At 44.7% G+C, this 57,671-nt stretch carries 47 protein-coding genes (1 of these 47 running past the window's edge); 33 read left to right on the forward strand and 14 right to left on the reverse strand.

Going from position 1 to position 57,671, the window contains the following annotated elements; genetic code table 11:
* Positions 1-172 precede the first annotated feature (172 nt).
* The 6 genes from AC27EZ_RS15700 to AC27EZ_RS15725 all read left to right on the forward strand — a co-directional run bounded on the left by AC27EZ_RS15700 (position 173) and on the right by AC27EZ_RS15725 (position 9,192).
* Positions 173-307: a hypothetical protein gene (locus tag AC27EZ_RS15700; protein WP_487136225.1), complete on the forward strand. Its 135-nt coding sequence runs from the start codon at positions 173-175 to the stop codon at positions 305-307.
* Positions 308-581: 274 nt separating this feature from the next.
* On the forward strand, positions 582-1,634 hold the full coding sequence (locus tag AC27EZ_RS15705; protein ID WP_487136226.1) for an aldo/keto reductase: 1,053 nt from the start codon (positions 582-584) through the stop codon (positions 1,632-1,634).
* Between the two features lie 137 nt (positions 1,635-1,771).
* Positions 1,772-4,741, forward strand: a complete 2,970-nt coding sequence (locus tag AC27EZ_RS15710; protein ID WP_487136227.1) for a diguanylate cyclase domain-containing protein — start codon at positions 1,772-1,774, stop codon at positions 4,739-4,741.
* A gap of 461 nt (positions 4,742-5,202) precedes the next feature.
* On the forward strand, positions 5,203-6,390 hold the full coding sequence (locus tag AC27EZ_RS15715; protein WP_487136228.1) for a hypothetical protein: 1,188 nt from the start codon (positions 5,203-5,205) through the stop codon (positions 6,388-6,390).
* A 195-nt stretch (positions 6,391-6,585) separates the two neighbouring features.
* Entirely contained in the window at positions 6,586-8,532 is a 1,947-nt protein-coding gene (gene acs, locus AC27EZ_RS15720; protein ID WP_487136229.1) for an acetate--CoA ligase, read from the forward strand.
* 12 nt (positions 8,533-8,544) lie between these two features.
* On the forward strand, positions 8,545-9,192 hold the full coding sequence (locus AC27EZ_RS15725) for a response regulator transcription factor (RefSeq protein WP_487136230.1): 648 nt from the start codon (positions 8,545-8,547) through the stop codon (positions 9,190-9,192).
* 27 nt (positions 9,193-9,219) lie between these two features.
* On the opposite strand, the gene AC27EZ_RS15730 is transcribed toward AC27EZ_RS15725, so the two are convergent.
* From AC27EZ_RS15730 to rimK, 4 genes are read right to left on the reverse strand one after another with little or no spacing between them, the layout of a single operon-like run.
* On the reverse strand, positions 9,220-10,158 hold the full coding sequence (locus AC27EZ_RS15730; RefSeq protein WP_487136231.1) for an amino acid ABC transporter substrate-binding protein: 939 nt from the start codon (positions 10,156-10,158) through the stop codon (positions 9,220-9,222).
* A 13-nt stretch (positions 10,159-10,171) separates the two neighbouring features.
* On the reverse strand, positions 10,172-10,606 hold the full coding sequence (locus tag AC27EZ_RS15735) for an ATP-dependent zinc protease family protein (RefSeq protein WP_487136232.1): 435 nt from the start codon (positions 10,604-10,606) through the stop codon (positions 10,172-10,174).
* A gap of 7 nt (positions 10,607-10,613) precedes the next feature.
* Positions 10,614-11,645, reverse strand: coding sequence for a succinylglutamate desuccinylase/aspartoacylase family protein (locus AC27EZ_RS15740; protein ID WP_487136233.1), 1,032 nt, complete (start codon positions 11,643-11,645; stop codon positions 10,614-10,616).
* Positions 11,646-12,551, reverse strand: coding sequence for a 30S ribosomal protein S6--L-glutamate ligase (gene rimK / locus AC27EZ_RS15745; protein ID WP_487136234.1), 906 nt, complete (start codon positions 12,549-12,551; stop codon positions 11,646-11,648).
* Between the two features lie 224 nt (positions 12,552-12,775).
* Between rimK and AC27EZ_RS15750 the strand changes: the two genes are divergently transcribed.
* On the forward strand, positions 12,776-13,387 hold the full coding sequence (locus AC27EZ_RS15750; protein ID WP_487136235.1) for a mechanosensitive ion channel domain-containing protein: 612 nt from the start codon (positions 12,776-12,778) through the stop codon (positions 13,385-13,387).
* An 86-nt stretch (positions 13,388-13,473) separates the two neighbouring features.
* Here the strand turns inward: AC27EZ_RS15750 and AC27EZ_RS15755 are convergent, their stop codons facing one another.
* A complete protein-coding gene (locus AC27EZ_RS15755; RefSeq protein ID WP_487136236.1) occupies positions 13,474-16,926 on the reverse strand; it encodes a PAS domain-containing hybrid sensor histidine kinase/response regulator in 3,453 nt (1,150 codons plus the stop codon).
* 256 nt (positions 16,927-17,182) lie between these two features.
* On the opposite strand from AC27EZ_RS15755, the gene AC27EZ_RS15760 reads away from it, so the two are divergent.
* From AC27EZ_RS15760 to AC27EZ_RS15775, 4 genes are all read left to right on the forward strand, one after another.
* A complete protein-coding gene (locus AC27EZ_RS15760; RefSeq protein ID WP_487136237.1) occupies positions 17,183-17,449 on the forward strand; it encodes a DUF4212 domain-containing protein in 267 nt (88 codons plus the stop codon).
* 4 nt (positions 17,450-17,453) lie between these two features.
* Positions 17,454-19,160: a sodium:solute symporter family protein gene (locus AC27EZ_RS15765; RefSeq protein WP_487136238.1), complete on the forward strand. Its 1,707-nt coding sequence runs from the start codon at positions 17,454-17,456 to the stop codon at positions 19,158-19,160.
* Between the two features lie 91 nt (positions 19,161-19,251).
* Entirely contained in the window at positions 19,252-21,081 is a 1,830-nt protein-coding gene (locus tag AC27EZ_RS15770) for a DUF294 nucleotidyltransferase-like domain-containing protein (protein WP_487136239.1), read from the forward strand.
* A gap of 53 nt (positions 21,082-21,134) precedes the next feature.
* Complete coding sequence (locus AC27EZ_RS15775) at positions 21,135-21,761, forward strand: 3'-5' exonuclease (protein WP_487136240.1); 627 nt, start codon at positions 21,135-21,137, stop codon at positions 21,759-21,761.
* 41 nt (positions 21,762-21,802) lie between these two features.
* On the opposite strand, the gene AC27EZ_RS15780 is transcribed toward AC27EZ_RS15775, so the two are convergent.
* Positions 21,803-22,771 carry a GGDEF domain-containing response regulator gene (locus tag AC27EZ_RS15780; protein ID WP_487136241.1) on the reverse strand — a complete coding sequence of 323 codons (969 nt, stop codon included), beginning with the start codon at positions 22,769-22,771 and terminating at the stop codon, positions 21,803-21,805.
* Positions 22,772-22,982: 211 nt separating this feature from the next.
* Positions 22,983-23,489 (reverse strand): fasciclin domain-containing protein, encoded by a 507-nt coding sequence (locus tag AC27EZ_RS15785; RefSeq protein ID WP_487136242.1) that lies wholly within the window; start codon positions 23,487-23,489, stop codon positions 22,983-22,985.
* Positions 23,490-23,693: 204 nt separating this feature from the next.
* On the opposite strand from AC27EZ_RS15785, the gene AC27EZ_RS15790 reads away from it, so the two are divergent.
* On the forward strand, positions 23,694-24,854 hold the full coding sequence (locus tag AC27EZ_RS15790) for a tetratricopeptide repeat protein (RefSeq protein WP_487136243.1): 1,161 nt from the start codon (positions 23,694-23,696) through the stop codon (positions 24,852-24,854).
* A gap of 67 nt (positions 24,855-24,921) precedes the next feature.
* Here AC27EZ_RS15790 and AC27EZ_RS15795 read toward each other — a convergent pair whose 3' ends face one another.
* From AC27EZ_RS15795 to AC27EZ_RS15815, 5 genes are all read right to left on the reverse strand, one after another.
* Entirely contained in the window at positions 24,922-25,761 is an 840-nt protein-coding gene (locus AC27EZ_RS15795; protein WP_487136244.1) for a 2OG-Fe(II) oxygenase family protein, read from the reverse strand.
* Between the two features lie 167 nt (positions 25,762-25,928).
* Positions 25,929-27,140: a NupC/NupG family nucleoside CNT transporter gene (locus tag AC27EZ_RS15800; protein ID WP_487136245.1), complete on the reverse strand. Its 1,212-nt coding sequence runs from the start codon at positions 27,138-27,140 to the stop codon at positions 25,929-25,931.
* 12 nt (positions 27,141-27,152) lie between these two features.
* Positions 27,153-27,776, reverse strand: a complete 624-nt coding sequence (udk, locus tag AC27EZ_RS15805) for a uridine kinase (RefSeq protein ID WP_487136246.1) — start codon at positions 27,774-27,776, stop codon at positions 27,153-27,155.
* Between the two features lie 253 nt (positions 27,777-28,029).
* On the reverse strand, positions 28,030-28,986 hold the full coding sequence (locus AC27EZ_RS15810) for a hypothetical protein (protein ID WP_487136247.1): 957 nt from the start codon (positions 28,984-28,986) through the stop codon (positions 28,030-28,032).
* Complete coding sequence (locus AC27EZ_RS15815; protein WP_487136248.1) at positions 28,973-29,836, reverse strand: type 2 periplasmic-binding domain-containing protein; 864 nt, start codon at positions 29,834-29,836, stop codon at positions 28,973-28,975. Before AC27EZ_RS15815 ends, AC27EZ_RS15810 begins: the two co-directional genes overlap by 14 nt.
* Positions 29,837-30,257: 421 nt before the next feature.
* Between AC27EZ_RS15815 and AC27EZ_RS15820 the strand changes: the two genes are divergently transcribed.
* Together AC27EZ_RS15820 and AC27EZ_RS15825 are read left to right on the forward strand one after the other, a co-directional pair.
* Positions 30,258-33,401, forward strand: a complete 3,144-nt coding sequence (locus AC27EZ_RS15820) for a TonB-dependent receptor (protein ID WP_487136249.1) — start codon at positions 30,258-30,260, stop codon at positions 33,399-33,401.
* Positions 33,402-33,587: 186 nt separating this feature from the next.
* Positions 33,588-34,271, forward strand: coding sequence for a type 1 glutamine amidotransferase domain-containing protein (locus AC27EZ_RS15825; protein ID WP_487136250.1), 684 nt, complete (start codon positions 33,588-33,590; stop codon positions 34,269-34,271).
* Between the two features lie 77 nt (positions 34,272-34,348).
* Here AC27EZ_RS15825 and argR read toward each other — a convergent pair whose 3' ends face one another.
* On the reverse strand, positions 34,349-34,813 hold the full coding sequence (argR, locus tag AC27EZ_RS15830) for a transcriptional regulator ArgR (RefSeq protein WP_421132504.1): 465 nt from the start codon (positions 34,811-34,813) through the stop codon (positions 34,349-34,351).
* A 224-nt stretch (positions 34,814-35,037) separates the two neighbouring features.
* On the opposite strand from argR, the gene mdh reads away from it, so the two are divergent.
* Positions 35,038-35,976: a malate dehydrogenase gene (mdh, locus tag AC27EZ_RS15835; RefSeq protein WP_487136251.1), complete on the forward strand. Its 939-nt coding sequence runs from the start codon at positions 35,038-35,040 to the stop codon at positions 35,974-35,976.
* A gap of 412 nt (positions 35,977-36,388) precedes the next feature.
* Here mdh and ppc read toward each other — a convergent pair whose 3' ends face one another.
* Positions 36,389-39,010, reverse strand: coding sequence for a phosphoenolpyruvate carboxylase (ppc, locus tag AC27EZ_RS15840; RefSeq protein WP_487136252.1), 2,622 nt, complete (start codon positions 39,008-39,010; stop codon positions 36,389-36,391).
* Positions 39,011-39,243: 233 nt separating this feature from the next.
* Here ppc and bamJ point away from each other — a divergent pair, with 233 nt between their 5' ends.
* From bamJ to AC27EZ_RS15930, 18 genes are all read left to right on the forward strand, one after another.
* Entirely contained in the window at positions 39,244-39,864 is a 621-nt protein-coding gene (gene bamJ, locus AC27EZ_RS15845) for a BamJ family beta-barrel-assembly machinery protein (RefSeq protein ID WP_487136253.1), read from the forward strand.
* A 226-nt stretch (positions 39,865-40,090) separates the two neighbouring features.
* Entirely contained in the window at positions 40,091-40,636 is a 546-nt protein-coding gene (locus tag AC27EZ_RS15850; RefSeq protein WP_487136254.1) for a TRAP transporter small permease subunit, read from the forward strand.
* Complete coding sequence (locus AC27EZ_RS15855; RefSeq protein WP_487136255.1) at positions 40,636-42,033, forward strand: TRAP transporter large permease; 1,398 nt, start codon at positions 40,636-40,638, stop codon at positions 42,031-42,033. Before AC27EZ_RS15850 ends, AC27EZ_RS15855 begins: the two co-directional genes overlap by 1 nt.
* Before the next feature lie 5 nt (positions 42,034-42,038).
* Positions 42,039-43,136, forward strand: a complete 1,098-nt coding sequence (locus AC27EZ_RS15860; RefSeq protein ID WP_487136256.1) for a TRAP transporter substrate-binding protein — start codon at positions 42,039-42,041, stop codon at positions 43,134-43,136.
* 287 nt (positions 43,137-43,423) lie between these two features.
* Positions 43,424-44,602, forward strand: coding sequence for an enoyl-ACP reductase FabV (fabV, locus tag AC27EZ_RS15865; RefSeq protein WP_487136257.1), 1,179 nt, complete (start codon positions 43,424-43,426; stop codon positions 44,600-44,602).
* Positions 44,603-45,030: 428 nt separating this feature from the next.
* Positions 45,031-46,371 (forward strand): Na(+)-translocating NADH-quinone reductase subunit A, encoded by a 1,341-nt coding sequence (locus AC27EZ_RS15870; protein WP_487136258.1) that lies wholly within the window; start codon positions 45,031-45,033, stop codon positions 46,369-46,371.
* 3 nt (positions 46,372-46,374) lie between these two features.
* Positions 46,375-47,577, forward strand: coding sequence for an NADH:ubiquinone reductase (Na(+)-transporting) subunit B (locus AC27EZ_RS15875; RefSeq protein ID WP_487136259.1), 1,203 nt, complete (start codon positions 46,375-46,377; stop codon positions 47,575-47,577).
* Complete coding sequence (locus AC27EZ_RS15880) at positions 47,567-48,331, forward strand: Na(+)-translocating NADH-quinone reductase subunit C (RefSeq protein ID WP_487136260.1); 765 nt, start codon at positions 47,567-47,569, stop codon at positions 48,329-48,331. Before AC27EZ_RS15875 ends, AC27EZ_RS15880 begins: the two co-directional genes overlap by 11 nt.
* 10 nt (positions 48,332-48,341) lie before the next feature.
* A complete protein-coding gene (locus tag AC27EZ_RS15885; RefSeq protein WP_487136261.1) occupies positions 48,342-48,974 on the forward strand; it encodes an NADH:ubiquinone reductase (Na(+)-transporting) subunit D in 633 nt (210 codons plus the stop codon).
* 3 nt (positions 48,975-48,977) lie between these two features.
* Entirely contained in the window at positions 48,978-49,586 is a 609-nt protein-coding gene (gene nqrE, locus AC27EZ_RS15890; RefSeq protein ID WP_487136262.1) for an NADH:ubiquinone reductase (Na(+)-transporting) subunit E, read from the forward strand.
* A 20-nt stretch (positions 49,587-49,606) separates the two neighbouring features.
* On the forward strand, positions 49,607-50,839 hold the full coding sequence (nqrF, locus tag AC27EZ_RS15895; RefSeq protein WP_487136263.1) for an NADH:ubiquinone reductase (Na(+)-transporting) subunit F: 1,233 nt from the start codon (positions 49,607-49,609) through the stop codon (positions 50,837-50,839).
* Between the two features lie 66 nt (positions 50,840-50,905).
* Positions 50,906-51,934 (forward strand): FAD:protein FMN transferase, encoded by a 1,029-nt coding sequence (locus AC27EZ_RS15900; protein ID WP_487136264.1) that lies wholly within the window; start codon positions 50,906-50,908, stop codon positions 51,932-51,934.
* 9 nt (positions 51,935-51,943) lie between these two features.
* Positions 51,944-52,177 carry a (Na+)-NQR maturation NqrM gene (nqrM, locus tag AC27EZ_RS15905; RefSeq protein ID WP_487136265.1) on the forward strand — a complete coding sequence of 78 codons (234 nt, stop codon included), beginning with the start codon at positions 51,944-51,946 and terminating at the stop codon, positions 52,175-52,177.
* A gap of 183 nt (positions 52,178-52,360) precedes the next feature.
* On the forward strand, positions 52,361-52,831 hold the full coding sequence (locus AC27EZ_RS15910) for a prepilin-type N-terminal cleavage/methylation domain-containing protein (RefSeq protein WP_487136266.1): 471 nt from the start codon (positions 52,361-52,363) through the stop codon (positions 52,829-52,831).
* A gap of 138 nt (positions 52,832-52,969) precedes the next feature.
* The gene (gene dinB / locus AC27EZ_RS15915; RefSeq protein WP_487136267.1) at positions 52,970-54,049 is read left to right on the forward strand and encodes a DNA polymerase IV; all 1,080 of its coding nucleotides are present in this window, start codon (positions 52,970-52,972) and stop codon (positions 54,047-54,049) included.
* Positions 54,042-54,284 (forward strand): DUF1653 domain-containing protein, encoded by a 243-nt coding sequence (locus AC27EZ_RS15920; RefSeq protein ID WP_487136268.1) that lies wholly within the window; start codon positions 54,042-54,044, stop codon positions 54,282-54,284. Before dinB ends, AC27EZ_RS15920 begins: the two co-directional genes overlap by 8 nt.
* A 110-nt stretch (positions 54,285-54,394) precedes the next feature.
* Complete coding sequence (locus AC27EZ_RS15925) at positions 54,395-55,243, forward strand: MBL fold metallo-hydrolase (RefSeq protein WP_487136336.1); 849 nt, start codon at positions 54,395-54,397, stop codon at positions 55,241-55,243.
* A gap of 181 nt (positions 55,244-55,424) precedes the next feature.
* A protein-coding gene (locus AC27EZ_RS15930; RefSeq protein ID WP_487136269.1) for a glycoside hydrolase family 2 TIM barrel-domain containing protein crosses the window boundary here: on the forward strand, positions 55,425-57,671 show its 5' portion. The gene runs 930 nt beyond the window's last position; 2,247 of the gene's 3,177 nt are visible here — the first part of the coding sequence; the start codon lies at positions 55,425-55,427; its stop codon lies off the right edge, out of view.

Below are 57,671 nucleotides of genomic sequence, written 5' to 3' on the forward strand. Positions count from 1 at the left end.
ATTTATCTTATTTCCCCCGTTACCGTCAGACGGTATTCCTCTCTACTATTTGCTGATTACGTTAGTCGTCCGCATTCTTAATTTGTTTATACGATAATGGCGATTGATATTTGCCGCTTTAATCTTATTTGTAGATTTATGATAATCATTGCAACCAAAAAGGAGAGCGAATATGAACACTATCATTAAAAAACTATCAACAAAGAAAACGATTGCCACCCAAGCTAACGCGCAAGTGCGTACGCAATGTAATTACACCAATAATTATTATGGTGACCAAGTGTGCGTCAAAGTTAAGTCGTCATAGCACCACAGTGCTACATAATGTGCTAAGAGGTTATTAATACGAAACGCAATGTGTAAATGCGTTTCGTCTCCCTCATCTCTTGATGTCCTGTACAACCCTGCGATTAGGCTTATACGCTTGAAACGGGGTCGATACTTACCTTATTTTATCTTGTGTTAATCATCACTTTCGAGATTTTTTATTCTTGCTTTGGTATGTTCTTGCAATACTGGCGTATAGTGATAAACGCATTAAATAAAACCGCGCTAACAAGCAAGAATAAGCTGGAGAAAGTATGCAATACAATAAGCTAGGGGCAAGTGAGCTTTCAGTGTCGGACATTTGTCTAGGCACAATGACATGGGGTATTCAAAATACTCAGCAAGACGCTGATGCACAACTAGCGATGGCAATAGACCAAGGTATTAATTTTATTGATACTGCAGAAATGTATCCTATTCCTCCAAACAAAGAGACCTATGGCGATACCGAACGAATACTCGGTAATTGGCTGTCGAGAAATAGTGCGCTAAGAGATAAGCTCGTGGTCATGACGAAAGTGGCGGGAGCCGGGCTTTCTTATATCCGTGAAGGTGAGCCCATTACTCAAACGGCTGTTGCCACTGCACTCGATGCGTCGTTGAAACGTTTAAATAGCGACTACGTTGATGTATATCAGCTTCATTGGCCTAACCGTATGACACCGCATTTTGGCAAGCACTGGCCAAATCAAGTCGATCCTACTCGTATCTCTCCAGAGAAAGAAATCGACGGCATGCGCGATATTCTTACCGGTATCAAGGCGGCGTTAGATAGCGGAAAAATTCGTCATTGGGGTTTATCAGATGACACGCCATGGGGGATACATACATTCTTAACGCTTTGTCGCGAGATGAACATTCCTGCCCCGGTTTCCATACAAAATGAATTTAGCCTACTGCACGCTAAAGATTGGCCTTATTTAATTGAAATGTGCACCTTAGAAAACATTGCGTATTTACCATGGTCACCCTTAGCAACCGGTATGTTAAGTGGTAAGTACCAAAATAATGCGCGCCCGGAAGGTTCGCGCTGGACTATGACGCAGCGCCAAGGTTTGTTTCGAAATCAAACAACCGGCCATGAGGCCACAGCGCGCTACTGTGAAATTGCCGAACGTGCAGGAATTACACCGTCTCAATTAGCGCTTGCATGGTGTCAACAGGTACCGGGCGTGACCAGTACAATTATTGGAGCAACAACAACCGCACAATTGGCAGAAAACATCGATGGTTTCTCCGTTGCGTTGAGTGAGGATACGTTGACCAGCATTGGTGAAGTATTGCAGCAGTATCCCCTCGGATTTTAGACATAAGCAAAGCAGTCTTTACAGCATAGTGAAGACTGCCATAATTAATGATGTGACCATCACGTGTTAGCCTAAAAGGTTTTGTTATCGCGACTATGCGCTGTTTACTATTTTTTTTAATCGCTCAATGCTTTCTTGTGAATACCGTCGTTGCCTCTACGCAAGCCTCTTATCGGTCTGAACAATGGGAAGTGGCTAATAGCGATACCATCGAAAATGGGCAGAGAGTGGCAACCATCGGGTTGCCACAAATTTCAGTCAAAGCGATGGTGCAAGATAAAAGCGGGCTGATGTGGATAGGTACTGAAAATGGTTTAGCCCGTTTTGATGGGCGGCATTTTGAAATTTTTAATACCATCAATGCACCTAACTTACCGTCTAACTGGGTTACCCAGCTATACAGCGATGATAACGAAAAAGTGTGGGTGCTAACCGCTGATGGTGTAGCGATATTTGACGGAAACACATTTTCGCCGCTGACTGGAAATAAGAACACCTACACCAGTATTGCACAAACGCGCAATGGTGACATTTGGCTGGCAGGCAACGGGTTATGGCACTACCACGATGGGTCACTCAGCAAAGCTGGCTTTGCCACTGATGACGTTATTTCCGTTAACGCACACGGTGATAATTTATGGTTGCTGGAACGTACTAACCAGTTAGTACGAGTAAACCTTCAGGCTGAGCAAAGTGGTTCGCAGCAGTGTCGTTTTCAACTTCCCGATGATATTCGCATTGAAAATACGGTTGTGACTGCATCGCAGGTTTTTTTCGTCGCTTCAAACCGGCTATATGCGCTTCAATATGCAAACGATAATTGCCAATTACGTTATGCTACGCATAACGTTACTCAAGATATACAGCGTCTATCTCATGCTAATTCGAACAGAATACTTGCGCTTGATACTAATGGCAGACTCTTTCGCGTTACTCAATCTCCAGAAATAGCGTTAGTGCCACTCGATATAACACTGCCCGATAATATTACCCGTGATGATCCTCGTTTATATAGTAGCGGCGATGTCATCTGGCTCGGTACGAAAACTCAGGGGCTTATAAGTTATTGGAGCACGCCAATTAAGCGAGAAAATACTAACTCAGCGCTAGCTAACGCCCGAGTATGGTCGTTCTTCGTGTCTGATACGGTTTATGCGGCAACGGATTTGGGGATTTTTAAAAAGTCCGAATCAGGAGAGTGGCGCGACTATATTTCGCCAGCACTCATAGAGGGTGAAGAGGCCTACAGTTTTTTGATAAAAGACGACACGCATTATGTAGGAACGCGAAATGGTCTGTATATATCACGTAACAATGCTATGGCTTTTTTGCCGCAGAAAGGCGTCGATAATGTGCAGATAAATTCCCTCGTTGACGATGCTGACGGCGTTTATATTGCCAGCAATAATGGGTTATTCACGATAGACCCTGAGCGGCAAGTAACCCGCATTCCTTATTTTGCTAATCAGGCTGTACGTAGTGTTTACCGTGCAGTTGACAACAGATTATGGGTAGGCACCGAGTCAGGGCTTTATTATAACGATGGAACCGTATGGCAAGAATCCATGCTACCCACGCCAAATCGCCCCTTTGTATCTAGCATTACCGAAGATGACGAAAAAGGCGTGTATGTTGCCACTTACGGTGCTGGACTTTTCTACAAGCCGGATTCTGGAGCGTGGGTGCAATATTCGGGTATTAACGGATTGCCGTTTCAAAGTTTGTTCAGTGTTAATGTTGCTGAGGAGCAAGTATGGCTTAGTAGTGCTAGCGGCATTTTTACGCTAGATTTAAGCGCACTCAAAGACAATGAAATAAACCGTGTTATGTTGTTACGCGACGATGGTACATTTGTGTCTAGAGATGCACTACGCTGTTGTAATGGGGCGGGTAATCGAAGAGGCGTAGTGTTTGATAAGCGGGTCTATTTTCCTACTTTACAGGGGGTACTTTCACTACCGCTACAAGTCTATCAGATAAGGTCGACAGGAGTTGTCATTACGGGCACATTTCAAAATGGCATTCGCATTCAGCAAGATTCAGCTATTCAACTAGAAAGTAAAAATCGACATATTGAAATTGGTTTCACCCAGCCCATATTCGGCAGCGAGGACATTGCAAAATACCGATACCGGTTGACCGACAGTGCAAATGAATGGATTTATGCAGGTGAACGAAACGTTGCCTATTTCACAAACCTTCCGCCCGGGGAGTCCACTTTTGAGGTTCAAGCAACGTTTGATGGTATCCACTGGGGAAGTCCCGCACACCTTATAATTAACGCTGATGCATTTTGGTGGGAGCAGTGGTGGGCGAAAGTGATACTCATTGGCTTAGCCATTCTTTTGCTTTATGGGTTGGTGTTATTACGAACCAAGACGCTTGAAGCGCAGAATGCCCGTCTAGAACATATTGTTAAAGAGCGCACATCGGCGTATGAAAATGTTAACCGTCAGCTGGAAGAAAAGAATGTCGTACTGAAGCATGCTGCCAATACCGATTTGTTGACAGGGTTAAATAATCGCCGTGCAATCAAAGAGTTTCTTCCTGGCTTACTGAACTTGATAAACAGGCGGCTGGATAAGGGCAATCAACACGACGTGGTATGCGCAATTTTTCTACTAGATTTAGATAACTTTAAGCGTATCAACGATTCTTTTGGGCATGATAAGGGCGATGAGGTGTTAATAAGTGCTGCAAATGCAATCAAGCACGTAAGCCGAGCAGACGATTGCTTATTGCGCTGGGGCGGAGAAGAGTTTTTATTTATTGTTCCCAGCATATTAATGTCAGACATCACCACGCTTAATAAACGAATACACGGTGCACTTGCCAATATTCATATTTCATTGGAATTACCTACGCCAATTACTTTCTCTGCGGGGGCTACTTATATCCCTTGGGGTGAGGGTGCTGTCGATGTAACAACATGGCAGCGCTCGTTGTTGCTAGTCGATTGGGCACTGTATAAGGTGAAAAATACGGGGCGTAACAACACCTATTTTGTCGAACCTACGGTGTCGCTTAACCATTGGTTGCATTGGAGCAAAGACGGTATTGATAAGGCAGAACACGAAGCGCTGCTCTCAATGAAGCCACTGCTGTAAGCAATAACATGAAAAGGCGAATAGGTGCGTAACAGTCTTCATCATTTTAAATATACCACTTTCTTTAAACGATTAGCGGTATTCCCTCGCTTAACTGCTCGTTTTCTCACAACACCACCTATACTTATTCTTCCATTACGTAGTAACGAAGGCGTTAGTTACTTAACCGCGTTTCATTCTTTTAGTTGCGATCACAAGATCGATTTTTAGATTAAGCATAAGCTTTACCGTTCAAAAGCCTATGAAAACACTATAAATCGTAAGACTTTGGTCGCACCGAGCGTGATATGTAGAGTAATTTTCTAATTTTTATCTCACAATTAACTTGTTTAATAAATGTTAAGTTTTCGTTAGCGGGTTGAGGGCGAGCACCAATGCTGTTTACGTCTCTTGTTTTCCCACTAAAGAATAATTCAGACGTTCGAATCTGATTTTGATGATTGTAAATACGGGAGAATCACATGTTAAAGCGAATTGCAGCTTCTGTTGCATTAGTATTAGTAAACACACCGGTTGACGCTTTTGAGTTTAGTTTCAAAGGAATGATAAAAACGGAAGCGGTCACCTCAAGTCAGGGGATTGCAAGTTACGGCAGTACCTATAGTCAAGTGGCGCCAACCCATGCATTACGCACGGATATTTTTGGAGGTGCTCCTGCAACCGAACAGCAGACTAACTTTTTAGAATCTGAATCTACGTCTTTCCAAGCTGCCCAATCGCGGTTCTCGCTAAACATGAAGCATGAAAAGATTCGTGGTGTTTTGGAGTTTGATTTTATTGATGGTGAAGACGGTTTTACCAACCAAACTGCTATTCAGGCGCAAGAGGCAAGGTTACGACTAGCCACACTTTATTATGATTATTCAAAGAACCTAACTATTTTCGGTGGTCAGAAATGGTCAACCGCATCAGGTATCAAGTCGAGCGGAAGCTATAACTGGATTGGTAATGCGTTTCGCGCGGGTAACACGGGTTTCTTAGCGATGGAGGTTGGGGCAACGTATAAAATCGACGACTTAACCATTACCGGTGCGCTGACAGGAAAAGGGCGTAATGCAACCGCGGGAGGTATTAATGCTAACGAGTTAGGGCGCATGCCGGGCCTTGCTGTTGATGTTAACTACAAATTTTCTGGCCATACGGTAGGTTTTGCTGGTCACGTTGCTAGCCTTCAATTTGAAGACGAGCCGAATTTTGGTGCGGGTGAAAACCAAGATGCGAATCTATTTAAGGTGTATACCACCCTTAATTTTGGCGACGTGAGCGTTAATGCTGAATACTATTCAGGTGAAGCGTTAAATAACCAAAACGCTTTGGGTATAGCGCCTGCAGCTAGGCTGAATGCAGATGGACAAGTAAGAGAAAGTTTCAGCGAGACCGGGTTCTTTACCTTTGTAAGCTGGAACGTTAGCCCTGATAGTAACGTGAAAGTGGGGTACGCCAGTGCCTCTGTCGATGACAGCGAACGTGACCGGTTAAGCCTTACCGAGCTTAACAAGAATACTACTGCGTATATTAACTATGGCTACAAAGTGACAACAGGCCTAACCGCCTTCGCCCAGCTTACTCATTTCGACACTGAGTATGGTGTTGACTATGAAAACTTTACTGCAACGGTAGCCCGTGCCGGGGTTGTATTTAAGTTCTAATCCAACGCACAACACACGTCATATGCTGACTATCAATGAGTAAAGATGGTCAGCATGTGTTCGTGTCTTTCCCCACCAATTCGCGAAGTAAAAATAGCCGTTAAGACCAAAGTCTCATTTTTCTTTAGTACTGAATGATTAGAGTGGTTAGTATGAAGCGTAACCTTTTATCTATTTGATTTCGGAGGCAACATTATGACTGCCAGTAAGACCTACCCTGTACCAGATTCTATTTTACAATCGACGCATTTAACAGCGGCGCAATATGACGAGATGTACCAGCAGTCAATTGACAACCCTGATGCATTTTGGGGCGAACATGCAAGTATGCTCGAGTGGTACAGTAAGCCAACAAAGGTGCAAAATACGCATTTTGGTGCTGACGATGTCTCAATTAAATGGTTCGAAGACGGTAGCTTAAATGCAAGCTATAACTGTATTGACCGACACCTTGCCAAGCATGCCACAAAAGTGGCCTATTACTGGGAAGGTGATTCGCCAGAAGACAGTCAGGAAGTCACATATCAGCAGGTACACTATGAAGTGTGCAAGCTTGCTAATGCCCTTAAAAAAATGGGTGTTACGAAGGGTGATCGCGTTGCGATCTACATGCCTATGGCGCCGGAAGCGGCTTATGCCATGCTGGCATGTGCACGCATTGGTGCCGTTCATTCTGTCATCTTCGGTGGTTTTTCTCCTAATGCCATTGCCGACAGAATCAATGATAGTGCGGCGAAAGTGATCATTACCGCCGATGAAGGACGCCGAGCGGGCCGCGCAATTCCATTGAAAGCCAATGTTGATAAGGCGCTTGCCAATAATGCGTGCCCGTCGATTACGCATGTTGTCGTGCAGAAGCTAACGGGTGGAAACGTTGAGTGGAATAGTGACCATGATGTGTGGTGGCATGACGCGATAGACGATTGCTCGGCTCAATGTGAACCTGAGGTCATGAATGCCGAAGACCCGCTATTCATTTTGTATACCTCTGGTTCAACCGGCACGCCTAAAGGCGTTGTTCATACTACCGGTGGTTATCTGCTTTATACGGCGATGACATTTAAATATGTGTTTGATTACAAAGACGATGATATTTATTGGTGTACGGCGGATGTAGGTTGGATCACGGGCCATAGCTATATGGTTTATGGGCCAATGATTAACGCCGCATCGCAGGTGTTTTTTGAAGGCGTGCCAACGTATCCTGATGTGCGACGTATTGCGCAGGTTGTCGAAAAATATAAGGTTAGTAGCCTGTACACTGCCCCCACTGCTATTCGAGCCCTGATGGCACACGGTGACAAACCGGCAGAAGGTTGTGACCTTTCTTCGCTGCGCTTGCTAGGTACAGTGGGCGAGCCTATCAACCCAGAAGCATGGGAGTGGTATTACCGTGTTATTGGGCAAAGCCGTTGTCCGATTATGGATACATGGTGGCAGACTGAAACTGGTGGCCACATGATTACACCGCTTCCTGGGGCCACAAGTTTGAAACCTGGCTCGGCAACACGTCCGTTTTTTGGTATCCAACCTGCGCTTTTTGATGCTGATGGCAATGAACTTGATGGAGCCGCTGAAGGCAACTTAGTTATTAAGGCAAGCTGGCCAAGCCAAGCGAGAACGGTCTATGGCGACCATCAACGTTTTATTAATACCTATTTCAGTGCTTATAAAGGCGTCTATTTCACCGGCGATGGTGCAAGACGTGATGAAGACGGCGATTATTGGATAACCGGGCGCGTAGATGATGTATTAAATGTTTCGGGCCACCGCTTGGGTACGGCTGAAATTGAAAGTGCATTGGTCGCACACACTAAAGTGGCTGAAGCTGCGGTTGTGGGTTATCCCCACGATATTAAAGGGCAGGGTATTTATGTGTACGTGACGCCTAACGAAGGCGTAGTGGTCGACGATGCACTCACTAAAGAGCTGAAAGCCTGGGTACGCCAAGAATTAAGCCCAATTGCAACACCAGACATGATCCAATGGTCGAACGGCCTTCCTAAGACAAGGTCTGGCAAAATTATGCGTCGTATATTGCGCAAAATTGCCGCGAACGAGCATGAGCAATTAGGTGATACATCGACATTGGCGGATCCATCAGTTGTTGATACACTCATTAAGGAGCGACTGAATAAGTGAAAGGATAAATCAATGATAACTTTACTCATTGCCGATGATCATCCGTTGTATCGGGATGCCCTGCGGGGGGCGTTATCATTGTCTTTACCAGCCTTGACGCTGCTTGAGGCTGGTGACTTAACCAGTACGGTCGACATGCTAAATGAAAACGATGTCGACCTGCTGCTTCTTGATTTACATATGCCAGGCAGCAACGACTTGTTTGGTTTGCTTCACATTCGCAAGCTGTATCCTGATGTACCCGTGGCGGTTGTGTCTGGAACTGAAGACGCGTTACTCATTACTAAGATCATGAGTGCAGGTGCGTTAGGGTTTATTCCTAAAACCGCTAGTTCGTCTGATATCGCTGAAGCGGTCAACGCCATTTTAGATGGCGATGTCTGGTTACCGCCTAATTTAAGTGACAGTGTTGACGAAGTTGATGAGGCATTTTCTGCATTGGCTGATAATGTCGCATCGCTCACGCCGTCACAATACAAAGTGTTATGTTTTATGCGTGATGGGCTGTTAAATAAACAGATTGGTTATAATTTAGATATCGCTGAAGCAACCGTAAAAGCGCACGTAACTGCCATTTTCAAAAAGCTAGGTATCAACAACCGAACGCAAGCAGTATTAATCGCCTCGCAACTAGAATTAGAGCCCCCCACGAGCAGATAGCATAGGTTATCTACGCTGTGGGTGATGTTATTGCTTTACATCATGCAAGCCATTATTTTCGTTTGCAAAGTGCGGCATAAATGTGTCCATTGCCTGTTTGCTCGGCTCACTTAATAGTGGGTTTTCGAGTGGAATAACCGCTCTACCTTTTAGCATATTCATACTGTCTTTATACAACTCTTGAGCGAACAGGTGGCGCTGGAATTCACCGTTTTTAATGAGGATAAGTAGGCCTTCGGTAATGCGCTCTGCAAGCAAAGCATTATCGATTCCAGTAAAGAAAAACATAGGGCTAGGGTAGGAGAGTACGAGGTTAGGCTCAATCACTAAATTGCGAGATAACGCTTTATTACTCTCTTCACCGTCAATTTCCATAATACCGCGGGGATACATGTCGGCGAACCCTTCAGCTACGATACGAAAAGAGGCGCGGTAGGTTGTCTCTAAGACTCCGATATTGTTGTGACGCAAAATTTTAGTGTCTGGCCAGTCATATCCTTGCACGGCACGTAGTTGTTGAAGCTGTGAAAGTGTGAGCGGGGTATTAAAGGTAGTCGCGCTTTCGTTTATCAGAAGAACGCGTTTTCCGAATAAACCCGCCATAATGGGGATGCGCACTGCAAGATGCTGGGCTTCTCTATCCTTAGACGTTACGCTCCACGTTACATCTAGTAAATCATGCTCTAAACTGCGCAGTTGGCGCTCTTGTGCGAGTTCACTCTCGGAAATGACAAATTCAAATGTACCATAACGCTCTTGCGTGGCGATCATTGCCATTTCTAGCAATGATTTTGCATACAGAAACACGCCATCGCGGCCAGGATGCACATTCGGCAAACGAAGTTCGGTATGTGCATTGGCGTCGGGGAGGGTGATATCATTATCTTGTGCGCAGACACTACTATTAATGCCGCCAAGCGCGATAAAAGATGTTAAAAAAACAGTTGTGGTAATGCTCCTTTTCACCCACTCTTCCTTCTTAATCGATACTGGTTAGTAAATACTCGTATTCTGGGTCAACGACAAACCGGCCTTCCATTGCTTCACGCCCAAGAAGCATGAGATACGTCATTTCCGACCTATCTGTCAGTGTTAGTTTAATATCCCACTGCATGTCTTCCATAATTATAGACGTAGTTATGACATAACGCCTTTCTCTTGTTGCCGTTGAGCTTTTTACGCGTTTTCTGGCTTCGACTTTTGCTTCTCTTCGCACCACATTTTTTACGTTATGAATATCAGGGTGAATATCGAACTGAATCCATAGTTCACCATCTCGTTCTACTTCTTCAATGTTATCAACGTGCAAAGAGGACGTAGCCGCCCCTGTGTCTACTCTTACATGCAACCCCTTTATAGCGAGTGCCGGAAGGTTACAACGCTCTACGACACCAACAGTTTTTTTGTCTTTCACTGTATTCTCACTCAATGTCTAGCTGCTCTTGTGGAAGCAGGTTATCTTGAAGTAATTCAACATGCTCAGCTACCGTGTCAGGTTGGGTAAAATAAGCAATGTGATATATTGCCTCACCTTCTTGGGTGAGCGGAATATTCTGTTTTCCTATTACTACGCCCTCGGCAGGGCTAATAATGTTTGCCAAATGGGCACCAAAAGGGTCAGCAACGCTGGCTAATTTATCGCCTTTACTCACGTGGTCGCCCAATTGCGCCAAATGCGTTACAAAACCACTTTCAGGTGAACGAACCCAGCCACTTTGACGCGCAACAAAACGCGAAATACTGTGGCCTTTTGCCCTACCTTTATTCAGCATGCCTAAATGGCGCATGGTATTAATAATACCCTTTACGCCAGCCCTAATTGAAAACTCGTCGTAACGTAGTGCTTGACCAGCCTCATATAACAGCACTTTAACACCGTTGTCGCTTGCTGCCTGACGAAGTGAACCTTCGCGAATTTCTGCATTAAGTAACACTGGCACGCCGAAGGCTTCTGCCATTGCTAATACTTCAGGGTCATCAAGGTCTGCCCTGATTTGTGGCAAGTTACTACGGTGTATTGCGCCAGTATGAAGATCGATGCCTACATCGCATTTACTGACGATTTCTTTAAAGAAAAGATTCGCTAATCGCCCTGCCAATGACCCTTTTTTGCTCCCTGGAAAGCTGCGATTTAAATCGCGCCTATCAGGTAAATAACGAGACTGGTTAAGTACGCCATACACATTAACCATTGGAACAGCGATAAGCGTTCCACGAAGGCGATTAATGGCGCTCGAGCGCATTAGACGCCCAATGATCTCGATACCATTTAATTCATCTCCATGAATAGCTGCGCTGACAAACATCACCGGGCCCGGTCGCTTTCCTCGTTTTACGAAAACAGGAATGCTCATGTTAGTTGCGGTATACAAGGGAGGCATTTCAAGGTCAATTTTGACCGACTCGCCCATTGCAACCTTTTGCCCGCCAATAGTTAATATGTCGCCTTTCATTTAGCCCTGACCTTTAGTTTTTGTTTTGTGTGGCTGTGCGCTCTTTTCGATAAAATCAATAATCATACCTGCCACGTTTTTGTTCGTTGCTTTTTCAATACCTTCAAGGCCTGGCGATGAGTTAACTTCCATCACAACAGGGCCATTGTTTGAGCGCAAAATATCAACACCACAACAGTTAAGCCCCATGGTTTTAGCCGCATCTACGGCGGTTTTACGTTCAGCAGGACTTAGTCTGACTAAGCTAGCTTGGCCCCCACGGTGTAAATTAGAACGGAACTCGCCAGGTGCAGCTTGACGTTTCATTGCCGCAATAACCTTTCCGCCTACCACCAAGCAACGAATGTCGCTGCCGCCAGCTTCTTTTATAAACTCTTGAACCAAAATACTGGCATCTAACCCCATAAAGGCTTCAATAATAGATTCGGCTGCTTTATGTGTGTCGGCAAGCACAACGCCGATACCCTGTGTACCTTCTAATAGCTTAATGACAACAGGAGCACCCCCTACTGTTTTGATTACGTCATCAATTTTATCCGGGTGGTGGGCAAAGCCTGTGCGCGGCATGCCAATCCCTTTACGAGAAAGCAGTTGTAATGAACGAAGCTTGTCGCGAGAACGGCTAATAGCCACTGACTCGTTAAGGCTGTAAGTCCCCATCATTTCAAACTGCCTTACTACTGATGTACCGTAAAAACTTACAGAAGCGCCAATACGAGGAATAACAGCGTCGTAACGAGGCAGCCTTTTACCTTTATATCTCACGGATGGATTGGCGCTGGTCACATCCATGTAGCAATGCATGGTATCGATGACATCTACTTCATGTCCTCGCTCTTTCCCCGCTTCTACTAAACGTGACGTAGAATATAAACGAGGGTTTCTGGATAAAATCGCAATGCGCATTATATAAAGCCTTTGAGTTAGTTGGTTTGCCATTTATACTTTAGTGTAATGTTGTCTGGCGATAAAGTGGCGTAAGAAAAAAATACAGTAAATTTGCGCGCATACTAGTTTTTACGCGTCGCTTTGTCTTACAAATAATTATTATGCTGATGAGCGAATTATTTGTATGAAGTTTATTACATCTCATCTTACTATGCGCGCTTTTTAATCGAGGAGCAACGGACATGTCCGAATTGTGGCAACACGCGTTACTGTGGTTTTACGCTTACCAGCCCAACATCATTTGGAGCGGAGTTGTTGTGCTGTTCTACTTGGTGGTGTCTCGAAAATTACTGCCTAAAGTAGAGAGCAATATAACAAAGTCTAAGTTGAAATCAGGCAGCGCGTTGAAAGGCTTGTTTGCCGCCCGAGTTATTGTTGCAACCGTTTCTTTGTCGCTATTGTTGCTGGCGTGGGGCATAGACTTTTCAGGTCTGTTGGTCCTTTCTACATCAATTATCACCGTCACCGGGGTAGCACTATTCGCAAGCTGGTCGTTAATCAGTAATATCACGGCGTACTTTATACTATTAACCAATGTCGCTTACCGGCGTGGCAACTTTATTCGAATTCTTGACGGTGATAACTTTATTGAAGGCTACATTGCAGATTTAGGGCCTTTTAGCACACGGCTTTTAACCGCAGAACGAGAAACATTGATGTACCCTAATAACTTAATACTGACGCGACCTGTGCTAATTAACCCAAAAACAGTGTGGGGAACAATGGGAAAAGTGACCGCCACGCTTCCTGTTGATGACGCGTCTATAGAACCCCTCACGCCCCCTCAGGCATAAAAGATAAACCTACATTTTGTATTAACAAATACCTAAATTTTGCGTGTATATGCGGGTAGCGGTTTCAGGCTATTCAGCCAGTTTCCTTACTCGCTCACGTTGTTATGTGCCTCTTCAATATATCGCGTCATACTTTGTAGTAGCGCTCGAAGTTTCGCTGGCTTTAATGGTTTTGATAAATAGTTAACCCCTTGTTCTTTGCAACGGGATACCAAGCTTTCATCTGGTGTGGCGGTAATTAGCGCTGCCGGAATGACAATGTTAAGCCTTAACCTGATGGCATCAATAAGTGCCAGCCCGTTTTTGTTGTCATCATGACTAAGTTGATAGTCCATTAATAAAATGTGCGGAGGTATTGCATCGCAAAGCGCGAGCGCATCTTCCCAGTTGTTGGCAAGGCGCACGGCAATGCCCCACTTTTCAAGCAACGTCTTCATAGCGTCTAAGTTCTCTTTTTGGTCATCAACACACAGCACTTGAAGACCAGAAAACGTTGTCGCTTTTTTAGTTTTTGTTGTGGCTTCATCGATAACCGGCGTAGTGCTTAAAAGTGATATTGAAAAGTGACTTCCTCGATGAATGGTAGATGAAACGTTAATATCGCTCTGTAACTGCTTACTTAGCCGTTTTACTACCCCAAGCCCCAGCCCAAGTCCATGCTCGTTACTTTGATTCGTTCGATAAAAATCACCAAATATCGCATTTTGTTTATCGCTAGAAATGCCTATTCCAGTATCGTAAACACTAAAGACTACACGGTCCTTTTGTGTTTTTACGGTCAGTAGTACCTTGCCTTTTTCAGTGTACTTCACTGCATTTGAAAGCAAGTTTTGCAGTATTCTATACAGATATGTTTTATCTGCTTTCACCCATACAGGACGAATGATGGCGTTAAGAGAAAGGCCTTTCTCTTTTGCTCGCATCGCCATCTCATCTACAAGGGGTGTGAGTAAGGCTTTCACATTTACCGCTTCAATTTCAGGTTTCATTTCACCTTGATCGAGTCGAGAGATATCGAGCAGGGTACCAATTAACGCTTCGCTGGACGCTACGCTATGATTAAGTTTATGGACGATGGTACTTGCTGCTGTTGACAGTTCCTGCTCTTCTAACGCGGTTATATAAAGTTTTGCGGCGTTTAGCGGTTGTAATACATCGTGGCTGGCTAATGCTAAAAATCGTGACTTGCTCGCATTGGCATCTTCTGCTGCTTTTCGAGCGCGAATAAGTTCCTTTTCAGCTTCTGAGCGCCGTTCTATCTCTAGACGTAACTCAGCATTAATGGAATGCACTTCTGCCGTGCGCTTTTTGATACGTGCTTCCAAATCAATATTTGATTCTTCAAGCGCTTGTTGAATTTCAACATGCCCCGTGATGTCATTGAAGCTAGTAACAAAGCCGCCACCAGGGAGAGGATTGCCGACCATTTCTATCACTCGACCGTCTTGACGTTGGCGAATAAATCGATGTGTACGCCCCGAGCGCAAGTGCTCTAAGCGTTTATTAACCTCTTCTTCAACGTTTTCAGAGCCGAACTCACCTTGCGTTCCGTTATATCGGATAAGTTTTTCGATAGGCGTGCCTACCGACAAGAGCTCTTCAGGGTAAGGGTAGAGTGCGGCGTAACGTTTATTCCAGGCCACTAAGTTTAAGTGTTTATCAACGACGCTTATGCCTTGATCCATATTTTCAAGCGAGGTAAGCAGTGCAGTCATGTTGAATTGCATTGCCTGTGTTGTATCATCGAAGAAATTAATGACTTCGGTGAAGTCCATTTTCTTTCCGCGCAGGGCACTATCTAACAACACTTTTGCGCTTGATGCGCCAATTACTCCCCCAAGTGCGCGCTCGCAGAACGCCAAAAAGGCTTCATCGGGCGTATCATCATTTTTCAATTCACAGTGGTTTAATTGTTGGTATTGGTCGATAAGTTGGTCGCATCGGCCTGAGCCCATGAATGTGGAGAGCAGGGTGATGAGGTCGGAAACTTTTACGTTTCCATGCTGGTTTTTTGAGACGCTGTTAGATGCCATTGTGGGTGAAACAAAGGCTTCTGCTTGAATGCGATCAATAAGTCGTTGTGGTGCAAACCAAGAGAAAATAACGTATACGAGAGCATTAACCGCTAAACTAATCATGGCGCCTTGGCTAATAAGGTCGTTTTGCTCTACCTGTGAAACCCGGTCGCCAACCACCGGCAGCACCAGCCATAACACCCAAATAATAAACCCAACGAGTAAGCCAGCATAGACACCATGCGCATGTCCACGTTTCCAGTATAAGCCCCCTACAATGGCAGGCATAAGTTGTATAACCAAAGAAAATGCAATTAACCCGATAGAGTGAAGCGAGCGGCTGGTGGTCATTTGTTGATGATACAAAAATGCCATTAATAAAATAAAACCAATGACTAAACGCCGAATAAGTCTGATTTGTTTTGAGAAGTCCTGTGTTTGTTCTGTGGCGTCTTTTAGAGCCAAATAGCGCGGCAGAATCACATCATTCGTCAACATAGTACTTAACGTAAGTGTGGCAACAATGATCATGGCCGTAGCAGCAGACAGCCCCCCAATAAACACAATAACTTGCAGTAATACTGATTCTGAAAATACAGCAAGAGAGAGGACAAACGAGTCAGGTTCAACCGCCTGGCCGTGAAATATTGCTTTACCTGCAATGGCAATAACAGGAATGACAGCAGAGATAATAGCCAGATAAAGCGGGAACAACCAGCGAGCGGTTTTGATATGCCCAAGGCTTAAATTGTCTATGATTGCCACGTGAAACTGCCGTGGCAGACAGACGATAGCTGCCGCCGCCATGATGGTTTGTGCAATAAACGTAAACGAACCAAATTGCGACAGCGCCGCTTCATTCATAAAGCTTTCGAAAAATGGGCCAGACTGCGCTTGTTTCCACGCACTATAGCCGACAATCGCAACAAGGACTAAAGCGAGTAGCTTTATTGTCGACTCAAACGCAATAGCAAGCATTAGCCCGCGCCTGTACTGGGTCACATCGGTTTGTTTTGTTCCAAAATAAATTGCAAAAATGGCGATGAAGGCTGTGGCCGCCATAATAATAAACTGGCTGTTTTCTTGTTGAGTGAGAAGCTGAAAGGTCGATCCAACGGCCTTAAGTTGCAATGCGATATAAGGGATAGTTGCTAATAACGCAATCAATGTGACAAATAGCGCCACGGTTTGACGTTTACCGTAACGCGACGCAATAAAGTCAGAAATCGTGGTGATATGCTGCTTTTTACTGACGAGCGTTAGTTTATAAATAAATTTATAGCCGAGTAAATACACTAACATGGGGCCTAACATGATAGGCAGGTAAATCCACGTGTCTCTGCTAGCTTGGCCAACCATGCCAAAAAAGGTCCACGCCGTACAATATATGGCGAGCGCAAGTGAATATATTGCAGGATGAGACGTTAACGCCCGCGCGGTCGGCGAGTTTTTATCCCCCCAACTGGCAAGTGAAAACAGTAGAAAAAGATAGAGAACTGCAAGGGTGACCCAACCGAATGTCATACCATTCCTTTAACGTGTTATTTACAACTACATGTCCATTATAAGCATTTCGACCATAGTCTACCTACGACCATGGTCTCATTTCTGAATTTTCTCGTCAGGTCTAGAGTAATACGCGAGCTCCTAAAATGCTTGACTTTGCTGTCCGTGATAACAAAAAAATTGTTTTCCACCGATGGCAATAACGTTATCAAAGCCGGGCGTTAGGAAAATGTAAAAAAACAACAACCGATTAACCTGACATGGGGACGGAATAATGGCTTTTAGAAATGATGATGACAAAAAAGCGTACTGGAAGGAGAACCTATCTCTCCTTTTTAAGCTTTTAGTCGTGTGGTTTATTATGTCGTTTGGTGCAGGCATATTATTTGTCGACGCACTGAATAACATCCAATTTTTTGGTTTTAAACTGGGCTTTTGGTTTGCGCAACAAGGTTCTATTTATGTGTTCGTGGCACTCATTTTTGTTTACATGGCAAAAATGAAAGACATGGATAAACGTTATGGCGTAGACGAGGAGTAATACCATGGACGTCCAAGCACTCACTTTTATTATTGTTGGCGGAACATTCGCCCTTTATATCGCTATTGCCATTTGGGCACGAGCAGGATCAACTAACGATTTTTACGTTGCAGGTGGTGGTGTACCTCCGCTGCTTAACGGTATGGCAACGGCGGCAGATTGGATGTCGGCAGCCTCATTCATTTCAATGGCTGGCCTTATCTCATTCATGGGTTATGACGGTGCTGTTTACCTAATGGGCTGGACGGGCGGTTATGTGTTACTTGCACTTTGCTTAGCGCCGTACTTACGTAAATTCGGTAAGTTCACCGTGCCTGATTTTATAGGCGACCGCTACTACTCTCAAACGGCAAGAACCGTTGCGGTATTCTGCGCTATATTTGTTTGTTTTACTTACGTAGCCGGTCAAATGCGCGGTGTTGGTGTGGTATTTAGTCGCTTCTTAGAAGTTGATATCGTCGCCGGTGTGGTGATTGGTATGGTAATTGTCTTCTTCTATACCGTATTGGGCGGAATGAAAGGCATTACGTACACGCAGGTTGCACAATTCTGTGTGATGATATTTGCTTATATTGTTCCTGCTGTATTTATTTCAATCATGGTGACAGGCCATATCCTTCCACAAACAGGCTTTGGCGCGACACTGGCTGATGGCTCGGGCATGCACCTATTGCAAAAGCTCGATAACCTGTCGATGGAACTCGGGTTCCATGAATATACGTCCGGTACTAAGAGTACCATTGATGTTTTCTTTATCACATTTGCCTTGATGGTAGGTACTGCGGGTCTTCCTCATGTTATTGTTCGCTTCTTCACTGTACCTAAAGTACATGATGCACGTAAGTCTGCGGGTTACGCGTTAGCGTTTATAGCTATTCTGTATACCACTGCGCCTTCACTTGCTGCGTTCGCTCGTGTGAACATGATTGAAACAATCAATGGGCCAGAGTTAACCGGAACAAGTTACGAGCAAGCTCCTGCTTGGATAAAGAACTGGGAAAGAACGGGTCTTATCGAGTTTAACGATAAGAACGGTGACGGCGTCATGTTCTATTCAGGTGATGAGCGTAACGAAATGAAAGTCGACCGCGATATTATGGTGTTAGCAAACCCAGAAATTGCGAACTTGCCAGCATGGGTTATTGCACTTGTAGCGGCCGGTGGGGTTGCAGCAGCGCTTTCTACATCGGCGGGCTTACTGTTGGTTATCTCTACGTCGGTGTCGCATGACTTGTTGAAGCGTAACTTTGCGCCCAATATCACTGACAAAGCCGAACTGTTCTATGCACGTCTTGCTGCGGGGGTGGCAATTGTTATTGCCGGTTACTTCGGTATTAATCCGCCCGGATTTGTCGCGCAGGTGGTCGCCTTTGCCTTCGGACTTGCAGCGTCCAGCTTCTTCCCTGCGATTATTATGGGTATCTTCAGCAAGCGCATGAATGATAAAGGGGCGATAGCAGGTATGATTGCAGGTATTGCATTTACTGCGGCCTACATTATTTACTTCAAGTTCGTGAACCCTGCAGCTAATACTCCTGAAAACTGGTGGTTCGGTATTTCACCGGAAGGTATTGGTACGCTTGGTATGATGGTGAATTTCTTAGTCGCGTTTATCGTGTTTAAAGCAACGGATGAAGCGCCAGAAGAAATTCAAGAGTTAGTAGAAAGCATTCGTTACCCTAAAGGGGCTGGTGAGGCGTCAGCACACTAAGCGATGAATGTGATTAGGCCAGATTTATCTGGCCCTTGTCTAAACCAATCACTTTCTTCGAAGTGATTGGTTTTTTTATTTTGGAGGCGTTATGACAGCCATTGCTAAACAAGTGTCAGATTTCTTGAAAACCTCTGCTCCTTTTGATGTCTTTCACGAGGATGTTTTAGCGCCTCTTATTCATCATGCCTCTCTTATTTATGTGACGAAAGATAACATTGAGACGGTGATAGGAGATGAACCCAGTTTATACTTGGTTCAAAGTGGTCAATTCTCGGTGGTTGACGAGCCAGGAGCGGTACGCCACGTTAGCGAGGGGGATTATTTTGGTTTCCCCAATATTTTAGACAATCAACGCCATTCTTTAACTGTAACGGTGGAAAGTGCGGGCTTAATCTTCTGTTTTCCTGAAGCGGCATGTCGTTCGTTGCTGGACAATACTGAAATACGCAGCTTTTTTGAAAATCTTAGAAATAACGCATTACAAAACAAGGCGATGAATGACTCCAACTCAATGTGGTTATACAAAGGGTTGAGGGATGTTATTGATAAAACACCAATAGGTGCCGATGTAGACACATCAATAAGAGACGCCGCTACCATTATGACGGACCAGCGGGTGTCATCATTATTGATCACAGAGCACTCGCAACTTGTCGGTATAGTGACTGACAGAGACTTACGCTCAAGAGTGGTGGCCAGTGGGTTAGATACAATGTGCTCGGTCCGTCAAATAATGACCGCAGCCCCGGCTAACATTACCAACGATAAAACATTATTTGACGCAATGTCGATGATGACCGAGCGTAATATACATCACTTACCTGTGATAGATAGGAAAACGCAAACGCCTGTAGGTATGCTCACTGCCAGTGATATCATCCGTCACCAACGAGGAAATGTCCTCTTTATCATAGGAGAGCTCTCTAAAGCTGAGAATCTCTATGATTTGACGCGATTGTCGTGGCAGCTTCCCCACTATTTTTCTTCGCATGCGAAACGTGCTGGTGATTACGATATTGCTGGAAAGGTATTATCGCAAGCAACGGATATTATGACCCGTAAGCTTATTGGCTTTTTTCAGCAAGATAATGGTAAAGCGCCCATGATGTTTGCGTGGCTAGTGTATGGTTCGCAAGCGCGTGAAGACCAAACCATGGGCTCTGATCAAGATAATGCATTACTTCTTGGCAATGACCCGAATGAAAAACAAGCTGACTACTTTGCTAACATGGCTGATTATGTGTGTAATGGGTTGGCAAAATGCGGCATTAAATTGTGCGATGGTAATATTATGGCTAGCAACCCCGCACTGCGCTTGTCCCTTTCTGGTGCTCTGGCTGAAGCTAAACGATGGGTCAATGCGCCTACCAAAGATGCCATCATGCACTTTAATATTTTTCTGGATACACGCTGCGCAGCAGGTGATCAATCGCTGTTTAATGAATTACAAACGCAACGAATACCGCTGCTGAAACAAAGCATGTTTCTCGCGGCGCTAGCGAGACACAGTAATGACGTCAGCGTGCCGTTATCAATGTTTCATAAATTTACTTACGAAAAGGGAAGAGCGCAGAAAGACACGATAGACTTAAAAGTGCGTGCAGTTGCCCTTATTAATAATATTGCTCGTATTTACGCGCTGGAAAGCGGTATTACTTTACCGAACACACTCGCCCGGCTAGCATCGCTCCCCGAAACGTCAGGGTTGTCACCTCGTGATGCAAATAACCTTCGTGATATTTGGTTGTTTCTCAATCGGTTGCGCTGGCGTCACCAGTTACAAAACAATGTTGCCGATAACTGTGTGTCTGTCTCTGAGTTGTCCTCAATCGAAAAACATCAATTAAAGGCCGCCTTCAAAGCAATAGACCGCGCTAATCAAGCTATGGTGATGAAGTTTTCAGGAGGCATGGCGTAGTGATGTTCTCTGGCCTAATGTCTTGGTTGCGTTCAAGTAAAGTGCCAACGCATATGGCATTTCATAATATGACACTCGCGTCTTTACCGTTACTCGCGATTGACCTAGAGCTAACATCGTTAGATGCGAAGCAAGCCGAAATTACATCGATAGGGTGGGTTGGAGGGAAAAACTTTTCAATTGATCTTAGCACCTGCCGCTATGAGGTGATTCACACCAACGCAGTACTGGGACAAAGCCCTGTGATACATGGTTTAACAAGTGATCTACTAGAAAAAGGGCAGCCGTTAAATGAGGTGATAAACACGCTGTACCCTTTACTAAAACACCATGTATTGGTATTCCATAATGCAACACTTGACCTTGCCGCACTGAACAAAGCCGTCATGCAATGTGGTTTACCGAGTGTGAGCGTAACCTTTATTGATACCCTTCAATTAGCGGTTTACCAGCTTAAAAAACAGCATCAGGTTTTACCTAATAATAGTGCTACATTGACGGTGTGTAGACAGCGTTTAGGGCTACCGGTAGCACCTGAACATAATGCACTAGACGATGCGTTAGCGACGCTTCAACTACTACTTGCGCAATATACGCAATTTGGAATGACAAGTAGCAGTAAATTGGGAGAAATGAAGCATACGCACGCTGTAGGACGGAAAACGTTAGGACGAATGTAATGAGGACGTCATTGTATTCACGTCACAATGGAATATTAAATCTAGCGACTAAGCGCCTTTATTTTTGAATGCATATTGTGGTGTTTGTTAGAGTTTGGAAAAAAACAATGCCTGCCGGCATTTTTGGCTTCGTATAGATACTTATCTGCCTCTAAAAGCATTTGATCTATTTCAACTTTTTCAGCTATGGGTTTAGTACAGATGCCTGCACTTACCGTCACACGTTGATATTGAGAGTGTTGATGTTTGATGTTTAAGTTGAACACATCGTCGAGTATGCGCTCTGCAACAATTGCTGCGCCTTTCTCATCCGTATTAGGAAGTACCACAAGAAATTCTTCCCCTCCCATACGAATAAGCTTATCGAAAGGCCGCAATAAGCCTTCTCTCATGCTGTGGCAAACGGCCTTTAAGCACTCATCGCCTTCAAGATGACCATAGGTATCATTGAATGGTTTAAAATTATCTATATCCACCATAATGATTGAGAACGGTAAGTGATTACGGCTTGCATCTTTAAAAAGCTTAGGAAGGTAATCATCTAAGTAGTGTCGATTGTAGGCACTGGTTAATTTGTCGATGTAAATTAGCGATTCTAACGTTTCGCTTTTTAGTTTGTTGATGAGCTGTGAGCGCACTCTGTTCGTCAGAGTACACGCGCTGATGGGCTTGGTTACGAAATCAACACAACCTGAGTCCCAGCATTTGCTTTGTTCTTCATCGTTGTTTGAAGACGTGACGAACATAATGGGCGGGCAATTTCGTTCTGACTCGTGCAAGAGCGTGCTGGTTTCATGACCGTCTAAATCAGGCATCATGACATCCATGATGATTAAATCGGGAGTATATTGTTTACAATACGCAATGGCCTCTTGCCCAGAGCTTGCCACATCGCAACGAGCAATGTCTTGCAATAAAGTTTTTATTACAAGCCGACTGCTCTCTTGATCATCAACGATGAGTATACTGCAATCGGCGAGCTTTTTACCGTTTATACTAGTAGGTATCACATTAAGCCTAAAACTAAAAAGACTGCCTTGTTAAGAATAGTCGGGACTACAAATAAGCGCCATTGGATTTAAGTCTAAACTCGACTTCTGTGAATATAACAAGTCCCAAAAGCAATAGCCAACACAAAAAATAAGAGGGGTAGAAAAGCGCCGGTACGTAAGAAATATCCTTCTTCGGCGCTTTGAATACTATATCTAAACTACACGTTGTTTACAGTGCTTTTGCAACGTCAGCAGGTAGCAATACCGTGTCGATAACGTGGATGACACCGTTACTGGTTTCAACATCAGCTTTGATAACATTGGCGTTATTTATCATGACTTTACCCATGCCAGCGTTAATCGCCACTGTGCTGCCTTCAACCGTTGTCGCAGAAGAAAGCGCCATCACGTCTTTTGCACTAACGTTACCCGCCACAACATGGTAGGTAAGAACTTTGGTAAGTATCGCCTTATTCTCTGGCATAAGAAGCATTTCTACGGTGCCTTCAGGCAAGGCGGCGAACGCTTTATTTGTTGGTGCAAACACTGTAAAAGGCCCATCTCCTTTGAGGGTGTCAACTAAATCCGCTGCTTTCACGGCAGCGACTAACGTTGAGAACATTTCTTTACTTGCGGCGGTGTCAACAATATCTGCGTGCTCGTGCATTTTGTGATGTCCAGCTGTGGCCGTGAAGCTAAACAAACACACCAGCGCGACCGAAATAATTTTACGCATAATCTTTTCCTTTTTTGCATTGATAATAATGGATGTTGATTCGCAAATGATTACGCGGGACCTTTGGGTTTCGATGATTAAGTTTTAGTAATGGCATTTTGTGATCTGGAAAATTAATATGTCGCCACCTAACTTATTGTTAATAAAATGTGAATTGTCCCTTCTTGCGCTATAATATTAGTGGTGGTGTAGTAGGGGTAGTTCATGTATAAATCGGCGATTGGTGTAGTTTTCATGTGTTGTCTATTGGGTTGCCAAGCGACACCACCTCGCTATGAAGCGACTGAACGGGCTATATTTAATGATTCCCTCTTTCCTAACTATCAGGCATTTCCTTTAGAAAATGAGGACACTATTTTTGCCCTTAACGACGATGCAAAAGCGTTCGTCGACGGCATTTTTAGGCCTCTTGAAAACCGCGAAAGAAACATCAACACGTTGGTTTCCGCTATCTTCGATCATTCGCAAATGGGCATGCTCTATCGAAGCGGTGCGAACTCAATAGCAAGTACCACGTTCGACAATCGCACAGCGAACTGTCTGTCGCTTTCTATTATGACGTACGCATTAGCGGAATATGCAGGTTACGATGCGACGTTCTACTCGGTTGAGATCCCAGAATATTGGACCCGCAGAGCTGGGTTTAGTTTTTTAAACGGCCACGTCAATTTAAGAGTATCAGTAAAAGATGATCCGTTCGTCACGTTTATCGGCCCGAGAAACGTTGATGTCGATTTTGACCCTCAAATGATCAGAAGTCATTTCCCTCGCAATGTGGTGAGCAAAAAAAACATCATAGCGATGTTCTATAACAATAAGGGGGCTGAAGCGCTTATTGCAAACAGCTATAGTCGAGCCTACCGTTATTTTAAAGCCGCGGCACAGTTAGCTCCTGAAGTGCAGGAAAGTTGGGTTAACCTAGGTGTGCTATATCGTATGGTTGACGCCTATGAGATGTCTGAAGTGGCTTATCAATATGCCATCGCCAATGATGATAACAACCTCACAGCATGGGAGAATTTAGCCATTCTTTATAATTATCAAGGAAGGAAAGAGGCGTCAAAAGAAATTTTCGATATGGTTGAGCTACGCAGAAGCTCAAACCCTTTTTATCATTTTATTTTGGGGGAGCAAGCGTTTGACAAAGGAAAGTTCGATGATGCAATTCGCTTCTATCATAAGGCTCGAAAACTTGATAGCGCGCGTCATGAGTTTGCGTTTGGTCTGGCTAAAGCGTATTTAGAGGTTGGGGATGTGTCCAACGCGCAGGACTATCTAACATTAGCTAAACGTTTGGCGACAGATGAACAAGAGAAAGAACGATACCAGTCTAAACTGACTACGTTAGCCGGGCTATCAGAGTGATTGGGAAGAGCTAAAAAAAAGCCACGGACAAGCCGTGGCAAAATAACACTACAAAAAGGAACTTAATTTATATAACGCCCAGCTCACGAAGGCGTTCTTGCAGATATGACCCTGCAGTATGACGTTCCGATAGAACAACATCTGGTCGAGGGTGTAAGAATAGCGGTAGCGATATACGTGATTTTGTCATATCGGCGCCGTCTGGATTCACAACCCTATGGCTTGTCGATGGAAAGTACTGCCCCGATGCTTCTTGAAGCATATCGCCAATGTTTACGATTAAGTTGCCGAAATCACATGGCACATCGAGCCAGCTACCATCTTTTGCTTTAACTTGTAGCCCCGGTTCATTTGCCGCAGGTAGAATCGTAATTAGGTTTATATCTTCATGCGCAGCGGCACGAATGGCATCAACCTCTTCATTACCATCTAATGGCGGATAATGGAGAATACGAAGTAGCGTTTGATCAGAGTCTTTGATCATGTCACCCAACGGCTGACTATACTTGCTACTCACTTCTACCGGAGAATACTTCTCAATCCATCCCAGTAGCTCTGTCGCTAGCGCATTGGCTTCGCCATAATACTGGGAAATCTGTGGGAGTAATGCTTCAGGGCATTGTCCCCACGGATAATAATGAAAATACTCTTTTATGTCTTTTTTCGTAAAACCTTTCGCTACCTCAGAAACACTCTGAGGGAAAAATCCGTCTTGCTTACCTTTGTTATAAAGGTAATCGTTCTTCTGTTCACTATCGAAGAAACCCTGCCAATTGTCATAAATGCCTTGGACCAAAGACTGCTGAATAGGGTGGTTCTTGAGAACACCAAATCCAGTTTCCCGAAGTGATTTAACAAATTCTTCTTGTGCGTTTTCAGCTTGGTAATCAACAGCAACTAATTGCATAACGTTATCCCGTATATTTTGATTGCGGCATTATAAAGGTAGACGGGCTACAGAAAAAAGACGCAGGCGTTGATTCAGATCAACGCCTGCGAAGAATGTGCGTAATTTACATAAACCTGACTGTTTAGTCTAGTAAAAACTTGACCAAATAGTCTGTCTAAAAAACTTTAACCGAGAGAAAGGAAAATGCCAGCCAGTGCAGCACTCATTAAATTAGATAAGGTTGCAGCAATAACCGCCTTTAATCCCAGTCGCGCAATTTCTTTTCTGCGTGTTGGTGCCATAGCACCAATTCCGCCCATCAAAATAGCGATAGAAGAGAAGTTTGCAAAACCACATAATGCAAAGGTGATAATGGCCTGAGAGGCTTGAGACAGCTGATCTTGGTTTTCTAAAAAGCTGAGGTAAGCGACAAACTCGTTAACCACCATCTTTTGTCCAATAAAGCTACCAGCAAGTTGTGCTTCTTCCCATGGTACGCCGATTGCCCATGCTAGTGGCTGAAGAACAAACCCCAGGATCCCTTCAAAAGTCACGTTTTCATAGCCAAATAGCCCCGCTGTCCAGCCAATGAGGCCGTTGAACATGGCAATAAGTGCTATGAAAGCGAGTAGCATTGCACCTACGTTTAACGCAAGCTGCATGCCCGATGCTGCACCACTAGCAGCAGCATCAAATACGTTGGCGTAGCCTGCGCTGTCTGCATCTACGTCGTGTAAATCTTCATTTGGTTTAGTCGTTTCAGGCAAAATAATCTTCGCCATCAATAATCCGCCAGGAGCCGCCATAAAGCTCGCGGCCAGTAAGTATTTAAGTTCTACGCCCATACCTGCGTAGCCGGCCATAACAGAGCCCGCGATTGATGCTAAACCACCCACCATAATGGCAAACAGCTCAGAACGAGTCATGTGTGGAATAAAGGGGCGAACGACCAGAGGCGCCTCGGTTTGACCGACAAAGATATTGGCCGCTGAAGACATTGACTCAGGTTGACTGGTGCCTAATAGCTTTTGCAGAAGACCACCAATAATTTTTATAACAATGCCCATCACCTTAAGGTGATAAAGCACCGCAATGAGTGCGGAGAAGAAAACGATAACGGGAAGTACGTTAACCGCAAAAATAAAGCCAAGAGAATTGTTGCTGAGGGGACCGAATAAAAAGCTTATTCCGTCTTGGCTGTAACCAATGATATTGCCAACAAATTCTGTTGCTTTTAGGAGGAACTCCTTGCCGGGTTCGGAATATAGGACAAACGCACCCACAGAGGCTTGAATGGCGAAAGCGCCACCAACTGTGCGCCAGTTGATGTTGCGCCTCGCCGACGACATCGCTAATGCAATACCTATTAGGAGCGCAACGCCCAGTAAACCTACCATAATGTTATTCCCTTAAAGAAGCGCTTGCTGAATGTGTGATTTGATCACATCTAGTGCAATTTGATTTTTTCCACCCTGCGTTACTACTACGTCGGCAGTAAAGCGGCTTGGCTCAATAAACTGGTGGTACATGGGCTTAACCGTTTCTTCGTATTGTTTTGCAACCGACTCAATTGAACGACCGCGTTCTTTAATATCACGCATCATTCTGCGCATCAGGCAGATATCAAGTGGCGTATCGACAAAGATTTTTACATCATATAACGGTAACAGCTCTGGACGGGCCAAAAGCATGATGCCTTCAAGAATAATGACAGGTGCAGGGTTTAACCGTTCTGTCTCTGGTAAACGCGTGTGCGTTTTAAAACAGTAGTGGGGGTAGTCAATAGGTTGGCCTTCCCGTAAGGCGCGCAAATGGGCCTTTAGCAATTCGTGTTCAAATGCATTGGGATGGTCGTAATTGTTCTTTTCACGCGCTTCCATGGGTAGATGGTCTTGGGCACGATAGTAATGGTCTTCACGAAGCACTTGTACAGGGCGACCTTGTGCAGAGAAACCATTGAACAGATTTTCGGTAAACAATGACTTTCCAGAGCCTGACGCTCCAGATATGGCAATAATTAAAGGCGATTGCATAATAGTATAAAGCTGATTTTATTGGTGCAAAGATACGCGTTTAGCCTCAATGAATCAATGATATATTAATCTCAAAGTGCTTTTTGGATCGTTCTTTGCTAGAACTTTGGCGTATTTTCAATGCATTGCGAGCAATATCGCACATTGTGAAAAACCCGCCAAATGGTCAAATTTTAAAGCGGTGCATTTTCACACTGCTCGAAATGTATGCAGATAGCGATGAAAAGCGCATTTCTATGCAGTAGCTTACGGATTAGTTGCCGATAATTTCTATGTCGTCATAAGTTATATGAGTAAGCGCGTAAGAATGTTGTTTGGAACGAGAACCCTCACCCTGTGCGCGAGGCGGGTAATAACATTCTTTCTCGGTAATAAATTCAGAAAACACCTCGTCAAGAGACGCACGTATTTCACTCAACGTTTTGTCAAGATTAGCATTGAAATCTGGGCGTTTACGTTTGGTGTGACCTAACTCAATTAGCCTTGAAAAACTTTTATTTGCGAGATTAACCAGCTCATGCGGCACATCTTTGTGCGGTTGTAATGGCTCGCCTGGGTTTTCAATACAAAACTTGACCAAAGCGGAATAAAAACACAACGGTTTGTTTTGCAATACTACGACTGTGTCGTTTACACCGTTACTTAAGGTTTTATCCTCAAGATTGATAATCAGTTTTGGCTTTGGTGGCAGTATTTCTTCTAATACGGTATGAGAACGCGTTGGCTTACGTGAATGTACGGCAAATACGGGTAGCACAAGTAATGACGCTATTAATGCTAGTGCACTGAACCCTAGCGTGAAAAAGGGTGAACGCGTAACGAAATTTAGCGAAATAGTTTGCTCTGCATTTTGAAGCGCAATCGAGTATGTGTGTGTTAGTCCATCAAGTGTATCAGGTTTTGCCTTGACGCCTTGAATGTTGGAAACACGAACAGGAAGCCCCAGTTGGCGCAATTCATCATTTATTTCGAACAAGTAACGAACCACAGCGTATTGGTTAACAGGGGTACTTAATGTTTCATTGCCCACGTCTAAAAATGCGCTATCTAAGCTAATCCGACGCTCTACCTTGTCGATGGCACTGTGAATAGTGGCTTGTGCCCCTAAAAACTGCCCAACAAACGCAAGAAATTGGAACGATAAGAAAAGCAGTAACCCGTTTAAGAATATGGCGAGCTTTGACTTCATATGAATGCTAGGAAAGGTCATCAGCACACCCCGATTCTAGAATAATCGTTTTATAATAAGGCCGTGGATGGGACATTGCTATTTCGTGAACGATGCTTTGCATCGCACAATATAGGTCTGTATTCCTCGTTTGCATCTTCAAATACCACTGCATACCACTAACACTGTCCATAAGTGGGGCAATATAGTTTTCGGAGAAGTTTTCACCGTCTTCTTCAGCCCAATATGAAGATATTATATCAACGTCTCCGGCTAGCAATTTGCTTCGCAGTTCTTTATGCGTACTGTAATAAGTAATGTCTACTGTTGCGTCGGTTAACCCTAAGTCTTGAAGTATAGTTTTAGGAATAATGTGGCCTGAACGACTACTCGGGTAGTCAAGCAACCCGATTCGCTTGCCGAGCAGATATTCTTTTTCTAATTTAGGCTTTTCCCGTAGGGCAATAAAGTACGCGCTGTAATTTGGGTGCGACGCAATACTTGTCAGGCCATAGATTTGGTCGGCGCCAAATGCGCTTACGACGTTACTTTTCACCATAGCAAGATCGGCGACACCATGGTTGATATATCGAAACGTATCATAATCGCTCTGGCCGATAATCACCTTTACCTCGCCATACTGGCGCTTAATGATTTTATTATCGCAGAGTCTGTCAATCGCCATCTGCGCCATTGTGGCGTCTGTTACATAAACAGAGAACACGTCGGTGTTTCCCGATAATGCCGTTGCACAGGTTAAATGCTGTCCAGTCTTGGGCGGTAAACTCTCAAATTCAACGGCGTGAAAAAAATAGCTCGCCACGCCGCTTGCTAGCGCCGCTAGAGTGAATAATAGCCACCTTCCGGTGGCGATAATTCTGAATCTCGTCAAAAAAACGACCAAATGAATTAATGATTTGTGGGGTGATTTCATCAGTTAATGTTATTTATTGCAATAGGTAAGTTTATTTTAAAGTGCTAAGTGGCTGTTTATTTTGTATTTTTTATAAATCAGTTTGATTTTTATTAAACGCTGTTTATTAGTTGCACGTGTGTCAAGAATAGGCTGGTCTAATAAGTACCGGTAGCCGACAATAATAACAAGTAAATTAACTTGACCAGTTGGTCAAGTTTTTTATTCAAAATTGGCTACTACGTAAACATTAGCTACAATGAAATTTCTCATACTGTAATAAAAATGACATAAAGCTCATTGACAATTCGTGCAGTCATGAAATGAAGTATCAGAGGTTGTGTTAGAAACATATTTCTTCCACGCCGAAAGAATTCTAAACAATAAGGGAAACACACACATGAACACATCAGCAAAGTTCAGCCGCATCGCTGCTGCTGTCGCGCTGTCAATAGGTCTGTCTACCACAGCAATGGCGCAAGAAACGTCATCTGCAATGGAAGGTCGTATTCTTACACCTACTGGCACACCTGCTGCGGGCACTTCAGTTACTGTAATTCACGAACCGACAGGTACGGCACGTGAAGTTGTTGTTGGAGCAAACGGTACGTTCAACTTACGTGGTCTTCGCGTTGGTGGTCCATACCGCATCGTTGTAGATTCAGACCAGTTCCAAGATACAACAGTAAATGACGTATTTATCAACCTTGGTGAAGCATACGGCGTTAACCTTACTCTTGAAGATGCAAGCGATATCGAAGTTATTTCGGTTAGCGGAAGCTCGTTGTCTTCAACAGCATTCGGTGCAACTGGCCCTCAAACTGTTTTCAACCTTGAAGCACTAGAAAATACACCAGCTATCAACCGTAGCATCGGTGACATCGTGCGTGTTGACCCTCGAGTATTCGTTGATGAAAGCTTCAACGACTCAATCAGCTGTGGTGGCGCAAGCCCACGTAACAACAGCTTGACCCTAGATGGTATTCGTATGAATGACAACTTCGGTCTAAATAGCAACGGCTTCCCTACAGAGCGTATGCCTTTCTCTTATGACGCTATTCAACAGGTTGCAGTAGAACTTGCACCATTTGACGTTGAATACGGTGGCTTTACTGCGTGTAACATCAACGCGGTAACCAAGTCTGGTACTAACGAAATTCACGGTGGCGTATTCTTCGATTACACGAGCGATTCATACCGTGGCGACGAGACTGTTAGCCAAGAGCGTGATAACGGTGACTACACTGAAAAGCGTTATGGCTTCAATGTTGGTCTTCCACTAATTAAAGATTCACTTTTCCTTTTCGCGGCATACGAGAAGTTAGAAGGTGTTCAGCTTTATGATTACAACGCACTAGGCAACCGTGTAACGCAAGGCGAAATCGACCAGATTTCTGAAGTAGCACAACGCGTATACGGTTATGACGTTGGTGGTACGCCAGGTTCTGCACCAGTTGAAGATGAAAAGCTTCTTGTTAAATTGGATTGGAACATCAACGCTGATCACCGTGCATCACTTGTTTATAACTGGAACGATGGTTTCAGCGTAAGCCAGTCTGACGGCGGTTCTTCGCGTCTTTCTCTTAGCAACCACTTCTACGAGCGTGGCGCTGAGCTAACAACAGTTGTTGGTTCATTATACTCAAACTGGTCTGACGATTTCACAACTGAACTTCGCATCGGTCACACTGACCTAGATAACCGTCAGCAATCTCTTGACGCTGATTCTGGTTTTGCTGAAGCACAAATTCGTACTGATAGCGGCGGCACGGTATACATTGGTCCAGATGATTCACGCCAATCAAACGACCTAAACTACGAAGTGTTCAACTTTAAACTTGCTGGTACTTATTTCTTGGGTGACCACGAAATTACAGCTGGTGTTGAATATGAAGAAACTGACGTATTTAACTTGTTCATGCAGCACACTGTGGGCGAATACCGCTTCAACAGCATTTCTGATTTCGAGCAAGGCCTAGTAAACCGTATTTACTACAACAACTCAGCCGGTACTAATAACCCAGCTGACGCAGGTGCTTCATTTGCATTTGACGTAACTACATTCTACGTTCAGGACGAATTCTACTTAACTGACGACCTTAAGATCATGGCGGGCTTACGTTATGACACTTACGGTTCTGACGACAGACCAACGCTAAACCAAAACTTTACTGATCGTTATGGTTTTGCTAACACTGCTAACGTAGACGGTATTGACCTTCTTCAGCCGCGTTTCGGTTTCACATACACTATCAACGAAGACTTAGAACTTCGTGGTGGCTTGGGTCTATACTCAGGCGGTAACCCGAACGTTTGGATTTCAAACGCATACTCTAACGACGGTGTAACAAACATCGGTGTGCGCGAATTCAACATTCCAGGCTTCACAGCAGGTACTACGTCATTGTTCGACCTAGCACTTACTGGCGAAGGCAACCCTATCTACAACGTACCTCAAGCATTGTTTGACGAAGTTGCGGGTACAAGCCTAACTGATGGCGATGGAAACACTAACGCAACGGCACCTGACTTTGAAATTCCGTCAGAGTGGAAGTATGCGTTCGGTGCAACTTATATTGCCCCAGGTGAGTATGTTATTAACGCTGACGTGATCTATACAGATCGCCAAGATTCTGCAATCGTTCGTGATGCGAACATTGTAGATAACGGTGCAACATTGTTTGACGGCCGTACGGCTTATGACATTCTTAACCCACGTCGCGAAACGTCTGACTTCATCCTAGGTAATGTTACTCAAGGTGATGGTAGCTCGGTTGTATTCTCTGTTGGTGTGAGTAAAGATTGGGATAATGGCTTTGATGCTGCGCTATCTTATGCTTATGTTGATGCAGAAGATGCTAACCCAATGACAAGTGCGGTAGCGTTCTCTAACTACGCGAACTTCGCGACTAGCGATCCTAACAACCCAACACCTGCTACATCTGACTATGCTGTTGGCAACCGTTTTAACTTCTCACTAGGTTACACTGCTGAGTTCTTTGACGGCTACCAAACACGTTTCAACTTGTTTGCAACAGCTAACGAAGGTAAGCCTTACTCGTATGTATTCAGCACAGACCGTGACTTAGCTGACCCGTTCCCATGGGATGGTATCGACGGTCGTCAACTTGTTTACATTCCTGAAGTAAACGATCCAAACGTTGTTTTCGCTGACGAGTCAACTGAAACTGCATTTAACCGTTGGGTAGATGCAAACGGTTTTGAGCGTGGCGAAATCCTTGCGCGTAACAGCGAAAGTGCTGATTGGTGGTTTAAAGCTGACGTACGTATCTCTCAAGAGCTACCAGGCTTCTACGAAGGTCATAGCGCTAGCGCGTTCTTTGTAATCGAGAACTTAACTAACTTAATCAACGACCAATGGGGTGACTTCCGTCAAGGCTCATTCGGTGGTGATGAAGTTATTACTGCAAGCGTAAATGACGCAGGTCAGTTCGTTTACAGTGACTTCTCTCGACCTGAGCAGAGCTTAGTACGCGGTCCTTCATTATGGGAAATCCGTGTAGGTATTAACTACCGCTTCTAAGCGTAGTTAGCTACACGAAACATAGCGTAATATAATAAATGCCACTTCCCGAAAGGGAGGTGGCATTTTTTTTGACCTTTATTAAATTACGTCCCCGTTTTTATTTAACTTCATGACTTTCTGATCTTATTCCCTGTTTCACACGAACCCATTAACACTACTAGCAATAAATCCAAGGAGGATAAAATGTCTAAGCGTATGTTAATGGTAATGACATCACACGAGATTATGGGCAACACGGGAAACAAAACAGGTATGTGGCTAGAAGAGTTTGCTGCACCGTATTACGCGTTCAAAGATGCAGGTTATACAATAACACTAGCATCGACGATGGGCGGCCAAGTACCTATTGACCCCAACAGCCTCACTGATGACGCGATGACCGAAGACGCGAAGCGTTACAGTAAGGACGAAGTTGCACGCAGTGCTGTCTCATCGACTATTCCGCTTGAAGACGTCCGCGAAGAAGAATTTGACGCAGTGTTCTATCCCGGAGGCCATGGCCCGCTGTGGGACTTGTCAGACAATGCGCATTCTATTGCACTGATTGAGGCAATGATTGCGGCCAACAAACCTGTTGGTGCGGTATGTCACGCGCCCATTGTGCTTAAAGACGTAAAGCTACCAAATGGCGAACATCTGGTGAAAGGAAAGTCGGTAACGGGGTTTTCTAACAGCGAAGAAGCAGCAATGGAACTTACGAAAGTTGTGCCATATCTTGTCGAAGATGAATTGGTAAAAAAGGGCGGAAATTATGAAAGCGCCGACGACTTCGCGGTAAAAGTATGTAGCGATGGGTTATTAGTGACGGGACAAAACCCACCATCGTCAAAACCTGCCGCTGATGCACTTATTAAATTGCTAGCGTAAACCTGGTGTTTAATGACAAAAAAGCCGCATTCAATGCGGCTTTTTTTATTTGTATGACAAGTCCTAAATAGCGTTGATTAAACGTTTTCGAACAGGTCTTCAACACGCTGTCGTAGTTCTTCGATATTTGATACATCAGCAGGGGCAATAAATATTGTGTCATCGCCTGCTATTGTACCTAATACGCCGTCTTTCTTACTCAGTGAATCGAGTAAACGAGCAATCAGCTGAGCAGCACCGGGGCTTGTTCTTATGATTACCATCACATTATTGTGAACAATGTCGAGAACCAACTGCTTAAGAGGGCTCTTCGCGGTGGGCATGCCTAGCTCTGGTGGCAAACAATACACCATGTCGCCCCGCGCGTTTCGCGTGCGCACTGCGCCGAACTTACTTAGCATTCGTGATATTTTAGACTGGCTAATGTTGTCAAAACCTTGCGTTTTTAGCGCTTCAACAATTTCGCCTTGTGAACCATAGCTTTCTGCTTTGAGTATTTCTTTAAAAGCTTTAATGAGTTGTTCTTGTTTTACGTTTGCCATTAGCGCTCTTTTTCTATTGTTAGGGTATAATAGTAAGCAGTGTAAATGCTGTCTTTTAGAAGACTTTACGCATTTTGCTTGCATAAACATTCATTATAATGAATATCGTGTAAAAATCATCATAAATAACGTCAATAAGACTATCCGGTGATTGAGTTTTCCCACGCGTTGCATTAGTGTGACGTTCCGTTTAAATACGTGAGTAATCCCATAGGAGAAATGGTATGAAAGTAGCCGTGTTAGGTGCTGCAGGTGGTATTGGTCAAGCGCTGTCTTTGTTGTTGAAAACACAATTGCCAGCAGGTTCAGAATTAGCGCTTTATGATGTAGCGCCAGTTGTTCCAGGTGTTGCTGTTGATTTGAGCCACATCCCCACTGCGGTAAAAGTAACCGGTCACGGTAAAGATGACCTTGCTGATGCATTAACAGGATGTGACGTTGTTCTTATTCCTGCTGGTGTACCGCGTAAGCCAGGTATGGATCGTTCAGATCTATTCAACATCAACGCAGGTATTGTTAAAAACCTAATCGAAGGTGTTGCTGACAATTGCCCTGATGCGTGTGTTGGAATCATCACCAACCCAGTTAATACTACTGTTGCTATCGCTGCAGAAACGCTAAAAGCAAAAGGCGTTTACAATAAAAACAAACTTTTCGGTGTGACAACGCTTGACGTAATCCGCGCTGAAACCTTTGTTGCCGAACTTAAGGGTGTAGATGTATCTTCTGTGCACGTACCGGTAATCGGTGGTCACTCTGGTACGACTATTCTTCCTCTTCTTTCACAAGTTGAAGGTGTTGAGTTTACTGACGAAGAAGTCGCAAGCCTGACTACTCGTATCCAAAACGCGGGTACTGAAGTTGTTGAAGCGAAAGCTGGCGGCGGCTCTGCAACTCTTTCTATGGGTCAAGCAGCTGCACGTTTCTGTCTATCTTTAGTTGCAGCAATGCAAGGCGAGAACGTGGTTGAGTACACTTACGTACAAACTGACGACAGCGACGACGCTGCATTCTTCGCACACCCAGTTCGCCTTGGCGCAAACGGTGTTGAAGAAATCTTGCCATACGGTGAGCTAAGCGCATTTGAAGAAAAAGCGAAAAACGACATGCTTGAAGGCCTACGTGGCGACATCAAGCTAGGTGTTGATTTCGTAAACGGCTAATTAGGCTGTTGGCGGGTGCATTGCACCCGCTGAATAAAGGCTGGATACGTAAGGCCATTACAGACACGCCGAGACTCCATCTATGGAGACTTGGCTGCAGCATCACTGCCGCAGACAGTCTGTACGACCTTACGTATCCAGCCTTTTTTTTGTTACATCCATATACGCTTTGCCACGGCACCCTTGTGCGCTAGTGAAAGAGAGAACGCCTGTTACTATAGGCTTAACAATATAGTGAGTAATACTAGATGGTAACTGTCCCTAGAGAGTGGATTAACAGCGTTGCGAACAAAACAGTCGGTTAAAAGCGTGCCACTTTAATAGGCAGATGGCCTAATAGAGCGGTTGCGAAAATGGGGTATAAAAAAACCCGCGTTGAACGCGGGTCTTTGTTTACACTAACAATGGTTTATTAGCCCGTGTTACGCATACCGGTTGCAATACCCGTGATGGTTACCATCATAGCACGCTCTAAGCTTGTGTTCTGTGCATCGTCACCGGCTTTACGGATACGGTCAAGAAGTTCAATCTGAAGATAGTGAAGGGGCTGCAGGTACGCTGCGCGTATCTCCATCGACTCTCTACCTTGCGGGTCGTTCTTCATAATGTCGTCGTCACCAGTAATAGCAAGTAGCGATGAAATACTTTCTTTAAGCTCGCTACGAAGTGCTTCACCGAAGTGTTTAAGCTCTTTAGGTACAAGGCGCTCGTCGTAGGCTTCACTGATGCGCGGGTCAGCCTTGTGAAACACCATGTCTAGCATTGATAGACGAGAGCGGTAGAACGGCCATTCACTGAACATTTCGTTAACTACTTTTTCGTTTTCCGGCGTTTTCACGCTGTCTATCGCGCGCATTACTCCTAACCAACTTGGCAGTACTAGGCGCGTTTGTGCCCATGCGAAAATCCATGGAATCGCACGTAAACTTTCAATACCACCTTGTGGTTTACGCTTCGCAGGACGGCTACCTAGTGGCAGTTTGCCCAATTCTTGCTCTGGCGTAGCAACGCGGAAATAAGGTACAAACTCTTCATCGTGGCGCACGGTAGCACGATAGTTATCGCGTCCTTGGCCCGCCATAGTGGTGATAAGTTCTCGCCACTCTTGTTTTGGTGCTGGCGGTGGGAACAACATGGCTTCAATAATAGCACTGGCATAAATACCCAAACTGCGTTTCGCTAATTTCGGCATACCGAACTTATAGCGAATAGTTTCACCTTGTTCTGTGACACGGAACCCACCTTCTAACGAACCAGGAGGCTGTGAGTAGATAGCTGCGTGTGCAGGTAAGCCACCACGACCGATTGTACCGCCCCGGCCGTGGAAAAGGGTTAGCGATACATCGTATTCTTCTGCGATCGCAACCAATGCCTCTTGCGATTGGTATTGTGCCCAGCCAGCTGCTAGTGCGCCTGCATCTTTCGCAGAGTCAGAATAGCCAATCATGACGAATTGACGGCCTTTCACATAACCACGATACCAGTCGATAGAGAGTAACTTACGCATTACGTCTGGTGAGTTATTTAAATCGTCTAGCGTTTCAAAAAGCGGTGCTACTGGCATAGGCCAATCAACACCACTTTCTTTCAATAATAACTGAACGGCCAATACATCAGATGGCTCACTTGCCATTGAGATAATATAAATGCCAAAGCCATGTTTACTGTGTTTGGCAACTACCTTACACGTATTAAGTACTTCTTTTACATCGTCTGATGCATCCCATTGCGCAGGGAAAAGCGGACGTTTTGAGCCCAGCTCCCGAAGCAAGAATGCTTGTTTATCCGCTTCGCTCCACTGAGCGTAGTCGCCCAAGCCTAAATAACGAGTCAGTTCGCTAAACACATCAGAGTGGCGTTCAGAGTCTTGGCGTACGTCTAATCGAAGAAGATGAATACCGAATACATTAGCGCGACGAATGGTGTCAAGTAACAAGCCGTTCGCGACAACCTGCATACCACAATCGATAAGTGATTGATGGCATAGCAACAGTGCATCAATTAGTTCTTCGTTGCTTTCTATCCAGTTTGAAGTGTCAGGGCTGTTACCTGCTAAATAGTCGGCAATGCCATCTCGCGTTGCAACAAAACGTTCCACCAACGGACGCAACAGTGCACGGTACGGTTCATTTGCATCACCTACTTTTTCGCGAAGGGCGTCGTTACAATCGTACATTGACAGCTCTACTTGAAGGCGGTCTAGGTCGATAGCGAATAACTTAGCGGCACGTTTACGCGCAAGCAATAGTACTTGTTCGGTTACTGTTGACGTTACGAACGGATTACCATCGCGATCGCCGCCCATCCAAGAGCTAAATTGTACTGGTGATGCATCAAGTGGAAGCGAGATGTCGTAATCTTGGTTTAAACGGCCATCAAGTTCTCTTAGAAAATCCGGTACTGCTTCCCACAACGAGTTTTCTATTACTGAGAATCCCCAGCGTGCTTCATCAACCGGAGTAGGGCGCACTGAACGAATTTCTTCTGTGTGCCATGCCTGCGCAATAAGGTCGGCAATGCGTGTTTCCACTTTCATGCGCTCAACATCGTTAAGTGATTCTTGATGCACCGACTGAAGGCAGTTAGCAAGCTCTTTATGCTTGTGGATCAGCGTACGTCGCGTAACTTCTGTTGGGTGAGCGGTAAGAACAAGATCAATATTTAGTTTACCTACGGCTTCTTGTACTTTCTCGGCAGTAAGTTCAGCTTTGTCTAAATGTTCAAAGAGCGTATCAATTGACGCGTCGACATTCATTGCGCTGGTATATTCTTGCTCGGCAATATTGCCTAAATTTAGAAATTGAGCAAAAGCACGACCTACGGTAAGCAAGTCGTCGTCCGACATTGTTTTGAAAGTTTCTTTCAGTTCTTCACTGCAAGAGATATCGCCTTGATACGACGCGCGGCCGTCTTTTCTGATTTTTTCAATCTTTTCTAGCCATTCATCACCCAATTGGTTTTGAATAGTTTCACCAAGGGTCTTTCCAAGGTACCGGACGGTATCTTTTAGTTCAGCATCGTGATGTGTTTGCATGCTATCCTCCTAAATATATGGCCTTAACCATACTGCGTCATGAGCAGCTTGTCTAACCACTTTCAGTTATAATTTACAATAATTTGGTACTTTAAGGGCCTGTCGACCATTGCGCAAAGCAAGATTTTTTCTGGTGTGATACACTCCTGCACCGGAAAATGCAGAAACAAAATCGAAAAATGCGATTTGTTTGAAATTTGTACTGCATTTGTAATTTACTTTCAGGAGTTCTTGTGACTGATACATTCAATACGGTAGAAACCCAAGCGAGTTACGGCATTGGTTTTCAAATGGGTCAACAACTACAATCAAATCCTTTTGATGGATTAGCCATTGATGCGGTAGTTGCCGGTTTAAAAGATGCGTTTTCAGGTTCTGCACCTCAAGTGGATAACGACACACTTCGCGATGCATTTGGTGAGATCCATAACCGTATGCAAGCTGAAAAAGAAGAAGCAAGCAAAGCGGTTATCGAAGAAGGTAAGGTATTCCTTGAAGATAACGCAAAGCGTGACGAAGTAAGCGTAACTGAGTCTGGCTTACAATATGAAGTACTTGCAGAAGGTGACGGTGAAACGCCTGTTCCTGCTAGCACAGTGCGTGTTCATTACCACGGTACATTGATTAATGGCACAACGTTTGACAGCTCTTACGAGCGCGGACAGCCAGCTGAGTTCCCAGTTGGTGGCGTTATCAAAGGTTGGACTGAAGCGCTTCAGCTTATGAAAGTTGGTGGTAAATTGCGTATATACGTACCACATGACCTTGCATACGGCGAACAGGGTGCAGGCGCGGCCATTGCTCCTTACAGCACGCTAATTTTCGATGTTGAATTGCTAGATATACTGGGTTAATTCATCGTCATGCAAGTAAGCAGGGTTACCTGCTTACTTGTTTTATTTGTCGTCTTCTCTCGCATCATTACCTGCTTTCATGGCTTCTCGCCTCATTAAAACAATAAATGTTATCTTGTTTCTTCAACTCACTAATTTTTTGCGCAAAGCATTGGCAAACAAATAGAAACTCATTACTCTAGCGTTATGTAAAAAAACTGTTAAGTAAAGTGGGTGGATCGTCAGTATGGCGCTTGCCAGTAGTAATGAATCTCCAACATCAATGCATCAGATGCCGCTTTCGGTTATTGATAAGTGCAACGCGTTCATCTTTGGTGTAGTCAGTACGGCTACACTACTGATGGTTATCGTGACTTTTTCTATTGTTGTGCTGCGCTATGGGTTTAATAGCGGCTGGATAGCACTTCAAGAGTCGGTAATGTATCTCCACAGTATAGTGTTTATGTTGGGTATGGCCTACACGCTGCGCGCGGACGGACACGTAAGGGTTGATGTGTTGTACCGAAACTGGTCGGTTGCTCGAAAAGCGTGGGTGAACGTGGCGGGTACAGTGCTGTTTCTTATGCCGTTGACCATCGTTGTCATTATTTACAGTTTCTCTTACGTAAGCGAGTCATGGCGTTTGCTTGAAGGGTCAAAAGAGGCCGGTGGACTTCCATTAGTGTTCATTCTTAAATCACTGATTATTGTTATGTCGGTGCAACTGCTGCTACAAGGTGTATCTGATATCGTGCGCAACCTGCATACCATTAAGCACGGAGCGCAGCGCTAATGGAATGGATGGCAATTGTTCTTTTCCTATGTGTGTGTGGCGCACTCATGTTTGGTTTCCCAGTGGCATTCACCTTAGCGGGTACATCGTTGATTTTTGCAGGAATAGGCTATGTTGTCGGTGCATTTGACCCCAGCTATCTTAATGCGTTACCCAGTCGCTTTTACGGTATTCTTACTAATCAAACCCTGATTGCTGTCCCGCTCTTTGTTTTTATGGGGGTGGTGCTAGAAAAGTCGAAAGTAGCTGAGAACCTGCTGCTTGCCATGTCGTCGTTAATGGGGCGATACCAGTCAGGAATGGCCGTATCAGTAGTTATAGTGGGCATGTTATTGGCGGCAAGCACCGGCATTGTGGGCGCTACCGTGGTGACAATGGGGCTATTGTCTTTACCCGCGATGCTCAATCGTGGTTATAGCCCTTCATTTGCCACTGGCACTATTTGCGCCACGGGGACACTTGGGCAAATCATTCCGCCTTCCATCGCTCTCGTATTGCTTGGCGATGTACTATCAAGTGCTTACCAAAAAGCGCAGTTATCGATGGGGATTTTCTCTCCTGACTCGGTATCTGTTGGCGATTTGTTTGTCGGGGCACTACTTCCAGGCCTACTACTTGTTGTGCTTTATCTTATCTACGTTGTCTTCCTTAGTAATATTTCAAATATGAAAGGAGTGAGCACTCACTCTGATATACAGGCTGCTCTTTCTGAAGAAAATAAGGGGGATACGCCGTCGTTACTGCATGCTCTTGTTCCGCCGCTTGTACTCATTTTACTGGTATTAGGGTCGATACTTAGTGGGTATGCAACACCCACGGAAGCGGCCGGTGTCGGTGCGATGGGCGCTGTAGTTTTAGCGCTTACGCAGCGTAAACTTACAAAGCTCGTACTAAAAAGTGCCATGCAAGATACGACGAAAATTACATGTATGGTCTTTATGATCCTTATAGGCGCGTCGGTATTTTCCTTGGTGTTTCGAGGGTTTGGCGGAGAGCATCTTGTTCAAGAATTTCTGACTAATCTACCCGGTGGCGTGATTGGCGCTATGGTCTTGGTCATGCTACTAGTCTTCGTGCTCGGCTTTATTTTGGATTTTATCGAAATAACGTTTGTTGTCGTTCCCATTGTTGCGCCTATTTTGTTAGCGATGGGGCTAGACCCCGTGTGGCTAGGCATTATGTTAGCCGTAAACCTTCAAACGTCTTTCCTAACGCCGCCCTTTGGCTTTGCACTATTCTATTTACGAGGTGTTGCTCCTCCTGAGGTGAAAACGTCGGATATTTACCGTGGGGTGGTGCCATTTATTGCTATACAGCTATTATTATTATTAGCCCTTGCCATATGGCCAGAACTCGCCACATGGTTGCCAGATATTGTATATAACCCATCGAGATAACCATTATGAAAATAACAAAAGCACTGCTGTCATTGGCCAGTGTCCTTGCTTTGACTGCACTAAGCGGATGTTCAGAAAAAGAAACGGTCTCTACTTCTGCTGTAGAGCCGGCAAAAACCTATGAATGGAAGATGGTGACAGCCTGGCCGAAAAACTTCCCGGGCCTCGGCAGAGGGCCTGAAACATTTGCTCAATATGTAGAAGAAATGTCAGGTGGGCGTTTAAAGGTATCGGTATATGGGGCGGGTGAATTAGTTCCTGGGTTTGAAGTATTCGACGCGGTTGCGCAAGGCACGGCGCAAATGGGTCATGCGGGATCATACTACTGGAAAGGGAAAATTCCGGCTGCACCTATATTTTCTGCCATTCCCTTTGGGATGACAGCGAATGAAATGAATGCATGGTTACATTATGGTGGCGGTCTAGAATTATGGCAGGAGCTGTATAAGCCGTTTGGTGTTATTCCTTTTGCTGGCGGTAGCACCGGAGTGCAAATGGCGGGCTGGTTTAAAAAAGAAATCAATAGCCTTGATGATTTCGCCGGCATTAACATGCGCATCCCAGGGCTTGGTGGAGAAGTATTTAAAGAAGTGGGCGGCGTGCCTGTGACCCTCACTGGCGGCGAAATATTTGTATCGCTACAAACAGGGGCTATTGATGCGACTGAATGGGTGGGGCCATACAACGACTTAGCGTTTGGCTTACATAGAGCGGCGGAGTATTACTATCACTCAGGTTGGCACGAGCCGGGTACTATGCTTGAATTCATTGTCAATGAAGAAGCCTTTGATACCTTACCTAGCGACTTGCAATCTATTGTGCGTATTGCCATTCGCGCGGTAAACCAAGACATGCTTGATGAATACACGGCACGCAATAACAGCGCCATGCAATCACTCATTAACGAACACGGCGTAAAAGTGAAACCGTTGCCTGATGATGTAATGAAAGCGCTGAAGCAAGCCACCAAAAAAGTGATGACGCGCCTTTCCGAAGAAGACGCGGACTTCGCAAGAATCTACAGCAACTACCAAGCTTTTTATAAAGATGTAGCGGCCTATCACAAACTTGCAGACCAAGAATATTATAAAAACCGCGAATAACGTATTTTAATACCCACCGTAAAAAGGGCTTACATCAGTAGGATGTAAGCCCTTTTTTTCTTAGTAGCACTGCGTTTATATGAAAACTCATGATGATGTAAGTAGCTAATTTTCAAAGACATGGGTAATAATAAGAACGGTCGTTAAACGAGGTTACGTTTTCGGTTTTCATTCACTGCGTGAGAAACGTTGTTGCAATGCGCAGGTTACTTAAGCGCATCTGCTCCGAGTTGTTAAACGCCCATGCATGTTTACAATACGCGCACGCTAATAAAAGGAAAATGAATATGGTTATTAAGCCTAAAGTACGAGGCTTTATTTGCACGAATGCTCATCCTGTGGGCTGTGCAGCATCGGTTGCAGAACAAATTGCTTATATTGAAAGCAAAGGAAACATTGGCGAAGGCCCTAAAAACGTGCTTGTGATCGGCAGCTCTACTGGATATGGCTTAGCATCGCGTATTACATCAGCATTTGGATATGGTGCAAACACGCTTGGTGTTTGTTTTGAAAAGGCACCGACCGAACGTAAAACCGGGACTGCAGGCTGGTACAACACGGCCGCGTTTCATAGCGAAGCGAAAAAGAAAGGCGTGTATGCAGATACCATTAATGGCGACGCGTTTTCTGATGAGATAAAAGCACAGGCTATTGAAAAGATTAAAGCCGAGATGGGTAAAGTGGACCTCGTAATTTACAGTTTGGCGTCGCCTCGTCGTACCGACCCCGAAACTGGAGTGACATATAAATCGACGCTTAAGCCAGTGGGTCAAGCGTACACCACCAAAACCTATGACACCGATAAAGACAAAGTGCATGACGTGTCGTTGGAACCTGCCAATAACGACGAAATCTTAAATACGATAAAAGTGATGGGTGGCGAAGATTGGGAACGTTGGATGGACTTCCTGCGTGACGCCGACGTACTTGCTGAGGGCTGCAAAACCACAGCTTACACCTATATTGGCAAAGAGCTAACATGGCCAATTTACGGCCAAGCGACCATTGGTAAAGCAAAGGAAGACTTAGATCGAGCTGCTGCGGCAATCATAGGTAAAAATAGTAAGTTACTGGTACAAGCTAACGTTAGTTCGTTGAAAGCATTGGTGACTCAAGCCAGTTCAGCAATCCCCGTCATGCCCTTATATATTTCTTTGATTTACAAAGTAATGAAAGAAGAGGGAACGCACGAAGGGTGTATTGAACAAATTCATGGGCTTTTCACTGAATGCTTATTTGGTGATACTCCCACGCTAGATGAAGCGAATCGATTCCGCATGGACGGAAAAGAAACCAATGATGCAACACAAGCTAAGATTAAGGCGCTATGGGACCAAGTTACCCAAGAGAATTTTCATGAGTTGAGCGACTATAAAGGCTACCACCATGAGTTCTTGAAACTTTTCGGTTTCGACATTGATGCTGTTGATTATGAACGAGATGTTGAGATTCAAATAGATTGGTAGTGCTTGAAACCACCTGTACATTTAAAAGCCGTCTTAATTGACGGCTTTTTAACACCTAATAACGGGATGTGAGTTAAAAAATTTACATTAAATTGTAGAAATTTTTAGCTTTAATCGTGATTTGCATGGCACAAACCCATTTGTTAATGCTAAAATCCCGACATTAAGTGGGGGGCTTATCTACCTTCACTCAACAGCAGCAGTGATTGCGCCGATAAAACCATAAAAAGGTGTAAAATTCTGATGTTGGTCTATAACAAATAAACGTCACGGTTAAAAAGTAACCAGGCTGTGACAACGTAGCAAGTTCCGTCATTCAAATAATTAAAGGTGTTTAACACCTGTTTTTAATGCTTTTTTGCATGCTGACAGGCAGGTTTACTGCGGTCATGCAAAAGGGTATTTCTATTAGAGTAGTGCAATTACATATGATAAAAATCAAGAAAGGTCTCGACCTCCCAATTGAGGGAGCGCCGAAACAGGAGATTGCTGAAGCGTCTGCTGTATCGCGCGTTGCCATTCTGGGAGAAGAATATGTGGGTATGCGCCCTACCATGCACGTCCAAGTTGGCGATGTAGTGAAGAAAGGTCAGGTTCTTTTTGAAGACAAAAAGAACCCTGGCGTTAAATTCACTGCCCCAGCTGCGGGTGAAGTGGTAGAGGTTAACCGTGGTGCAAAACGTGTTCTGCAATCAGTAGTTGTTAAAGTAAGCGGTAGCGATACCGTCACTTTTGACACCATTGCTGCTGATCAGATTGCGAGCGCGTCACGTGAGCAACTTCAGTCAATCCTCGTTGAGTCTGGTATGTGGACAGCGTTACGTACGCGCCCATTCAGCAAGGCTCCAGCGCTAGATTCTGTCCCAAGTTCAATCTTTGTTACAGCGATAGACACTAATCCGTTAGCGGCAGATCCTGCTGTTATCATCGCTGAACGCCAAGACGATTTCGTTAATGGTCTTAGAGCGTTGACACAGTTGAGCGGCGGAAAGGTCTTTGTGTGTAAAGCACCAGGTGCTTCAGTAGCTACTGGCGATGCAGCCGTAGACGTTGAAGAATTTGGCGGCCCACACCCTGCTGGTCTTGTTGGTACACATATCCATTATCTCGATTCTGCTGGTCTTGGCAAAATCGTATGGCATGTAAACTATCAAGATGTGATGGCGATTGGTGCGTTGTTAACAACAGGTGAGCTAGATAACCGTCGTGTTATTTCGCTAGCAGGTCCTGCTGCAACTAACCCTCGTCTTGTTCGCACGGTTATCGGTGCCGACCTTACTGAACTTACCGATGGCGAACAGGCCGACGGTGACGTACGTGTTGTTTCAGGCTCAGTACTTAACGGTACAACTGCACAAGGCGTTCACGGCTTCTTAGGTCGTTTCCACACCCAAGTTTCACTACTAAAAGAAGGTCGCGAGAAAAAATTCCTAGGCTGGATTACTCCAGGTTCGGACAAACACTCAGTGACACGTGCTTACCTAGGACACCTAGGTGGTAGCAAGAAATTTGATATGACAACAACTACCAATGGTTCTGAACGTTCTATGGTTCCAATTGGTAATTATGAACGCGTTATGCCCCTAGATATCATTCCTACGCTTCTGCTTAGAGACCTGATTTCTGGTGATACTGACAGTGCTCAGACGTTGGGTTGTTTAGAATTGGATGAAGAAGATTTGGCATTGTGTACTTATGTATGCCCTGGCAAATACAACTATGGTCCTATTTTACGCGACTGTTTGGCCACGATAGAGAAAGAGGGTTAAGTCATGGGTTTAAAAGCGTATTTAGAAAAAATCGAACCGAACTTCGAGCCGGGTGGTAAGCATGAAAAGTGGTATGCGCTTTATGAAGCAGCGGCAACCATCTTTTATACGCCGGGTAAAGTAAACAAAGCAAACACGCACGTGCGTGATAGCATCGACCTTAAACGCATTATGATCATGGTATGGATGGCAACATTCCCAGCTATGTTCTTTGGTATGTACAACATCGGCTTTCAAGCGCAAGACGCTATTGCTGCTGGTGCAGGTACACTGCCAGATACGTGGCAAGCAGGTTTATTCACTGCTCTTGGTGGAGACTTATCTAACGCCGGCGTTCTAGGCATGTTCTTCTACGGCGCGTGTTTCTGGTTACCGATTTATGCCACTACCTTTATTGTGGGTGGTTTCTGGGAAGTACTTTTCGCATCAGTGCGTAAGCATGAAGTTAACGAAGGTTTCTTCGTAACCTCAGTACTTTTCGCATTAACGTTACCTGCAACCATTCCGTTGTGGCAAGTAGCACTAGGTATCACCTTCGGTGTTGTTATCGCAAAAGAAGTATTTGGTGGAACAGGCCGTAACTTTCTTAATCCAGCACTATCTGGCCGTGCATTCCTTTACTTTGCTTATCCTGCTCAAATCTCAGGTGACCAAGTATGGGTAGCAGCAGATGGTTACTCGGGTGCAACATCACTAAGCCAGGCGGCGTCAGGTAATCTTGACTATGCAAACATGGACTTGTGGATGAACAGCTTTATCGGAACGATTTCTGGTTCTGCTGGTGAGGTTTCTGCATTGGCTATCATGATTGGCGGTTTGTTTATCATGTACATGCGTATTGCAAGCTGGCGAATTGTTGCTGGTGTAGCATTGGGTGTTGCCTTCTTCGCAACGCTGCTTAATGTCATTGGTAGCGATACCAATACAATGTTTGCAATGCCTGCATACTGGCACTTCGTTGTGGGTGGACTTGCCTTTGGTATGTTCTTTATGGCGACAGACCCAGTATCTGCATCATTCACTAACCAAGGTAAGTGGGCATACGGCTTCTTCATTGGTTTTATGACAGTACTGATACGCGTCCTTAACCCAGCCTTCCCAGAAGGTGTGATGCTAGCAATTCTTTTTGCTAACTTGTGGGCGCCATTGTTCGACTATTTTGTCGCACAAAGCAATATCAAGCGGAGGGTAGCACGTGTCGGCTAAGAAAGAATCTTTAGGCAAAACGGTAGGTATCGTTGTTGCAGTATGTTTAGTTTGCTCGATTGTAGTATCAGGCTCAGCCGTTGGCTTGCGCTCGTTACAACAGACTAACGCGGCGTTGGACAAAAAGAGTAATATCTTAAACGCAGCAGGTTTGTACGAAGTGGGTATGAGCAACAGTGTTATTGAAAGCACTTACAGCGAACGAGTAGAACAGCGTTTCGTTAATCTGGAAAAAGGCACGTTTGTTGACGCTCCTCAGCCAGATTACGATATGTATAAAGCAGCAAAGCAAACTGAATACAGCACACAAGTAACAAACAGCAATGTTGGTTTCCAACGTCGTCCAGACGTTGCTAGTGTTTATTTAGTACGAGACGCTGCAGGTGATGTATCTCGCGTTATCCTACCTGTCCATGGTAGCGGCCTTTGGGACCTCATGTATGGTTTCTTAGCGCTAGACGCTGACGGTCAAACCGTACGAGAGCTAATTTACTATCAGCAAAAAGAAACCCCAGGATTGGGTGGTGAAGTGCAAAACCCTGCATGGCAGGATAAGTGGGACGGCAAGGAATTATACGAGAATGGCGAAGTGGCTATCCGTGTAGTGAAAAACGCTAACCCAAGCAATCCTCACACAATCGATGCGCTTTCAGGTGCGACCCTTACTAGTAACGGTGTTGAAAACACAGTTCGTTATTGGGTAGGTGAGCAAGGCTTCGGCCAGTTCCTGAAGAACCAAGCATGGCGTTCATAAGGGAAGTCTCATGGCAGATACTAAAGAAATGAAAAAGGCCCTCTTTGGGCCAATCGTGGACAACAACCCAATTGCCCTTCAGGTTTTGGGGATTTGTTCAGCACTGGCAATTACTACTAAGCTTGAAACAGCATTAGTAATGTCATTAGCGCTCACTACGGTTGTAGCGTTCTCAAACTTGTTTATTTCACTTATTCGTAACCAGATTCCATCAAGTGTTCGAATTATTATCCAGATGACGATCATTGCGTCTTTGGTAATTGTGGTAGACCAAATTCTAAAAGCGTATTCGTATGAAATATCGAAGCAGCTGTCAGTATTTGTTGGTCTAATTATTACTAACTGTATTGTAATGGGTCGCGCTGAAGCATACGCGATGAAGAGCCCACCATTGATGAGCTTCTTGGATGGTATTGGTAACGGTTTAGGTTACTCGTTCATTCTTGTTGTTATCGGTACAATTAAAGAACTATTTGGTTTTGGTACTATCTTAGGCTTTGAAATTCTTCCATTAGTTCAAAATGGGGGTTGGTATCAAGGTAATGGGTTGTTAATTTTACCATTCAGTTCATTCTTCTTAATCGGCGGCATGATTTGGTTTATCCGTACCATTCGCCCAGAGCAAGTAGAACCTAAGGAGTAAGTCATGGAACATTATTTGTCGTTATTTGTTCGCTCAATCTTTGTTGAGAACATGGCGTTATCACTTTTCTTAGGTATGTGTACCTTCTTGGCGGTCTCTAAGAAAGTTAAAACTGCAATGGGTCTCGGTGTTGCGGTAATCGTTGTATTGGGTATCTCAGTACCGGTTAACCAAATTATTTACGTTAATATCCTTGCCCCAGGTGCGCTTGCATGGGCAGGCTTCCCTGACGCTGACTTAAGTTTTCTTAACTTCTTAACCTTCATCGGCGTTATTGCTGCGTTGGTACAGATATTAGAAATGAGTTTGGATAAGTTCTTTCCCGCGCTATACAACGCACTTGGTATCTTCCTACCGCTAATTACAGTTAACTGTGCAATTTTTGGTGGTGTAGCATTTGCCGTTCAACGTGAATATAACTTGACCGAAAGTGTCGTTTACGGCGTAGGAAGTGGTATCGGTTGGGCAATCGCTATTGTGCTATTGGCCGCTGTACGTGAAAAGCTGAAATACGCTGACATGCCTGATGGTATTCGTGGTCTTGGATCGGTATTCATGATTGCGGGTCTTATGGCGTTAGGCTTCCAGTCATTCACTGGTATTCAGCTTTAATCGAGCTCGGGAGCATTTAAATGAATAACGTAGAAATTTATCTAGGCGTCGGCATGTTCATTGCCATTGTATTGGCACTAGTATTCATCATCATGTTTGCCAAGTCTAAATTGGTACCAAGCGGTGACGTTACTATTACCATTAATGGTGATCCGGACAAAGCTATTAAAACTGCGCCAGGCGGCAAGTTGCTAGGTGCACTTGCAGATGCTGGTTACTTTGTATCTTCAGCGTGCGGTGGCGGTGGCTCTTGCGGTCAGTGTCGTGTGGATGTGCATTCAGGTGGTGGTGAGATTTTACCAACTGAGCTTGATCACATCACAAAAGGTGAAGCCCGCGAAGGCTGCCGTTTGTCGTGTCAGGTTGCGATTAAGCAAGACATGGAAATCGAACTTGAAGAGTCGGTGTTTGGTGTTAAGAAATGGGATTGCGACGTTATCTCTAACGATAACAAAGCAACGTTCATCAAAGAACTTAAGCTTAAAATTCCTAACGGTGAAAGTGTTCCTTTCCGTGCTGGTGGTTATATTCAGATTGAAGCCCCTGCGCATCACGTTAAGTACAAAGAGTTTGAGATCCCAGACGAATATCGTGGCGATTGGGAACGTTTTGGCTTCTTTGATATTGAGTCTAAAGTTGACGAAGAAACTATTCGTGCATACTCAATGGCGAACTACCCAGAAGAAGAAGGCATTATTATGCTAAACGTGCGTATTGCTACGCCGCCGCCTAATAACCTAAGCCTACCTGCTGGTAAGATGTCATCGTATATTTGGAGCCTTAAAGAAGGCGACAAAGCGACTATCTCTGGTCCATTCGGTGAATTCTTCGCCAAAGACACAGACGCAGAAATGGTGTTCGTAGGTGGTGGTGCGGGTATGGCTCCAATGCGTTCACACATTTTCGATCAGCTTCGTCGTTTGAAGTCTGACCGTAAGATCAGCTTCTGGTACGGTGCTCGTTCACTTCGTGAAATGTTCTATGTAGAAGATTTCGATGAGCTTGCAGCAGAAAATGAAAACTTCAAATGGCATGTAGCGCTTTCAGATCCTCAACCTGAAGATAACTGGGAAGGCTATACTGGCTTTATTCACCAAGTGCTTCTTCAGAACTACCTGAAAGATCACCCCGCGCCAGAAGATTGTGAGTTCTACATGTGTGGACCACCTATGATGAACGCAGCCGTTATCAACATGCTAAAAGACCTAGGTGTTGAAGACGAGAACATTATGCTAGATGACTTTGGTGGTTAATCTAAAAGCATACGATTAAAGAAGGGGGCATTAGCCCCCTTTTTGTTAAGTAAAAAGGGTAACAACGTGATTCGATTTTATGCTCGTATAGCGCTAGCAGTGATAGCGTTCAGCATTCTTATATTGGCTAGCTGCAGTGAAAAGGCACTCCCTGTTGTTCATTTGCAAGGTCAAACAATGGGCACAACTTATAATGTAAAATATGTGCTAGAGAGCGAAACACCAAAGGAAGGGCTTCAGCAAGAGATGGATGCCCGTTTAGTGGATATAAATAAACTTATGTCTACCTATGACCCGACGTCTGAATTATCGCGCTTTAACCAATATCGCTACACTGACAACTTTGCCGCTTCACCAGACACTTTGTTTGTTGTTAATGAAGCATTGCGATTAGCAAGTTTAAGTGGGGGGGTGTTAGACGTCACTGTAGGGCCGCTTGTGAACCTTTGGGGTTTTGGTCCGACGAAGCGTCCAGAAAAAGTGCCAAGTCAGGCAGACGTTGATGCAGTGCGTGATTACGTAGGGTATACGAAATTATCGACGACTGGGTCTGGTCTTCGAAAGAGTAACCCGATGCTTTATGTCGATTTATCGACAATCGCAAAAGGTTACGGTGTGGATGAAGTTGCTGCGATACTCGACAAACATAACATTACTAACTACCTTGTTGAAATTGGTGGTGAGATGCGTGTCACAGGGCAGCGAGGCGATGGCAGCGAATGGCTTATTGCGATAGAAAAGCCAGTGACTACTGAACGCGCGGTGCAAAAAGTACTCTCAATAGGGACGAATGCTGTTGCAACATCGGGCGACTACCGAAATTACTATGAAGAAGACGGAAAGCGCTATTCGCATCTTATTGACCCAACAACGGGTTCGCCCATTTCTCATAATTTGGTGTCGGTTACCGTGATACATCCTTCTTCCATGACCGCTGACGGGCTTGCAACGGCATTTAACGTAATGGGATGGGAACAGGCAAAGGCGCTTGCAGAGCAAGAACAACTTGCTGTATTCCTAATTCGTCGCGTTGATGACGGTTTTGAAGAGTATGCATCGCCAGAATTTGATAAACTGGTAACAGTTCATAATTAAGAGGTAGGTATGTCTACATTTATTCTCGCATTTGGATTCTTTTTAGCCATGGTTGCGGCGATGGCCGTGGGTTATATCGTGCAGCGAAAATCAATTTCTGGAAGCTGTGGTGGTTTGGGTGCATTAGGCATTGAAAAAGCCTGTGATTGTCCAGAGCCCTGCGATCGTAAAAAGTCACGGATGGAAAAAGAAGAAGCCCGTCAGAAGAAATTGAATGAATGGAAGCAAAATCAAATTCTATAGTATTTGATGAACGTTACTTCTAGATGAAAACGCCGCGTAGGTACTCTACGCGGCGTTTTTGTTATTAGACTGGCTGCGATAACGTAAATGTCTGGCGTAAATGATCTTTTCACGCGCCCTTGGCTCGTATAGTATCGTATATCTACACCATTTTTATCTATTCTGCAGTTGGATAATGCGCTTATGAAAGTAAATGTAAAAGGGTTCACGTTAATAGAACTCATTATCGTGATTGTTATTCTAGGCATTCTAGCTGTCACAGTAGCGCCTAAATTAGTCAATTTAGGCACAGATGCCCGTATCGCTACGCTTGAGTCAACCGAAGGCGCAATGCGCACCGCATCGGAATTAGTTAATTACAAAGCACGTCTTGAAAACAAAACCGATTGTAGTGCCGATCCTACCGTCGAACTTGCTGGGCAAACTATTACCCTTCGCTGTGGTTTTCCATGTCCGCACCCGAGTGGCATCGCAAATGCCATGGATGTTAGCGACGGACTAACGTGGGGCGGCGGTAACTGCGCCGGACGACTTGGGAATATCAATCTTACGTTAGACGATGCCCCAGACCCGGCTAATTGTCGTGTGAGATACGCTGCCGCGCGTTCGGAAGATGGAAAACCTATTATTGATGTAACCACAAGTGGCTGCTAAAAACCCTTAGTTGCGTTATGTAATCAACCGTCGCGCTGGTATACCGCTTCGTTAGCCGCTATTATACTGTTCTTTTGTACAGTTTTGCGTTTAACGGTTTGTGCAAGCAAATCGATAAATGCGGCAATGCGAGTATCCATGCGAAAAATTATCCACGTTGATATGGATTGTTTTTATGCCGCGGTTGAAATGCGGGATAACCCAGCGCTTCAAAATATCCCTATCGCTATTGGCGGAAGCTCAGATAGACGGGGAGTGATATCAACCTGTAACTATCAAGCCCGCAAGTTTGGCGTACGCTCTGCAATGGCGACCGCTTATGCGTTAAAACTGTGTCCTGATCTTACTGTGGTTAAGGGGCGCATGGACGTTTATGCCAACGAGTCTCAAAAAATTCGAAAGATATTCTCTGACTATACCGACCTTATAGAGCCATTGTCGCTTGATGAAGCCTATCTTGATGTAACCGATAGTCAGTTTTGCGGTGGAAGTGCGACGCTAATCGCCGAAGAAATACGCGCAAGGATCCAACAAGAGTTGGGACTAACTGCATCTGCCGGGGTGGCGCCATGTAAATTTGTTGCCAAAGTAGCAAGCGATGAAAATAAGCCCGATGGAATTTGTGTTATTACTCCAAGTGAGCTTGACGACTTTGTTAGGCGCATGCCCTTAAAAAAAATACCCGGCGTTGGAAAAGTTACCATGCAAAAGCTTCAGCGTCTGGGGCTAAACACCTGCGACGATGTTCGCTCATACCCTTTTGAACGGATACAGAAAGAGCTGGGTAAATTCGGGAGCGTGTTGTGGGAACGTGCACATGGTATCGACGAGCGCGAATTGTCTGTATCGAGAGAGCGCAAATCCATAGGAGTTGAGCGTACACTCAGTGACGATATTCATACCCTTGATGAGGTAAAAGACTTTTTACCTCATTTACTCGATACATTGAACACGCGCATTGAAAACCATAGTAAACGCACCGGAAAGCAGGTTAGATTGCGGACACAAGGTGTAAAGCTAAAGTTTAACGACTTTCAACTTACCACGGTTGAACATCGCCATGTGACATTAGAAGCAGGCTACTTTGAAACGCTAATGGAAGAAGCGTTTGAGCGCGCGAAGGGCCGCGGCATTCGCCTCGTTGGTTTGCATATCGGGCTGGCCAGCAACCATACTACTTTGCAATTACCGCTACCTTTTGAGGATAACAATGACTAAGCAATTATTAAAAGCACCAGGGCGCTACAGACATTATAAAGGCAATGATTATGATGTTTACGAGGTGGCGACACACTCTGAAGATGAAAGTAAGTTGGTGGTTTATCGTCCGTGTTATGGTGAACGTGCATTATGGGTCCGCCCGCTGACGATGTTTACAGAAACGGTAGAGGTCGACGGTGAATCGGTTCCTCGCTTTGCTTACGTTGGCGATATTCCCGATGATGAAAAATGATCTGAAAGGCACAAATAGTCATAAATAGAATCAATAAAAAAGGCCATTAGCGGTCGGTAAGCCCTACACTAAGGAATATTAATATGAACAATGTGTTATCACGCAGTGCCATGCTGCTGTCAACCGTGTTTACGATGTCGTTTGCATCAAACACACTAGCGCAAGACCGCTTTGCCAATGTTGAAGTAAAAGCAACTCCCATAAAAGGTGCAGTGCATATGATCACTGGCATGGGGGGCAACATAGGCGTGTCTGCGGGAGAAGACGGTGTACTTATTATCGATGACCAGTTTGCCCCGCTTGCTGAAAAAATAGCAGCACAGCTAGGTGAGCTCGGAGATGATAAACCAAAGTACGTAATAAATACGCACTACCATGGCGACCACACTGGGTCGAACGCATTTTTCCATAGTCATAAGGGAGCAACGATTTTTGCCCATGAAAATGTGCGTATACGCCTAGCGAGCGACGAAAAGATAAAACCAGAAGCGTTGCCTACGGTCACTTATGATGATGGCATAAAAATATACTTCAACGGAGAGACCGTTCACGTTATGCATTTGCCAGTAGGGCATACAGACGGTGACAGTGTAGTGTGGTTCGAGCAGCCAGATGTGTTGCACACGGGTGACTTGTACTTCAATGGTATGTTTCCTTACATTGACCAAGGCGCTGGCGGAAACGTAGAAGGCTATATGGAGTCGGTACAGCATCTGCTAGACAAGATAGATGACGATACTGTTATCATCCCAGGGCACGGAATGGTTAGTAACAAAGCAGAATATGCCGCCTTTCTTGAAATGATTCGTAGTACGTTTAACGATGTAAAAACGCGTAAGGCCCAAGGCAAGTCGCTAGACGATATCAAAGCAACAGGGTTAGATGAAAAATGGAAGCGCTATAACTGGAATTTTATTACTGAAGAAAAGTGGATAGCCACCCTCTACAACGACGCGTAACACTGTTCATTTTATTGAAAAGGGGGATGCAGCTCCCTCTTTTCCTTTCCTCTTTTGTTTTATATCGCCTCATCGGATCCAGTCATAAGTAACGATTAATTAACATTTCGACACGAATAGGTTTACTTTGGGTAAACGTTTTCCTACCATGGGGTTATTATGGTTACTTCGAGACTCTTTGATGAAAAGTTCACCCGTTGCGTTATTGTTGGCTGTATGTGTGCTGTTCGCTTCTTATACAACATCGTTTGCGAGTACCGCATCGTCGTCAAGCACCCCTGAGTTATGGGAAAATCCGTCGGTTTTTGCACAAAACAGGCTTCCCGCACGTGCGCATTTTTATGCTCATACTGAGTCGCAACAAGGTTTTCTTTACACACCGTGGCATAGCAATGACTATGTAAACTTAAATGGCGAGTGGTCGTTTCAATTTGCACCATCGCCGTTTCTCGAACCTCGCAACTTTTATGATGTGGCATTTAATTCAAAAGGGTGGGGCACAATACAAGTGCCTGGAAATTGGTCGTTAAACGGGTATGGCGTGCCTAATTACGTTAACATGCGAGCCGATTTTGCCGATGCGTCACTGAATGGTGCACCGCCAGAAGTAGGCAAAATTCCACATGATGAAAATACAACAGGGCGCTACCGTCGCAGCTTTACCTTACCTGAAACATGGGAAGACGATAGCGTTATCGCCTATTTCGGGGGCGTTAAATCGGCGTTCAAAGTGTGGGTTAATGGGCACTATGTTGGGTATTCTCAAGACAGTAAAACCGCCGCCGAGTTCGATATTTCAAATGTGGTGACGCCGGGCGAAAACATTATCGCGTTAGAGGTATACCGTTGGTCAGACGGAAGCTTCTTAGAACTTCAAGATATGTGGCGCTTAAGCGGAATAGAGCGGGATGTTTTCCTTTACCGCGCACCTTCTACTCGTATTCGCGATATTCATCTAAACACAGACCTAACCGAAGATTATAGCCAAGGCCAATTTGCAGCCTCTATTGAGATAACTGGAGAGCCTTCACTAAATCGTTATGTCGATATCACAGTTTTTAACGACACAAATGGCATCGTACACCGTACCAAACAGCAGGTGAAACGACAAGCAGGCGCAATGCAAGCAATCATCCCTGAAACGGTACTCACTAACGTTGCACTGTGGAATCACGAATCACCTACGCTTTATCCTGTCAGGGTTCGGTTAGTTGATGAAAAAGACGCATTACAGCAAGAAGCGTGGTTGCGTGTTGGTTTCAGGCGCAGCGAGTTAAAAAATGGGAATGTGTTAATCAATGGAAAGCCCGTTTTGTTTAAAGGCGTTAATAGGCATGAACACGACCCCGTAACTGGACATGTGCTAAGTGAAGCATCAATGCGAAACGATTTAATCTTAATGAAGTCGTTAAATATTAACGCGGTGCGTAATTCCCACTACCCTAATAATGCCACCTGGTATGCACTTGCTGATGAGTTAGGTATATATGTTGTCGATGAGGCGAATATCGAGTCACATGGCATTGGTGCTGCGAACCAAGGGCATAGCTACAACCAAGAAAAACATATGGTTAATTTACCATCTTGGAAGGCCGCTTACGAAGACCGCATCAGCAATATGTACGAAGCCAGTAAAAACCACGCATCAGTAGTAATGCTTAGTTTAGGGAATGAAAGTGGCGATGGTCCTAACATTGCACATTTATACGACTGGCTAAAAGCAAGAACGTCTTTGCCAGTCATGTCAGAACAAGCACAGCTTCGTCCACATACAGATATGTATGCACAAATGTATGCGTCTTTGGAATTAATGGAGAGCTTTGTTGAAATTGGTGATGAGCGTCCCATGATCCTGTGTGAGTACGAACACGCAATGGGTAACTCTGTCGGCAATCTTAGTGAATATTGGGCGTTAATTCGCAAACATAAAGCGCTTCAGGGCGGATTTATTTGGGACTGGGTTGATCAGACCATTACGACAAAAACAGCGTCAGGTATCGAATTTCAAGGCTACGGCGGTGACTTTGAAGCGCAGGGCCAATACCATGACGGCAACTTCTCCGCGAACGGCCTGTTAACCGCTACCCGTGAGTTTCATCCCCATGCTTTTGAAGTTAAATCGGTATATCAAGATATCACGGCCACACTTTCTACTGACCATGAAAATGTTGTAACGGTTGAAAACCGCCGTTTCTTTACCGCCTTGGACGATGTGGATATGCAATGGGAGTTGCTCGCCGATGGGATTATTGTTGATAGCGGTATTTACAACACATTGGATACGCCTGCACGTTCATCTGAAAACATTAAGCTGGCGATGGCGCATACGTTTTTACCTGGTGTTCGCTATCATTTAACCTTACGGTTTATGCTAAAAAATGCGCGCCACGGGTTGCAGCAAGGGCATGAGGTGGCAGTCGTACAGTTG

The organism is Alteromonas sp. 4NH20-0056 (assembly GCF_057539655.1).

Coding starts and splice junctions, on each gene's coding strand:
- AC27EZ_RS15870 (WP_487136258.1), top strand. CDS start 45,031: ATGATAAAAATCAAGAAAGGTCTCGACCTCCCAATTGAGGGAGCGCCG.
- AC27EZ_RS15785 (WP_487136242.1), bottom strand. CDS start 23,489: ATGCGTAAAATTATTTCGGTCGCGCTGGTGTGTTTGTTTAGCTTCACG.
- mdh (WP_487136251.1), top strand. CDS start 35,038: ATGAAAGTAGCCGTGTTAGGTGCTGCAGGTGGTATTGGTCAAGCGCTG.
- AC27EZ_RS15790 (WP_487136243.1), top strand. CDS start 23,694: ATGTATAAATCGGCGATTGGTGTAGTTTTCATGTGTTGTCTATTGGGT.
- AC27EZ_RS15925 (WP_487136336.1), top strand. CDS start 54,395: ATGCTGCTGTCAACCGTGTTTACGATGTCGTTTGCATCAAACACACTA.
- AC27EZ_RS15755 (WP_487136236.1), bottom strand. CDS start 16,926: ATGACATTCGGTTGGGTCACCCTTGCAGTTCTCTATCTTTTTCTACTG.
- nqrF (WP_487136263.1), top strand. CDS start 49,607: ATGAATAACGTAGAAATTTATCTAGGCGTCGGCATGTTCATTGCCATT.
- AC27EZ_RS15820 (WP_487136249.1), top strand. CDS start 30,258: ATGAACACATCAGCAAAGTTCAGCCGCATCGCTGCTGCTGTCGCGCTG.
- dinB (WP_487136267.1), top strand. CDS start 52,970: ATGCGAAAAATTATCCACGTTGATATGGATTGTTTTTATGCCGCGGTT.
- AC27EZ_RS15885 (WP_487136261.1), top strand. CDS start 48,342: ATGGCAGATACTAAAGAAATGAAAAAGGCCCTCTTTGGGCCAATCGTG.
- nqrM (WP_487136265.1), top strand. CDS start 51,944: ATGTCTACATTTATTCTCGCATTTGGATTCTTTTTAGCCATGGTTGCG.
- AC27EZ_RS15715 (WP_487136228.1), top strand. CDS start 5,203: ATGTTAAAGCGAATTGCAGCTTCTGTTGCATTAGTATTAGTAAACACA.
- AC27EZ_RS15850 (WP_487136254.1), top strand. CDS start 40,091: ATGGCGCTTGCCAGTAGTAATGAATCTCCAACATCAATGCATCAGATG.
- AC27EZ_RS15765 (WP_487136238.1), top strand. CDS start 17,454: ATGGACGTCCAAGCACTCACTTTTATTATTGTTGGCGGAACATTCGCC.
- AC27EZ_RS15705 (WP_487136226.1), top strand. CDS start 582: ATGCAATACAATAAGCTAGGGGCAAGTGAGCTTTCAGTGTCGGACATT.
- udk (WP_487136246.1), bottom strand. CDS start 27,776: ATGCAATCGCCTTTAATTATTGCCATATCTGGAGCGTCAGGCTCTGGA.
- nqrE (WP_487136262.1), top strand. CDS start 48,978: ATGGAACATTATTTGTCGTTATTTGTTCGCTCAATCTTTGTTGAGAAC.
- acs (WP_487136229.1), top strand. CDS start 6,586: ATGACTGCCAGTAAGACCTACCCTGTACCAGATTCTATTTTACAATCG.
- argR (WP_421132504.1), bottom strand. CDS start 34,813: ATGGCAAACGTAAAACAAGAACAACTCATTAAAGCTTTTAAAGAAATA.
- AC27EZ_RS15725 (WP_487136230.1), top strand. CDS start 8,545: ATGATAACTTTACTCATTGCCGATGATCATCCGTTGTATCGGGATGCC.
- AC27EZ_RS15760 (WP_487136237.1), top strand. CDS start 17,183: ATGGCTTTTAGAAATGATGATGACAAAAAAGCGTACTGGAAGGAGAAC.
- AC27EZ_RS15800 (WP_487136245.1), bottom strand. CDS start 27,140: ATGGTAGGTTTACTGGGCGTTGCGCTCCTAATAGGTATTGCATTAGCG.
- ppc (WP_487136252.1), bottom strand. CDS start 39,010: ATGCAAACACATCACGATGCTGAACTAAAAGATACCGTCCGGTACCTT.
- AC27EZ_RS15810 (WP_487136247.1), bottom strand. CDS start 28,986: ATGACCTTTCCTAGCATTCATATGAAGTCAAAGCTCGCCATATTCTTA.
- AC27EZ_RS15740 (WP_487136233.1), bottom strand. CDS start 11,645: ATGAAAGGCGACATATTAACTATTGGCGGGCAAAAGGTTGCAATGGGC.
- AC27EZ_RS15700 (WP_487136225.1), top strand. CDS start 173: ATGAACACTATCATTAAAAAACTATCAACAAAGAAAACGATTGCCACC.
- fabV (WP_487136257.1), top strand. CDS start 43,424: ATGGTTATTAAGCCTAAAGTACGAGGCTTTATTTGCACGAATGCTCAT.
- AC27EZ_RS15855 (WP_487136255.1), top strand. CDS start 40,636: ATGGAATGGATGGCAATTGTTCTTTTCCTATGTGTGTGTGGCGCACTC.
- AC27EZ_RS15860 (WP_487136256.1), top strand. CDS start 42,039: ATGAAAATAACAAAAGCACTGCTGTCATTGGCCAGTGTCCTTGCTTTG.
- AC27EZ_RS15750 (WP_487136235.1), top strand. CDS start 12,776: ATGTCCGAATTGTGGCAACACGCGTTACTGTGGTTTTACGCTTACCAG.
- AC27EZ_RS15910 (WP_487136266.1), top strand. CDS start 52,361: ATGAAAGTAAATGTAAAAGGGTTCACGTTAATAGAACTCATTATCGTG.
- AC27EZ_RS15875 (WP_487136259.1), top strand. CDS start 46,375: ATGGGTTTAAAAGCGTATTTAGAAAAAATCGAACCGAACTTCGAGCCG.
- AC27EZ_RS15825 (WP_487136250.1), top strand. CDS start 33,588: ATGTCTAAGCGTATGTTAATGGTAATGACATCACACGAGATTATGGGC.
- rimK (WP_487136234.1), bottom strand. CDS start 12,551: ATGCGCATTGCGATTTTATCCAGAAACCCTCGTTTATATTCTACGTCA.
- AC27EZ_RS15770 (WP_487136239.1), top strand. CDS start 19,252: ATGACAGCCATTGCTAAACAAGTGTCAGATTTCTTGAAAACCTCTGCT.
- AC27EZ_RS15775 (WP_487136240.1), top strand. CDS start 21,135: ATGGCATTTCATAATATGACACTCGCGTCTTTACCGTTACTCGCGATT.
- AC27EZ_RS15795 (WP_487136244.1), bottom strand. CDS start 25,761: ATGCAATTAGTTGCTGTTGATTACCAAGCTGAAAACGCACAAGAAGAA.
- AC27EZ_RS15920 (WP_487136268.1), top strand. CDS start 54,042: ATGACTAAGCAATTATTAAAAGCACCAGGGCGCTACAGACATTATAAA.